Here is a 46,170-nt window from a genome sequence, read left to right on the forward strand (position 1 = left end):
TGTGATGGATGCCGGCCAGGGTTTGTCCACTAGCGAGGTGCAGAGCATCCGGGAGTCGTTGGCGGCCGGGCGTAAACCGCGGGTGGTGTTCACCGCGTCGGCGGGGCAGATCGCCGGTCAGGTCGGTCAGGTGATCGAGCTGACCGACCCGGAGGTGTCCGACGAGTTCGTGGTGGTGCGCTTCGGTCGCGACGAGTTGCCGTTCTCCCCCGCCGACCTGGCCGTGGCGCCCAAGGGCGTCACCCGTCGGGTGGTGGAGCCGAAGCCGGAGCCCGAGCCCGAGCCGCCGGCGGTGGCCGCGCCGGAGTTCGTGTTGGACACGCCGCGGGTGCCCGCGCAGCGACAGGAGGAGCCGAAGGTGGAGCAGACGGAGAAGCCGCCGGCGCGGCGGGCGGTCAAGGCCGTCAAGCCGAAGAGCCCCGCGGGCCTCACCGTGACCTTGGCGTACGCCGACGGCGAGTGGACCGTCGCCGCGCAGCAGGGCAGCAAGGCCCTCGCGAAGCCGTACGTGGTGAAGCCGGCGGAGGCGTTGAAGATGGTGGCCCTGGTCGACGTGCCGGGGGTGCAGGAGGCGGTGGAGCAGATCCTCGGCACCGAGCGGGCCGAGGCGGAGCAGCAGGCCGAGAAGCTGCGCGCCGAGCTGGCCGAGATCGAGGCCCGGCTGGCGGAGCTGCGCGAGGCCCGCTGAGGGCTGTCAGTGCCGGCTGTGGTGGCGCAGCAGTCGGGTGAGCAGTCGCGTCAGCTGCTCGCGCTCGGTGGTGGACAGCGGTGCGAGCAGGTCGACCTGGACGCGCGCGAGGGTCGCGCCCAGCCGGCGGGCCTCGTCGGCGCCGGCGTCGGTGGCGCTGATGACGTTGCGGCGGCGATCGGCCGGGTCGGGGGCACGCACCACGAGCCCTCGGCCGGCCAGGTCGTTGATGGCGGCCACCACGTCGCTGCGGTCGATGCCGCAGCGACGGCCGAGGTCGGCCTGGCTCGCGGGCCCGTCCTCGGCCAGGGTGGCGAGCAGCCGGTAGTGGTAGCCGCGCAGGTCGTGCGCGGCGAAGCCCTCGCTGAGCAGGCGGGCGGCGTGACCGGCGGTCTGGTTGAGCAGCCAGCTCGCTGTGGTGCTGAGCCCGGCGGGTGACTGCGGGGCCGCGTTGTCCATGCGGCGCAGCCTATCAGGAATCGTTGGCGCGACCCACGATCGGATGTTACGTTGGCGCAACCAACGTTGGCTCGGCCAACGTATCGAAGGAGGCGTCATGTCCACCGTCCCCACCCTCAACGGCCAGGTCATCGGCCAGGCCCACTACGCCACCCGGGCCCTGCTCGAACGGGCCATCAGCACACTCGGCGTCACGTTCAACCAGGTGGTCGCGCTGCACGTCCTCGCCCAGGGCCCGATCGCACGCGCAGACCTCACGCACCGGGTCACCAGCACGCTCAAGATCGACGATTCGGCCGCGCGCCAGGTGGTCGACCACCTCGTCGACGCCGGCCTAGCGCAGGTCGCCGGTCCGGCCGGCGGCGACGAGCCACGGCTGGCGCTCACCGACACCGGTCGCGCCACGCAACGCGCTGTCGTCGCCGCCGTCGCCGACCTCAGCGCCCGGCTGTACGCGGGAATCCCCACCGACGAGGCCAGCACGGCAGCGCGGGTGCTCACCATCGTCACCCGACACGCGAACGCCGAACTGGCTGCCACCCCGGCCTGACCGGACGCCGCCACCGGGCGGCCGGCATCCAGGACACGGAGCCCGGCCGCCCGGGGCCCCTACCGCGCCGGGCGCTGCCCGAGCTCCGACACGACCGCCCGTTGCAGCACCGCTGTCGTGCCCAGCACCGTCCCGGCCGGCCCGTCGACGGTGTCCGCCACGAGATAGCTGCGCTCACCGAGGTAGTCGAAGCTCTGCTCATCGAAGATCCACTCGTCGCGGCGGCTCCGCTCGGTGTGCGCGACGGCGATCCCCCGCCGCCCGGCCGCGTCGGTGACACCGCGCACCACCTCGACCCCGGGGATCTTCGCCGCGGCCCGGTAGAGCGCGGCGCTCGCGACCGGCGGCACCAACGACTCGCGCAGGATGTCGCCGATCGCGGTGAACGCCGCGCCGTCGCGGCTGTTGCCCCGGCCCCGCTGCTGACGTTCCCGGTACAGCTTCGCCAGCAGGGCGTCCGGGTCCTCGGGCAGGTCGACCAGCGCCGCGTTCGGCGTCACGTCCGTGAGCGTCTCGCGTTGCGGGATCACACCGACGATCGGAGCGTGGAAGAACGGCTGCTGCACCAGGCCGTCACCCCGCTCGTGCCGGGGGATCCAGATCTCCCGCTCGTGCACCGGTGGCAGTCGGGCCGGGCCGTCACCGAGCTCGGCGAAGGCGCCCCGGCTCCTGATGTAGACGTACCCGCCCTCGCCGGGCGGTGGCCCCGGCCTGCCGGTGGCCACCGCGGCCATCCGGTTGAGCAGCAGTGACGCCCCGACGCGTTCCCCCTGCTCGACCGGGACGATCAGTGGCGCGCTGTCCGACGACCACGGTTGGGCGACCATCCCGGCCGCAACCGCGACGGTCAGCACGCCCGCCACCGGCACGAGCACCCGCATCCGTCGTGGCCGCCGCGACGGCCGTCGGACCTCGGTCAGCAGATGACGCCGCAGTGCCTGTCGGCGCACCGCCGGCAGGGCCGGCACGGGCGGGGCGGTGGGCTCTCTCATCGGTACTCTCCCTGCTCGACGGGGGTCATCCGGGCGCCGGTCAGCTCCTGCTGCGCCAGCGCCCGCAGCCGGGTCCGGGCCCGCGACAGTCGGGAGCGCACGGTCCCGACGGGTACGCCCAGCGCCTCGGCCGCCGCCGCGTAGTCCAGTTGCGACCACACGCAGAGCAGGAACACCTCCCGGTCGGCGCGGCGCAACGCCCGCAGTCCCGCCAGGGCGGCGGCCACCTGGTCGGCGTCGTGCATCCGGTCGACCACCGCGTCGGCGAAGTCGGGGACGGTGTCGCGTACCGGCAGCCGCCGCAACGCCTCCCGGTGCCGGCGCGCCGCCCGCCGGCGGTTGCGTAGGACGTTTGTCGCGATCCCGAGCAGCCACGGCCGCAGACCGTCCCCGTCCGGGCGCAGGGATTCGCGGATCCGCCACGCTTCGAGAAAGGTCAGCGACACGACGTCCTCGGCGTGCGCCGCATCGCTTCCACTCCACAGCGCATGTCGATGAACCGCCTCGGCGTGCTCGTCGAAGAGCTCACCCAACGCGTCGGAGTCTCCGGCCCGGATCCGGGCCCGCATCTCGGCTGTCACACCTGTATCTGTCCGCTGTCGCCGCTGAGTTCCCACTTCGGAGGCGGAAACCATCGGCCCGCCGGTCAGAAGTAGTCGAGCAACTGCGCGGGCCCGCCGCAGGCCAGGAGGTCGAGCGCGCCCGGGTCGACACCCGGGCTGTGGTGCAGCAGCCCGGCCTGCGCGACCGAGCGGGCCTGCGCGGCACCGGCGTAGAGCAGGGCGAAGCCGCGTACGTCCAACCGCAGGTCGGCCTCGCCGCCGACCCGGGTCAGCTCGGCGTCGCCGTCGGCGACGGTCAGCCTCCAGGTGCCGGTGTTCCACTCGGCGAGCGGGTCGGTGAGGGCGAAGTCGACGACGCCTCGGGCGTGGGCGGGCCACCCCCGCGCGCTCACCGCGCGGGCGACGTCGACCGGTCGGTGCATCCACAGGTCCCGCTCGTGGTCGCGGGCCGACTCCAACGGCAGGACGGTGCTGACCGCGTCGCCGTCGAGCGGGCACAGTCGCAGCGTCGGCGCGACGCTGGCCCAACTGCCGAGCACCCCGACAAGTTCCCGGGCGGCCCCGGGCGTGACAGCGAGGGCCTCGTCGACGGTGAGCACCGAATCCGCTCCGTAGCCCCGGCCCCGCTGCCAGGTGGCGTAACCGACCAGCTCGCCGTCGGCCTCGACGAGGGTGACCCCGTCGCCGGGCAGACCGCGGTCGGCGGCGTCGAACAGCTCACCCCGGCGGGTCAGCATGCCGTTGCGGTGCCGGGTGACCCGCTCGTACAGGGCGTCGACGGCCGGCAGGTCGGCGGGCGTACCCGCTCGGACGGTGAGGTGCGACGCGGGCCGGTGCCGGGGCAACGCGGCGGTGGCCAGGTCGACGGTGCGCAGCACCCCCGCGGCCTCCCACCCGCAGGCCCGGTACGGGGCGGCGACGGTCGGATAGAGCGCGCTGATCGCCGCCTGACGGTCGCGGGCACCGCGCAGCAGCGCGCTGAGCAGGGCTCGCGCCACGCCATGACCACGGGCCTCGGGGGCGACGGCCACCCCGGCCACGTCGGCGGCCGACACCGCCCGCCCGGACCACCACTGGTCGTGGTGCAGGTCGACGGCCTTGCCGACGAGCCGACCGGAGTCGTCGAACGCGCCCCAACGGGTCAGGCCGGGCACCGGCGCGGGCGCGGGCGCCGGGCGCTGCGGGTCGGAGCCGAACGCGAAGCGGCCCAGCTCCCAGGCGGCGTCGAGGTCGTCGGCGGTGAGTTCGCGTACGTGCACAGTGGCGGGCATCGGCACACCGTAAACGAGCCCACCCCCCACCAACCGCCCGATTTTCCCGACGCTCCCGCGCTGCGCCGTCCCCGCTGGTGCGCGATCCCCCGCTCTCGGCGGTCAGTGTTGCGGGATGTTGGCCACGCCGATGCGCTTGCGGAACACCCAGTACGTCCACCCCTGGTAGGCCAGCACCACCGGAGTGAAGATCACCGCCACCCAGGTCATGATCTTCAGGGTGTACGGGGTGGACGCGGCGTTGGTGGCCGTCAGCGTGCCGGCCGCGTCCAGCGTGGAGGGCAGTACGTTCGGGAACAGCGCCGCGAACAGGGTCGCCACCGCCAGGCCGATCGCCACGGCCGTGCCGGTGAACGCCCAGCCCTCCCGGCGTACCCGGGCGGCGGCCAGACCGCCGAGCAGGGCGAGGGCCGCGCCAACAGCCAGCACGACGGCGGCCGCGCTGGAGCGGATGTTCAACGTCCAGGTCAGGAACCCGACCGCGAGCACGGCGGCGCCCACACCCAGGCGCACGGCGAGCGCGCCGGCCCGCTCGCGGATGTCGCCGGTGGTCTTCAGGGCGAGGAACACCGCGCCGTGGGTGAGGAACAGCGCGAGGGTGGTCGCGCCGCCCAGCAGGGCGTACGGGTTGAGCAGGTCCAGCAGGCCGCCGACGTACTCGTGGTCGGCGTCCAGCGGCACGCCGCGCAGGATGTTGGCGAAGGCGACGCCCCACAGGATCGCCGGCAGCAGCGAGCCGACCACGATCGCCGCGTCCCAGCGACGTTTCCAGGACGCCTCGGGGCGCTTGTGCCGGTACTCGAAGGCGACCCCTCGGGCGATCAGGGCCAGCAGGATCAGCAGCAGTGGCAGGTAGAAGCCGGAGAAGAGGGTGGCGTACCACTCGGGGAACGCGGCGAACATGGCGCCACCGGCGGTGATCAGCCACACCTCGTTGCCGTCCCAGACCGGGCCGATGGTGTTGATCAGGACGCGGCGTTCCCGGTCGTCGCGGCCGAGCACGGGCAGCAGCATGCCGACGCCGAAGTCGAAGCCCTCCAGGATGAAGTACCCGGTGAACAGCACGGCGACGAGGAGAAACCAGATGGTGGTCAGTTCCACGATGGGCTCCGGGATCAGTAGGCGAAGGCGAGCGGGCGCTCGGCGTCGTCGTGGGTGTCGTCGATGGGGTGCTCTTCGCTGACGTCGGGTACGCCGGCCTTGGCGTAGCGCAGCAGCAACTTGACCTCGATCACGGCGAGGGTGGCGTAGATCAGCGTGAACGCGGTGAACGAGGTGAGGACCTCGGCCAGCGAGACACTGCGGGACACGCCGTTGCGGGTGAGCATCTCGCCGAAGACGATCCACGGCTGGCGGCCCATCTCGGTGAAGATCCAGCCGAAGGAGTTGGCGAGCAGCGGCAGCACCGGCATGGCCAGCCCGGCGCGCAGCAGCCACTTGCTGCTCGGGGTGCGGCCCTTGCGCTGGCTCCAGAGCACCAGCAGGGCGATCGCGGCGGCGGCCATCCCGAAGGCGATCATGAAGCGGAAGCTCCAGTAGGTGACCGGGATGATCGGGGTGTAGCTGCCGGCGCCGTACTGACTGGCGTACTGGGCCTGCAGGTCGTTGATGCCGTGCACTGTGCCGTTCGGGTCGCCGGTGCCCAGGTACGACAACAGGTACGGGATCTTGATGGCGAACACCTCGCGGCTGCCGTCCAGGCTGCCGATGGTGAGCACCGAGAACGAGGCGGGGCTCTCGGTGGTGTAGAGGCCTTCGGCGGCGGCCATCTTCATCGGCTGCACGTCCGTCATGATCTTGCCCTGGATGTCGCCGGTGAACAGCACGGCCGCGGAGGCGACCAGGACCACCCAGGAGCCGAACTTCGTGGCGAAGCGGTACGCGCCGGTGTCGGCGGAGTCGCGGTTGCGGATCACGTGGTACAAGCCGACCGCCACGACCAGCGACCCGGCGACCAGGAACGAGCCGGCCAGGGTGTGCGGAAAGGTGATCAGGGCGACCTTGTTGGTCAGCACGGCCGGGAAGTCGGTCAGCTCGGCGCGTCCGCTGTCCGGGTTGATCCGGTAGCCCACCGGGTTCTGCATGAACGAGTTCGCGGCGAGGATGAAGTACGCGGACAGGTTGGTGCCGATCGCGGCGGCCCAGATGCTGGCCAGGTGCGCCCGCTTGGGCAGCCGGTCCCAGCCGAAGATCCACAGGCCGATGAAGGTGGATTCGAGGAAGAACGCGACGAGCGCCTCGATGGCCAGGGGTGCGCCGAAGATGTCGCCGACGAAGCGGGAGTAGTCGCTCCAGTTCATGCCGAACTGGAACTCCTGCACGATGCCGGTGACCACACCCATGGCGAAGTTGATCAGGAACAGCTTGCCGTAGAACTTGGTGAGCTTGAGGTAGCGCTCGTTGCCGGTGCGGTGCCACATCGTCTGGAGGATGGCCACCAGCACGGAGAGGCCGATGGTCAGCGGCACAAAAAGGAAGTGGTAGACGGTGGTGACACCGAACTGCCAGCGGGCAACGTCCAACGCGTCCACCTGAAAACCCCCAACGATCCGTACTACGAGACGTAGTAAATACTACTGCTCGTCGTAGAGGATTGGGCAGGGCCTTGTGGCCCGAAACGGCCCGGGACCAATGACCCTGATCACCCGACCCGCCCTCGCGGCCCCGCCGGAGCGTGCGACGATGGCGCGCTGATGGACACCGCACACACCACCTGGCAGCCGCCACTGATCTGGCGCGCTGCCCTGCTGCTGGCCCGGGGCCTGGTCGGCCTGCTCGCCCGCCTCGAGGTCACCGGCGACGTCCCGACGCACCTACGGCACGGTCCCTTGGTGCTGACCGCCAACCACATCAGCCCATTCGACCCGCTGGTGATGGCCGCCGCCTGCCAGACCCGCGGCGTCGCCCCCCGGATCATGGCGACCGCCGGGCTGTTCCGGGCCCCGGTGCTCGGCGCCGCCATGCGCCACGCCGGGCACATCCGGGTCGACCGGGGCACCAGCGCCGTGCACCAGGCCCTCGACAACGCCGCCACGGCCGTCGCGCGTGGCTCGGTGATCCTCATCTACCCCGAGGGGCGCATCGGCCTGGACCCGGGCCTGTGGCCCGAACGCGGCAAGACCGGTGCCGCCCGCCTCGCCCTGGCCTGCGGCGCCCCGGTCGTCCCGGTCGCCCAGTGGGGCTCGCACGAGGTGCTGCCCTACCAGGCGCCCCGCGGAATGCTGCGCGGCATCGCCCGCTCGCTGTGGCGCCGCCCGGTGGTCCGGGTGCACTTCGGCACCCCCGTCGACCTGGGCGAGACGGCGGCCGCCAACCCCGGCGCGGCCCGCCGCGCCACCGACCGGATCATCGACGCTCTCACCGACACCCTCGCCCCGCTGCGCCCCGACGAACCCGACCGGCCCCGCCACGTCGACCCCGGACGCCCCATCGACCTCAGCCGCACCCACCGCCGCCACTCAGGCTGAGGCCACCGCCGCGACCGCCGAGGTTGCCGCGACGTCGAGGTGCGCCAGTGCCCGGAGACCCCGCACGGGCGCCGGAAAGCCGGGTCGGGCGCCGGGTGGAACGGTCTGCCGGGGGGCTGCGGCACCGAGGTCAGCCGGGTGCCCCCCAACACCACCTTCGCGTCCTTTGCTCTGCACCCGCGGAGGCACCAGCTACTGAAGGTGACTGTCGACTCCGCGGGTGCAGAGCAAAGGACGAAGGACAGGCATCCGGAGGTGGGGGCCGTAGGCCGGTCCGGCGGGACCGTGCGGCCGACTGGCATGCCGACGTCGCGCCTGCCGACCACGGCAACCACCCGTGCCGCCTCCCCGGCGTCCCAGGCATGATCTTCGCCGGCAGGCCACCCGCGCTCCACCGGCGACGGGCATACTGCGTCGCGTGTTGACCCGATTCGGCTACCTCGACGCGCCCGCGCCGCTGGCGTTCGCCCACCGTGGCGGCGCCGCCGAGGGCGACGAGAACACCACCGAGGCGTTCGCCCGGGCCATCGGGCTCGGCTACCGGTACGTGGAAACCGACGTGCACGCCACCGCCGACGGCGTCGCGGTGATCTTCCACGATCCGACGTTGCGCCGGGTCACCGGCGAGGCAGGGCGCATCGCCGAGATGAGCTGGGCGGACCTCGCCTCCGTACGCGTCGGCGGCGCTGCCGTCGTACCCCGGCTCGACGAGGTGTTGGGGGCGTGGCCGCAGGTCCGCTTCAACATCGACGTGAAGGCCGACGGCGGCGTCGAGCCGACGGTCGCGACAGTGACCCGGGCCGGCGCCGGCGACCGGGTGCTGCTCGCCTCGTTCAGCGACGCCCGACTGACCCGGCTGCGGGCGCTCACCGAGGGACGCGTCGCCACGAGCCTCGGCATGCGCGGCGTCGCCCGGCTGCGGCTGGCCTCCCTGCACGGGCGTCCGCTGCGGCTGCCGCCGTCGGTGGTCGCCGCGCAGGTGCCGCCGCGTTACGGGCGGGTGCCGGTGGTGGACCGCCGGTTCCTCGACTACTGCCACCGGATCGGCCTGCAGGTGCACGTCTGGACGATCGACGAACCCGCCCAGATGCACGACTTACTGGATCGTGGCGTGGATGGCATCATGACCGATCACGTCGGCGTGCTGCGCGACGTCTACCGCAGCCGCGGCCACTGGGCCGCCTGAGCCATTCCAAGGACCCCCGATGGCCGAGACCGTGACCCCCACGGTGGACGACACCCCGCCTCCCGCGAGCACCCGCCGGGAGCGCCGGGGCTGGTACATCTACGACTGGGCCAACTCCGCGTTCCAGACCACCGTCATCACCGTGTTCCTCGGCCCGTTCCTGACCACTGTCGCCGAGGTGGCGGCCGGGTGCGAGCTGGGTGCGGATTCGTGCGACGGCTTCGTGTACCCGCTCGGCATCAAGGTCGCCGCCGGGTCCTACTACCCGTACCTGATCTCGCTGTCGGTGTTCCTCACCGTGTTCGTGCTGCCGGTCATCGGGGCGATAGCGGACCGGTCGGCGCACAAGAAGCGGCTGCTCGGCGGTGCCGCGTTCACCGGCGCCGGCGCCACCATCGCGATGGCGTTGGTCACCGGCGACCGATACCTGCTCGGCGGGGCGCTGTTCCTGGTCGCCAACATCTCGTTCGGCGCCGCGATCGTGGTCTACAACTCGTTCCTGCCGCAGCTCGGCGGCCCCGACGAACGCGACGGCATCTCCAGTCGCGGCTGGGCGCTGGGCTACCTCGGCGGCGGTCTGCTGCTGGCGCTCAACCTGGTCGCGATCACCCTGCTCGACGACGGTGACAACCCGCAACGCACCCTGGACCTGGCCCGCTGGTCGATTGTGTCCGCCGGTGTCTGGTGGGCGCTGTTCACGCTGGTCCCGCTGCGGTGGCTGCGTGAGCGCCCGCCGGCGGCGGCACCGGCCGGCGGCGGCAACATTCTCACCGACGGGTTCCGCCAGCTCGGCCGCACCGTCCGCGAGATCAAGGCGTACCCGCTGACGCTGTACTTCCTGCTGGCTTTCCTGGTCTACAACGACGGCATCCAGACCGTCATCACCCTGGCCAGCCAGTACGGCACCGAGGAACTGCGCCTGGAGCAGAGCACCCTGATCATCACCATCCTGCTGGTGCAGTTCCTCGCCTTCGGCGGAGCGTTGAGCCTGGGCGCGCTGGCCCGGCGCATCGGCGCGTGGAAGACAGTGCTGCTCAGCCTGGTCCTCTGGACCGGTGTGATCATCGCGGCGTTCCGGCTGCCCGCCGAGGCGCCGGTGCCGTTCATGGTCCTCGGCGCGGCCATCGGCCTGGTCCTGGGCGGCAGCCAGGCGCTGAGCCGGTCGCTGTTCAGCCAGCTCATCCCCACCGGGAAGGAAGGCGAGTACTACGGCTTCTACGAGATCAGCGACAAGGGCACCAGCTGGCTCGGCCCGCTCGCCTTCGGCCTGGTGTTCCAGCTCACCTCCTCCTACCGGGTGGGCCTGGTCTCACTGCTGATCTTCTTCGTGGTCGGTTTCCTGCTCCTCGCCGCCGTACCGATGCGCCGTGCCATCGTCGCCGCCGGCAACACGCCACCGCGGGTACTCTGAGCACGCGTCCCGCGCCCGACAGATCAGGAGTGGCCGATCGGCTAGGCTGCCCGACCGTGACTGACGACGCCACCACCGCCCCGACCTGCCTGGCCCATCCGTTCCCCGGCCAGCCGCACGCTCCGGCCGCGTGCGCGGCGGCGCGTGGGCTCGACGGGCGGCCGGTGCACGCGGCGGCGTTGAAGTTCTTCTGGGGGCCGATGGACTGCGGCAAGTCCACGATGGCGTTGCAGATGAACTACAACCACGCCCGGCAGGGCCGGCGCGGGCTGGTCACCACCCGCATCGACCGGTCGCTGGGACCGCAGGTCACCACCCGCATCGGCCTGGCCCACGAGGCCATCGAGGTCACCGACGACCTGGACCTGCGGGCCCTGGTGCGCGGCCGGTGGGCCGACGGGGTACGCGTGGACTACCTGATCTGCGACGAGGCGTGCTTCTACACCGTCGAGCACGTCGAGCAGATGGCCGAACTGGTCGACAGCTACGACGTCGACGTGTTCGCGTTCGGCCTGGCCACCGACTTCCGGTCGCGGATGTTCCCCGCCGCGCAACGCCTGTTCGAACTGGCCGACGAGGTGGCTCGCATCCAGGTCGAGGTGCTCTGCTGGTGCGGCCGCGAAGGGCTGCTCAACGCCCGCGTCGTCGACGGGCGGGTCGTCCGTGAGGGCGCCCAGGTCGTCATCGGCGACACCGTCGACACCGCCGAGGTGCGCTACCAGGTGCTCTGCCGCCGGCACTACCGCAGCGGCGACCTCGGCCCCCGCGACTGAGGCGCCCACCACCGCTGTAGCTGGAACCGACCCGGTGCGCCGGACGGTCAGGACGACGGCCGGGCCGCGTCGGCCCGCACCCGGAACCGGTCGGTCAGGATCACGGCGACCGTCACCGCCAACGCCACAGCGGCGCACACCGCGACGGGTGCCCCCAGCACCACACCTGTCGGCATCAGCGCCAGCAGGACCACCACCGCCGCGACCCGGCTGATCGGCAGGATCCGCCACAGCAGCGCCTTGTAGGCGGCGTGCCCGGCCAGGAACAGCGCGGGACCCCCCAGGGTGAGCAGTACGTCGACAGTGGTGGCCGGCGCGCCGGGCTCCCGCAGCAACCGCTCGTCCGCCGCCGACGCGACGACGACACCGGCGACGATCACCGGGTGCAGGAAGTTGAATGCGACCCGGCTCAACGCGCCGGTACGCTCCCCGGCCTGGGCGATGACCTGCGTGGCCGCCGGGGCCGAGCGGGCGAAGTACACCCACCACAGCGCCACCGAACCGCCGAACGCCAGCAGGAACGCCCCGGACGTCACCAGGTTCACGTGCGACGTGAGGGTGCTGCCGGTGACCAGGATCGACTCCCCCAGCGCGATCAGGACGAACGCCGCGCACCGTTCGGCCAGGTGCCCGCCCTCCACCATCCACCGCTCGGGTCGGCTGCGTCCCCGTCGCGGCAGCGGATAGCCGATCGAGAGGCCGACCACCTCGATCACGATCACCGTCGCCCACACCGCGTCCCGGGCGGCACCGCCGACCAGGCCACCGACGACCACGAGCACCGACGTTCCGGTGATCCACGGCAGCGACTGCTGGAATCCGGCCACCAACCATGGACTGCCCTGCACCGCCCACAACGCGAACAGGGTGCGTCCCACCTGCACGATGACGTAGACCAGCGCGAAGAGCAGGCCGGTCGAGCCGAACGCTTCCGGGATCGTCGCCGACAACAGCAGGCTGCCCAGCCCCACCCCGATCAGCATCGTCCGCACCGGCCCCTGGTCCGGTTGCAGCCAGTTCGTCAGCCAGGTGGTGTAGACCCAGACGAGCCACACCAGCGCCAGCAACAGGCCGGTACGTCCCGCGCCCCGCCAGTCCAGGTGCGCGAGCAGGTAGTGCGACAGCTGGGTGATGGTGAAGATGAAGACGAGGTCGAAGAAGAGTTCCGTCGAGGTGGTCGGCTGCACCCCCTCGCGCGGTCGCAGCAACTGTGGGCGTAGCGGGGCGGCGACCGTGGGCCTAGAAGGGGTCACCGCACACCCGCCAGCTTCCGTCCTCACGGACCACCGGTAGGCGACGTTCTTCGCTGAGCCCGCCGTCGCGGGTTACCTTCACGGTCACCGTGCCCTGCGGTCGTCCGCTGCGGGTCGCGACCGACACGTCGGTGATCTCGTAGTCGGTGACCATCGGTGGTGTCCGCACCCAACTGGTGAAGCCGATCTCGCTCCAGCGGCTGCGCGCGTCCTCGCAGAGCCGCTCGTACGCCCGGTCGCTGTCGCCGAGGGCCACCTCGCTGAGGAAACCGTCGGCGGTCTCCCGGATCGGGCCGGCGGCCTGCCGGACGGTCTGCAGGTTCCAGGCGCCCAGCCCGGCCACCCCCACGCAGCACAGCGCCACGCCGAACCCGGCGAACGCCAACCCGGTGCGCATCGGGCGGTGACGCCGGGCCGGTCGGCTCCACGACTGGCCCGCACCCACGACTACCGACCGTAGAGAAGACGGTCACGCCGACGGGCGACAAGCCGGAAACTGGGTGCGCCCGATGGGCGGGTGTGCCCTGTTCGCGGCGGCCCCGCATCGTCTACCGTCGGCGCACATCCCCCGAGCAGTGCCAGGAGCCGATCGATGAGCCGCTTCGTGCAGCCGGTACCACCCCCCGTCGACCCGTACGCCGGCGATGGTCTGCTGCGGTCCTGGCTGGAGCGTCACCTCGGCCCGGGCGGGCACGCCGCCGCGAAGGGCCGTCTCGCGGACCTGGCCGCCGACGTCACCGGCCCGCTGCGCGCGGCGCACGCCGACGCCGAGGCGAACCCGCCGACGCTGGTCCGCTACGACCCGTGGGGTGCCCGGATCGATCGCATCGACACCTCCGCCGGTTGGCAGGCGCAACGTGCCGCCGCCGCCCGACACGCCGTGGTGGCGCTGCCCTACCTGCCGGACGCGCGGGGCACCTGGGGTGCCGCCGCGCGGGTCGTGCAGCACGCCCTGCTGCACCTTTACGGGCCGGAGTCGGCGACGTTCTCCTGCCCGGTGGCGATGGCCGACGGGGCGGCGGCGCTGCTCAGCACGCCCGACGTCGATGCCACGGTCCGCGACACGTGGCTGCCCCGGCTGATCTCCACGGACCCGGCCACGGCGATCACCAGCGGGCAGTGGATGACCGAGTCGCAGGGCGGTTCCGATCTGGGCCGCTCCAGCACCCTCGGCCGACCGGCGGCGGACGGTTCGTGGCGGCTGACCGGGGAAAAGTGGTTCTGCTCCGCCGCCGACGCGGCGATGGCGGTGGCGCTGGCCCGGCCCGAGGGCGCCGGGCGGGGCAGCCGGGTGCTCGCCCCGTTCCTCGTTCCCCGGTACGCGGTCGACTCACCGCTGGCCGACGGCGCGGCGCCCGGCGCACCCGCACCGGGTGTCACGGTGCACCGGCTCAAGGACAAGCTGGGCACCCGGGCGCTGCCCACCGCCGAGATCGGCCTGCGCGACGCGTACGCCCTCCCGCTGGGTGACCCGGCGGTGCCCGGTCTGGTCCGGGCGATGACTCTGGTCGTGGTGACCCGGGTGCACAACGCCGCGGCGGCGGCCGGCGGGATGCGACGGGGTCTCGCCTACGCCCGCGCGTACGCCGAGGTGCGGCACGTCGCCGGCGGCCCGCTGGTGTCCTCGCCCCTGCACCGGGCCACCCTGGGCACCCTCGCGGTTGACGCGGCGGGCGCGTTCGCTCTCGCCGGGCACGCCTTCGCCCTGCTCGGGCGGGTCGAGGTCGGCGCCGACCCGGAGGCCGCGGCCGAGCTGCGCATCGTGGCACCGTTGGCGAAGCTCGCCACCGGTCGGCTCGCCGTCAGCTCCGCCAGCGAGTACGTGGAGAGCTTCGGCGGGGCCGGCTACGTGGAGGACACCGGCGTGCCCCGCCTGCTGCGCGACGCCCAGGTGCTGCCGATCTGGGAGGGCACCACCAATGTGCTGGCCCTGGACGTGCTGCGCGCGTTGACCCGGGAGGACGCCGGGACGCCGCTGCTGAGTCGGCTGACCGCCGCCGTCGACCTCGCGCGGCCGCTGTCGCCGGTGCTGGCCGACACCCTGGCCACCGCCGCCGCGCAGTTGGCGGAGACCATCGCCGCGGTGACCGTCGAACCGGGTGCGCCGGCGGTGCTCGCGGGTGCCCGCGGTCTGGCGTTGCGCCTGGCGTACGCGCTGACCACCGCGTTGCTCGTCGAGCACGCCACGTGGGGCGACGAGCAGGCGGAGCTGGCCGCCCGGCTGTGGGCGCGCCGTTGGCTGCGGCACGAGGAGATCGCCGAGGACGCCCACCATCACCTCGACCTGCTCTGCTGACCGGTCGGCGCGAGCGGACGGGTGAACGCCATGTCGGTGCTGATCGAGCTGGGTGACGACAGGGGCGCGCCCCTGGAGGAGCGCCGCCCACCGCCGCAGGTGTCCCGCCGCTGGCGGGTGGCGGTGCTGGTGGCGGCCTGTGTCCTGCTGCTCGGTGGTGCCGCCCCGGCCGCGCGCCTGACGCCGCAGTCCGGGCCGGCGCTGCCCGCCCGGGCGACGGTGCTGGGCGCGGGGCCGCTGCTGCTGGTCGTCGACCCTGAGCCGAACCCGCCGACGCTGAGCGCCTACGACTCGGTCGCGCCGAACGGCCCGCCGCGGTGGCGGGTCACAGTGCCGCCCGCCGCCGGGTGGTCCGCTGAGGTCGCCGGTGATGTGTTGCTGCTGGTCGAGCGCGACCAGGCGCTCGGGGCACGGATGACCACCGGGCGGTCGTTGCGGACCGGCGAGCCGGTGTGGCGGCGACCCGAGCGGGTGTACGCGGCCGGGGACGCGGCGGTCGCGGTGAGCGAGGTGCGCAGCGCCTCCGAACCGGGTCGGCGGGTCGAGGGCACGGTGCACGGCGTCGACCCGGCCACCGGCGCGACCCGGTGGTCGGTCCCGCTGCCCTCCACTGCGGTGCTGCGGGCGCTGCCCGGCCTGCCTGGGCGGGTGCTGCTGGTGCAGGACGACGGGTTGGTCCGGCTGCTCGACGCCCGCGACGGCACCGAACGTGGGCGGGGACAGCTTCCGCCGGCCGACTACGGCCCGGACAATCCCCAGGTCGTCGGGGCGCACCTGGTGCTGCGCCACCCACGCGGCGGTGCGGTGGCGCTGACCGGCTACGACCTACCCGGGCTGGTGCCGCGCTGGCGGTCGCCGGTGCAGCCGGGTGACCTGATCCTGCGGCCCTGCCAGGGTCTGCTCTGCGGGCAGGACGAGCAGGGACGCTGGGCGATCGACGCGGGCAGCGGGGTGCGGGTGTGGACGTGGCCGGGCGGGGCGCGCTGGCGAACGGTCGCTGGCCCACGGGTCGCCACGGAACCCCTGGTGGTGCTGGGGATGGCGGCCGACGGTAGGCGCTCCCTGGTCGCGACGGTGGGGCGCGACGGTCATCGGGTGTCCGCTGTGCTCCCGGCGGGTGTGACCGACTGCCGCCGGGTCGGCGCCGGGTTGATCTGCCGCGACGGCACGGCCCGCGTGACGTTCTGGCCCCTCGACATCCCCTGACCCCGGGTCAGCGCAGGGGGCCTCGGGTAACGGCAGCGCGCATCGTCGCCGGATCTCCGGCCGGGACGAACTCCAACCACCACGTGGCCCCGGCGGCGGCCAGCTCGCCGAGGTAGGCCCGTTCGGCGCGTTCGTCGGAACGGCGTCGCCGGCCGCCGATCGCCACGTCGAACGGCTGACCGTCGGCGCGCGTCGATGGCAGGGCGTTCGCCAGGTCGTGGACCTCGTCGGGGGTGAAGTCGGACCACCCGTCGGTGTCGGTGAGCTTGTACGGCACGATGCGGTCGGCGCGGGCGGCCCGGCGGCGCACCGCCCCGGCCTGGGTGCTCCCGCCGACCCAGACCGGCACCCGCGGCGACTGCACCGGCGCAGGCCGCAGCGACACCCCGTCGGCGCGGTAGTGGGTGCCCTGGTGACTGACCCGCCCACCGCTGAGCAGCCCGGTCAGCAGGTCGAGACCCTCGTCGAGCATCGCGGCCCGCACGGACACCTCGGTCTGCTCGCCGAAGGCGACCAGACCCCGGTCGCCGGGGTCACCGACACCGACCGCCACTGTCGCCCGGCCCGCGCTGAGGTGGTCGAGGGTGAGGACCTCCCGCGCCAACTTCGCCGGGCGGCGTCGGGGCAGCGCGGTGACGGTGGTGCCCAGTCGCACCCGGTCGGTGCGCCCGGCGATCGCGGCGAGGACGAGCCACGGGTCGTAGGTGAACGGCTCGTCGCCGGAATAGTGGATCAGATAGTCCTCCAGGAACACGCCGTCCCAGTCGGCGCGTTCGGCCAGCTCACCCAGCTCGACCAGTGTGGACACCGCGATCGAGGCTCCACCGCAGGAAATCTCCAGACCGTGTCTCATCCGCCGACCGTAGGGCGGGGGCCTGACACTGGGGCGCGGCGAGTGTCGCGGAACCGAAGGTGTCGGGCCCCGGCGGCATACTGCCGGCGTGACAGTTTCTGCCGACCTCGCGATGGTCAACCTCGACAGTTCCGATCCCGCCGGCCACGCCGCGTTCTATCACGAGGCGCTCGGCTGGGAGGTCACCCACAGCCAACCGGAATACGCGATGATCAGCTCCGGTGGTGTCTCCATCGGCTTCGGGCTGGTGGAGGGTTACCGACCGCCCTCCTGGCCGGACGAGACCGGTGACAAGCGCTACCACCTGGATCTTTACGTCGACGACCTGGCGGCGGCGGAGGAGAAGTTCGTTGCCGCTGGCGCGTCGAAGCCGGCCTTCCAGCCCGGTGGTGAGCGGTGGGTGGTGCTTCTCGACCCGATCGGGCAGCCGTTCTGCATCTGCCCCCGCCCGCAGAGCTGACGCGGGCGGACGCAGAGCCGCGGCAGCGCTGCCCGCGCTGCTCAGCCGCGACGACGCGACCGGGCCGCCCACACCGCGTAGGCCGGGTCGCGGTCGAGGTTGTGCCGGTCCCGGTCGTAGCGGCGGGTGGTGCGCGGGTCGGCGTGCCCCATGGCGTCCTGCACGTCCTCCAACGGCACGCCCTCCGAGCGGGCCGTGGTGGCGAAGGCGTGCCGCAGCGAGTGCGGGGACAGCTTCGCCCAGGCCGGGATGCCAGCGGCGCGGGCGAGCCGACGGACCATCCGGAACACCGAGTGCCGGTCCAGCCGGGCACCGCTGGCGGTGACCAGCAGCGGGCCGGTGAGCTGCGACACCGGCACGCCGGTGGTGGCGGCCCGCTGGGCCAGGTAGGCGTCCAGGGCGTGCCCGGTGCCGGGGGTGAGGGCGCGGCGGCGTTGTTTGCCGCCCTTGCCGACGAAACGCACGCTGCGGTGGCCGCGTTCGGTGCCGAGGTCGGTCAGGTCCAGCGAGATCAGCTCCCCGACCCGCAGGCCCAGGTCGGCGAGGAGCGCGAGGGCTGCCCGGTTGCGGACGGCGGTCGCGCCGGTGTCCGCGTCGGCGGCGCTGAGCAGGGCGTCCACCTCCTCGGGGGTGAGCCCGACCGTGGCGGAGTGGTCTCGGTCGACGCGGGGGCGGTCGGCGCCAGAGACCGGGTTGGCCGGCACAGCGCCCAGTTTGACCAGGAAGTCGTACCAACTGGACAGCGCCGAGAGTCGGCGGGCGACTGTCGCCGGGGTCAGTGGGCGGCCACTGCGGGTGCCGAGGCTGCTCTCCAGGGCGCGGGCGTATTCGTTGACGTGCAGGAACGTGGCCCGCAGCGGGTCGAGGTCGTGCCCGCTGCACCAGGTGAGCCAGCCGGTGACGTCACGTCGGTAGGCGTCTCGGGTGTGCTCGGACAGCCGCCGGTTGCGCAGCCACGCCTCGGTGACCTCGACCGGCCCGCTCGGCAGCGCCGGTGGCGCGGACGGGCGGGCGAGCACCGGAGCGTCGGAGAACACCATGTGAAAAAGGCTCTCAGCCTCGGGTGGGATCGGCGTGCAGGCGCGCCGATCCCACCCGTCACCGTGTCGGGTCAGGCTTTGATCTCTCGGCGGGCGGCGCCGTTGGCCTGGATGGTCACCCGGCGGGGCTTGGCGCGCTCGGCCACCGGGATGCGCAGCGTCAGCACCCCGTTCTCGTAGCCGGCCTCCAGCTTGTCGGTGTCGAGCGTGTCGCCGAGGAACAGTTGCCGGGTGAAGGTGCCCATCGGGCGTTCGGCGGCGACCAGCTCGACGCCGTCGCCGGCGGGCCGGCGACGCTCGGCGCGGACGGTGAGCACGTTGCGCTCGACGGTGCAGTCGATGCTGTCCGGGTCGACGCCGGGCAGGTCGAACGCCGCGTAGAAGTGGTCGCCGTCGCGGTAGGCGTCCAGGTGCATCGTCGCGGGACGGGCCGCCGTACCGAAGAACTGCTCGGCGAGCCGGTCAATCTCGCGGAACGGGTCGGTACGCATCAACATGGTCATGCCTCCTCGGATCTCCTGGCCGAAGGTGATGGGTTGAGCCGGGGTGACTCAACTTCCTCTTCTTATTTAGCGCCTTCGGAAGCGAACGTCAACTGCTTCTCGAACCAGTGGTCGGCGTAGGGGCCCTGCGAGTACGCCGGGATCTCCACGTAGCCGTGCCGGGCGTACAGGGCGCGGGCCTCAACCAGGTCGTGGCGGGTGTCGAGCCGGATCCGGTCCGCCCCGGCCGCGCGGGCCTGCTCCTCGACGGCGGCCAGCAGTACGGCGCCCCCACCGGCGCCGCGATGCTCGCCGCGGATGAACACCCGGGTCAGCTCGGCCCATCCCGGTTGCCAGCGCAGCCCGGCGCAGCCGGCCAGGTCGGTGCCGTGGTGGGCGAGCAGGAGCAGCCCGCTCGGCGCGGTCAGGTCGTCGCTGGGCATCTCGGCCAGAGCGGCGTCGACCTCACCGGGCCGGGCCGGGCGACGGTGGTAGCGGACCACCATCTCGGTCATGTACTCGCGCAGCAGCAGCACCGCGTCGGGGTGGTCGGGCCGGCTGGCGCTTGTCGTCCAGGTGGGCCGGGCGGTGACGGTCACCTGTTGATCATCACCGCCCGGTCAACGGCTTTATCCGGTCGCCCGGAAGCCCGGCGTCGTGGGCTCGCCGACCCGCAGCAGCGGCCAGTCGGCCAGGTCCCGCAGCAGCTGCCGGTCGTGGGTGGCGACGACGACAGCGGCACTCGTCGCGCGGATCGCGGCGGTCAGCTCGTCGGCAAGCGTCGACGACAGGTGGTTGGTCGGCTCGTCGAGCAGGATCACTGTGGGCCGCCCGGCCAGCACCAGTGCCAGGTCGAGGCGGCGCTGCTGCCCCTGCGACATCCGCCCGACGGGCGTACGCGTCGCGGCGGAGTCCAGCAGCCCGAGCGATCCGAGCGACACGGCCTCGGCTGCGGGCAGCACTCCGGCGGCCACCAACCGTCCCACGTGGCCGGCGTACACCTCGTCGGCGGTGAGGTCGGGGGCCTGCCCGGCGGTCTCCTGGGTGAGCCGGGCGACCCGGGCCTCCCTCGCCGTCCAGGTGTACCCGACGGAGGGTTCGAGCGCTCCGGCGAGCACCGCGAGCAGTGTGGACTTCCCGGCGCCGTTGGGCCCGGTGACGAGCAGCCGGTCACCGCCGTCGATGGTGAGGTCGACCGGACCAGCGAGCCGCCCGTCGACGGCGACACCCTGCGCGCGTAGCTGCGGCGCGCCCCGCCGTACGCCGAGGTCCGGCAACCGCAGCGTCGGCGGTGGTTCCGGTACGTCGATCCGGTGTGCCTGGAGCGCGTCCTGCTGCCGGTTCAGGGCCTGCACGACGCCCGGCGCGCGGGACTGGCGCTGGTGCTTGCCGGTCCCCTTGTCCGGTCGCCAGCCGGTGGAGAGCCGGTCGCGGGCCTTCGACACCGCGTCCTGGAGTCGTCGACGCTCGGTCTGCTGCTGCTCGTACTCCTGCTCCCAGTGCTCCCGCTCGCGACGGCGGGCGTCCTGCCAGGCGTCATAACCGCCGGCGTGGAGCCGCGCCTTCGCGTCGTGGGTGGGGTCGAGGTCGAGGAACCGGTCCGCGACGTCGCGTAGCAGCGCCCGGTCGTGGCTGACGATGGCGAGACCGCCGGCGTGCTCGCGGAGCCGGCGGGTCAGGAAGTCCAGGCCGCCGGCGTCGAGGTGGTTGGTCGGCTCGTCGAGCAGCAGCACATCGTGGCGGGCGCCGAGCAGGCACGCCAGCCGCACCCGGTAGCGCTGCCCCACCGACAGCGTCGCCAGCGGGCGGTCGCGGTCGGTGCAGGCGTCGAGGGCCTCCAGTGCCACGTCGACGCGGCGCTCGGCGTCCCACGCGTCGAGGCGGGTGGCCGCGTCGAGCGCGGCGGCGTAGCGGTCCTCGGCGCTCAAGGCGCCAGCGGTCAGGGCGAGGGTCGCCTCGTCCAGCGCGGCGAGGGCGGTGAGCGACGCGGCGAGGGCCTCGGACGTGAGGGTGCCGACCGTCTCGCCGTCGCGGGCGGGTAGCTCCTGGCGGGCCAGTCCGATCGTGCCGGCCCGCCGCACGGTGCCGCCGTCCGGCGTGATCAGCCCGGCGAGGACGTGCAGGAGCGTCGTCTTGCCGCGGCCGTTCTCGCCGACGACCGCCACCCTCGAACGGGCGGAGACGGTGACCGAGACGTCGGTCAGGACGCGACGGGACCCGCGGGTCACTGTGACGTCGGTGGCGCGGACGTGCGCGCTGCCGGCCTCGACGGGCCGGGACATGGTTTCGGGGTTCGGTGTGAGGTTCAACGGTGCTCCGCAGCTCGCGATGGAGCCGGGCAGCAGGTGACGGCCGCCCGGCGGGAACCGGGACGGCGAGCGCGAATTCAGCAGAACGAAGGGCGCCGCCGTCAGCGGGCGGAGCGGACCTTCTGCGACCAGATACCTCGTGCCATGACGGCGATGCTAGCAACCTCGGCGCGTCGAGTCCTGAGGGTTTCGCCCACCCCGTGGTCAGCGCGACACGAGGTGGGCGGGGGAATACCAGCGTGCCGTCTACCGGCGGGGGCGGGGCAGTAGGGCGATCAACGCGACTGCCACGGCCACGTGCGTCGCGCCGAGAGCGAGCTTGGCGCCGCCGGTGGCGTCGACGCTGAGCACGGGGACGAAGGACAGCACCGTCACGACGATGGCCAGCGAGATCCAGACCGGTCGAGCGACCCGGCTGGCGAACCGCTCCAGCAGCGCCAGCGACGCCCAGCCGAGCAGGGCGGCCACCAGGGCGATCATGACGATCGCGCCGGCCCCGATGACAGTGGCGGGCTGGCCCGGGCTCTCGACGGTGTAGTCGACTCCGGCCAACGCGCCGATCGCCCAGATGGCCAGTGGGGCCACGACAGCGGCGGCGACGCCGAGGGCGCGGCGGCGCAGTAATGAGGGGGCAGAGGTCGTGACGGTGGCAGCACTCATGACGGCTCCTCGTTCAGGGGAAACGAACGAGTACGACCGTAACAGATAGTCTTGTACGGAACTATCTTTCTCGGAACTAGCAGCCGGAACGGGCCCCCGGCGCGTACGGGGAGGTGTTGGCCAGTGGCCCGCTCACCAACCCCAGGAGAGCCCGCAGGAACACTTCCCGGTCCTGCTCGGGCAGGGTTGCCAGCAGGTCGTCCTGAATGCGTCGGACCACCTGTTGCGCTTGCCGCAGCACCTGCTCACCCGCCGGAGTCACAGCGACCACCCGGGCCCGCCGGTCCGTTGGCACCGGGCGACGCTCGGCCAGCCCGGCCCGTTCCAACTGGTCGAGCGTCACCACCATCGTGGTCTTGTCCACACCGCACCGCTCGCCGATCTCCCGCTGGGTCAGCTCGCCGGTGTGGGCCTGCGCCAGCACGTAGTGCGCCCGCGGCGAGATGCCCAGCTCGGCCAGCCCGGCGGCGTGCTCGGTCTGCAACGCGTGACTCGCCCAGGAGAGCAGAAACAACAGGTCCGGCGGGCCATCGGACGGCGTGCAGGAGGTCATGCGCCGAGGCTAGCAAGATCCTCCGCGACCAGACGGTTCCCGTGGTCGACGTTCAGAGCCGCTGGTAGATGCCGTGCTCGCGGGTGAGCAACTGCTCGTCGATCAGATACCGGCGCAGCGTCGCGTGATCCGACCCGCCTGCGGCGCACCACGGCTTGAGCGCGTCGTCGACGGCCCGCTCCGGATAGCGGGTGCCCGGCTCGAACGACTGCTCGGCGATGTGCGCGAGCAGGACCCGACGCCGGCCGCGCTGTGCCGGCAGGCTCACCAGGACGCCCGCCCGCAGGAAGGTCCGCAGGACCGGGTCGACGCCGGGGTCGGCGTCGTCGGCCGGGCGGCTGTCACGCGCGGCGGCCCGCAGCGACGCCTCGTCGGCCGCGAGGGCGCCGTCGGCGCCGGTGACAAGGCCCGCGTCGGTGAGCCGGCGGACCCCGGTGAGCACCACCCGCGCCGGCAGGCCGGTCCGCGTGGCGACCTCGGTCGCGCTGGTCGCACCCAGCACGATCGCCGCGAAGATCCGTCGCCGTCCGTCGTCGGCCAGGGCACCGGCCAGCACATGCGCAGTCACGCCGGTCACCCTCGCATCAGCGGTACGCGCGCCGCCAGGCGATTTTCGGCCCCGCTCAGTCGGCCTGCGGCGTGCTCGGTGGTTCTTCGGCGACGAGCAGCACCCGGCGCAGCAGGGTGCTGAGGTGTCGTCGTTCGGTCGGGGTGAGCGCGCCGAGCAGGCGATGCTCCTCGGCGCCCTGGACCTCCATCGCCCCGCGCCAGGCGGCCTGGCCCGCCTCGGTGAGCTCCACGTCGACGCGTCGACGGTCGACTGTCGACGGAATCCGGCGGACGAAGCCCCGTCGCAGCAGCGCGTCGACCCGCGCGGTGATCGAGGCGGGGGCCATCGTGAGGTCCGCAGCGAGGTCAGAGGGTGCGGCCCGGCCACCGCGGCCGGCCAGGGCGTGCAGGGTGTCGTACTCGTGGGCCGGCAGGTCGAGGTCGACCAGGACCCGCTCCTTGACGGCCCGCAGGTGCCGGGTCAGTCGGATCATCCTGGTCACCGCCCCCTCGACGTCCGCGTCGAGGTCGGGCACCACGGGCAGCCAACGCTCGATGTGTCGGTCGACGGCGTCCGGAGTGGTGGTCACCGTGCCACCTTACCTCAGCGCCGAAATATTCATTGTCAAAATATTCGACGCCGAAGTATATTCGGGCCATGGCTCACCCACTGCGCGACCACTCCTTCCGGCTGCTCTTCCTGGGGCGCACCATCTCCGCCCTCGGCGACGCGGTGGTGCCCGCCGCCCTGGCGCTGGCCGTGCTGCGGGCCACCGAATCCACCGGCGCGCTGGCCGTCGTCCTCGCCGCGGCGGTCGTGCCCCGGCTGGTCCTGCTGCCGTTCGGCGGGGTGGTGGCCGACCGGTTCGACGCCCGCCGGGTCGCCCTCCTGGCCGACCTGGTCCGCTGCGCCACGCAGCTCGCGGTCGGCGTGGAACTGCTCGGCGGCGACCCGTCGCTGACCACAGTGGTGGTGGCGTCCGCGCTCGGCGGCACCGCCTCGGCGTTCGCCATCCCTACCGCCTCCCCGCTGGTCGCCGGCACCGTCGAACCGGCCGAGCGGCAGCGCGCGAACGCGCTGATGGGAATCACCGCCAACACCAGCCGCCTCGCCGGCCCGGCCTTGGCCGGCGCGCTGATCTGGGCCGCCGGGCCCGGCTGGGCGTTCATCCTGGACGGCGCGTCGTTCGCGCTCAGCGCCACGCTGCTCGCGCTGGTGCGGGTCCGCCACGTGCCGGTCCCCCGCCGCTCCGTCCTCGCCGACCTGCGACACGGCTTCGGCGAGGTACGCGCCCGCGACTGGTTCTGGACCAGCCTGCTCGGGCACGGCGTCTGGAACGGCGCCGCCGCCGTGCTGATGACCCTCGGGCCGGCCGTCGCCATCGACCGTCTCGGCGGCGAGACGACCTGGGTGCTGCTGTTGCAGGCCGGCGCGATCGGAATGCTGACCGGATCGCTGCTGGCCGGGCGGGTCCGGCTGCACCGACCGGTGCTGCTGGCCAACCTCGGGCTGGCCTGCTACGCCGCCCCGCTGTTCCTGCTCGCCGTCGCCGCGCCCGCCCCCGCGGTCATCGCCGCCTACGCGGTGGCGCTGACCGCCCTCGGTTACCTCAACCCGGTGTGGGAGACCGTCGTGCAGCACCACTTCCCGCCGGAGGTCCTGGCCCGGGTCACCTCCTACGACTGGCTGGTGTCGCTGGGTGCCATGCCGCTGGGCTACGCGCTGGCGCCGTTGGCCGCCGACGCGTTCAGCGCACCCGTCCCGCTGGCCGTCGCCGGCCTGCTGGTGCTCGCCTCCTGCGCGGGAACCGCCCTCGTTCCCGGCGTACGCCGCCTCACCTGGCCGACCACCCCGCAACCGCAGGCGCAGGCGGCGCAACCCGCCGATGTCCGTTGATCCGGGCCGTTCGCGGCCGGTGACGGGCTGACGCGCAAGGACCTCGACCAGCGCGGGAGTCGGTGTGCGGGATGCTGACCGGACTCCGGCAGGCAGGGCGACACCACCCGGTGCCCCCCAACGCACAGGGCTGGCACGGCCCGTTGGGCTGCGGTGGCCGGGGTGGGGTGCGTCGCCGCACCCCACCCCGGATCAGTTCAGAGTTCCCGGTAGTAGACGGCGATCGGTAGCGGTGTGCAGCCGAGTGCTTCGTACAGGGCTCGGGCGGGCGCGTGGAATCCGTCCCCACCCGTGCCGATAGTGACGACCTCGGCGCCGAGGTCCCGCATCGCGGCGAACGCGTGCTCGCACAGCACGGTGCCCGCCCCGAGCCGGCGGTGCTCCGCGGAGACGGCGAGGATCGTGACGCTGGCATCTCGGCGCTCAGGCTGCACCGCCCAGGCCACGTAGCCGGCGATGGCGCCGTTGATCTCGGCGACCGCGACGTACCTGTGCTCGGCGGGGTCGTGGAGCTGGGCAACCTGCGTGACGTAGTCGTCGCGCCACCTGCCGTGCTGGTTGGAGAAGACGACCTCCCCCACGAGCGGGCGGAAGGAGTCCTCGTGGAACGGCCCGAACGTCTCGATGGTCAGTTCGGTGAGCCGGGTCAGGTCATGCTGAAGAAACGAGCGGATACGCATGTGAGTGTGCCTCTCGAACTGAGGTTCTGAAAGCCAACAAATCGGGCATCAGATGGTCAGCTGGCGGCCGGAACGGCGGCGAGCCGATTCCTCAGTGGCGGGTACGCCAAGCAGCGAAGCAACTCATGGTCGAAATCCTACGGGGCGCGGCAACCGCATTCGCGGCACAAGCGTCCGCGAAGGCTGCGGGGACGAGATCTCAAAGGCCAGCATGGGCCGTCGGGGTGAGCTACCGGAGACCGTCGGCGTCACGGGTCATCGTGACGAAGCCACGCCAGGACTGCGCGCTGAACGTCAGCGTGCCGCCGTCGCGGTCCTTCGTGTCGCGGACCAGGACCACGCCCGGAAGGTTGTCGGCAACCTCGACACAGTTGCCACCGTTACCGCCGCTCCTCGTGCTCTTCCGCCACCGCGCACCGGTCATGTCCATGATGCCGCCGCTTCTCTGAGAAGGTCCAACGAACGCCCTCGGGGCAGGGCCTCGCCGCGAATACGCTCCCACCGCCGTTCCAGGCTAACAAGATCCGACGTTTGATCGAGGATCTGCGCCTGTGCCGCGCTGTCGACGTGCGCGACCCGTGACCCGTCCGGCATATCGACGATGGTGAACGGCCCGTCGAGCCCGGGGTAGCTTGGCGCGTCCGCCGGAACGACGTGCAGCTGGATGGTGCCGGTCTCGGTGTAACCCACCAGGCGCGCGAGCTGCGCCGCCATCAACGCCCGGTCGTCACCGACGCGCCGCCTCAGCACCGCCTCGTCGAGTACGGCGATCAGCAGTGGCCCACCGCTGTGGCCGAGAATCGCCTGCCGGGCGATGCGTGCGTCGGCGAATTCGGCGACCGCCTCCGGCGACAGCACCCCACCGGCCAGCGTCGCCCGGGCGTACGCCTCGGTCTGCAGCAGCCCGGGCACCCACGTGAGCTCGAACGATCGCAGCGTCACGGCCTCGCGTTCGAGGTCGACCCAGGGCCGGAACCACACCGGTTCGCGGCGACGGACCACGTCCGGCCACAGCGCGTCGGCGTCCTTCGCCAGCAGGCCCGCGACTGTCGCACGGTGGCGGCTCTGGGGAATGTGGCCCGGGTTCGCCCACCTGGCGACGGTCTTCGGGTGCACGCCGAGCTGGCCCGCGAGGCTCTCGGCGGTGTGACCCGCCGCAGCCAGCGCCGCGACAAAGGCATGGTTCATGCCGTCCCTCCCCTGGAACAAATCCACTGCGATGAAGAGGTTACGTAACGCTGTGTGTTTGTCCAGCAACCCCCGGCAAAGTGCGGTGTAGACGGCGCTGCGACGAGGAGGAGAAGCTGTGCAGAACGAGATACAGGGCGCTCTCAGAGCCGGTGACATGGTCCTGCTGACCACCGCGGCCAGCGTTCAATTCCGGAAACCGATCGTCGTGCGGGTCATCCGCGAACTGGCCGACCGGTACACGTACGACGGTTGGCTCTGGCTCGACGCCTACCAACTCGACAGGAAGGGAGACGCCGTCGCGCGCCGCGAGCTGTACGTGCGGCGCGCCGGCGTGCAGGCTGCGTCCGTACCCCTTCGGCGCCGCGCGATGGTGGGGGTCAGCTGATGCCCGAGCGACCGAACCACTCTCCACTGCGGCCGTCCTGGCGCTGCCCGGTCTGCGGCATCCTGTGGCCGTGTTCGGCCGCGAAGCTGCGCCTGCTCGGCCAGTATCGCGAGGACCGGCCGGGCCTGTTGGTCCACCTGGCGAAGGTCCAGGAGGAAGCCCGCGCCGATCTCACCCGGCTCAACCCGGACGTCGCACTGCCCGATCTGACCCCGCGTTTCGTCGGCTGGGCCGAAGCCCGCTGAACGACCGGCCCCCTGCGGGACGGATCCACCGGGCAAAGTTGCCGGGACCGGTAAACCTCGCGAGCGCACCCGGTGTCTTGCTGGTTGACGAGGCCGGGAGGTCAGATGAGGGATTCGCGCGGGGCGGAGTTCGACGACTTCGTTCGCACACGGTCGGCGGTGCTGTTGCGGGTCGCCTTCCTGCTGACCGGGGACCGGCACGCCGCCGAGGACCTGCTCCAGGAGGTGCTGGAGCAGGTGTACGTGCGCTGGCGGCGGGTGCAGAGCAGCCCGGAGGCGTACGCGCGACGTGCGCTGGTCAACCGGTCGATCAACCGGTGGCGGTGGCGTGCGCGCCGTCCGGAACAGTCACTGGGCGACCACGACGGGGTTGCCCGCGACCACGCCGACGCAGTGGCGGTTCGCGAACTGGTCGTCGGGGCGCTGCGGGCGCTGCCGGCTCGGCAGCGGGCCGCTGTCGTGCTCCGGTACCTGGAAGACCTGCCGGTCGTCGACGTTGCGGCGGCGATGGGCTGCTCAGAGGGTGCGGTGAAGAGTCACGCCTCCCGTGGGTTGGCTCGGCTGCGAGAGGCGCTGGACGGGTCGAACCTCGTCATACCCATCACTGGAACCGGGAGTTCGCGATGACCATGAACGACAGTGACGTACGCGGCATCCTGCATCGCGCTACGGACGACCTGGTCAGCCCGCCGGGCCTGCTCGCTGAGGTGCGTCGGGGTGGGCGGCGGCGGGTGGTGCGTCGGCGAGTGGTGTTGGCGGCGCTCTGCGCGGCAGTGGTGGCCGTGCCCATGGGTGGCGTCCTCGACCTGCCCGGCGACGCCGGAGACACCCGTGCCGCTTCACCGCTGCTCGACCAGCCCACTCGCGGTGATCTGGCCGCCGACGAGGGATACCTGCGGCAGGTCCGCCAGGTGTGGCAGCGCCGGATCAAGGAGGCCGGGGATCGGACGCGCGGCGAGCCGCACGTCGTGTGGGCAGGAGGTACGCCGGCTGGCCCGGCCGCCTACGTGGCCCAAGCCACCGCGCACGGCACGACTGTGGGGTTCCTCGAACCCACCGCTGGTGGCCCGCGCGTGCGCACCCTGACGCAGGCCACCAGCAACGAAACGGACGGCCTCGAGCAGGCGGTACTGCTCGGATCGCAGCGCGACGTGCTCCTTGTGCTCGACTTCGGGCAACCGGTGGAGTTCTCCGCGCAGCTGAGGTACGAGCCCGATGGAAAGGTCGAGCGGACCTTCGAGCCGGTGGTGTTCCGAGACGGTGCGGCGGTGTTGTCGGTGCCGCCACAGCGCACGAAGCTCACCGTCGCGCTCTCCAGGACTCCCGTCGAACGGCAGAACATGATTCACATCGACGGTACGAGCGAGATCCTCTTCCCCGACAACAAGGATCGGCCCGCGCCACCGCTTCTCCGCCACACGTTGCCCGGTGCGGTGCAGGTCTGGGGCACCGACCCGGCTGCCACAGAGGTGAACGCGCCGACCGAAGCCCTCGCCGAATACTTCGACCCGGTCGGAGTGCACACGCACAACGGATCTCCCCTCCTGTGGGTCTACGGGGCAACCCCCGACGGCCAGCGGCTCCTCGTAACAACCGTCCAGTACGACGACGACCCGTCCCGCGTCATCGCGTTGCTCGCCCGCACATATCTGCCGTTCGAGGCGGTGGCCAGCACGACCGCGGACTGGTCGGCACCCCTGCCTGTGCGGCTACGACTGCCCGACGACCAGGGCGTTCTCGTCGCCGCCGAGGGGTCAGCGCTGAGCTTCCGGGTCGACGACGGCCAGTGGCAGGACGTCGGCCGCGACGCGGCACTGCTGCCCGCGACAGCGACCGAGGTACGGGTCACCGACGCCAGCGGGGCCACCACCACCGTTCCGGTCGCTTCCTGAATCAGCTCCCGACAACGGTAAATGCCGCGCTCACCGACGCTCTCCTGGCTACCTTCACCCACAGGCTGGTTCACCCGTCCCGGGTATCGGCGGCACGACGCCTCACCCCAGCCCTCGGCGACAGGGGACCTTCGAGATGTCCGGCGCAGCGTGTGCCACGGCAGACGCTGCGCCGTTGCGTCCCATCCAGCTGCTTCGTCGCAACAGGCCATTCCGCACGCTCTTCTCGGCACGGCTCGTCTCGTACGCTGGCGATTCACTCAGCCTTGTCGCGCTGATCTTCCATGTCGCCGAGACGACGGGTAAAGGGCTGGCGGTAGCGCTTCTGCTCCTTGTCGGGGACTTCGCGCCATCCCTGCTGGGTCCGTTCACCGGCGCCCTCGCTGATCGGCTCAACCTCCGACGACTGATGGTCGTCTGCGAACTCGTCCAAGCTGCGGTCCTGCTCGTCATCGTCCTGACGATGCCCTCGCTGCCGATGCTGCTGGCTCTCGTCGCGATTCGCGCCACCGCGTCGCAGCTCTTCCAGCCGGCGTCTCGCGCGGCGGTGCCCGCCCTGGTCGACGACCGTGACCTGGAAACCGCCAACTCCACCCTCGGGTTCGGCTCCAACGCGGCAGAGGCGATCGGCCCCCTGCTCGCCGCTGCCCTGTTCCCGCTGGTCGGACTGCGTGGTGTGCTGCTCGTCGACGCCGTGTCGTTCCTGGTCTCGGCCATGCTGCTCGCGACGCTCCCCTCACTTCCGCCGACGACCGGCGACGAGCGCCAGCCGTCCCTGCTGCGACAGGCCAGAACGGGCCTCGGGTATCTGGTGAGTGTTCCGACGGTGCGGGTGATCTTCCTGGGCTTCACCGCGGTGGTCGCCTTCAACGGGGTCGACGACGTGGCCCTGGTGCTGCTGGCCAAAGACACCTTCCACGTCGGCGGATCAGCGGTCGGGCTACTGCTGGGCGCCGTCGGTGTCGGGCTGGTGGCCGCTTACGCCATGCTGTCCAGGTGGGGCACCAGGGCGTCGATGCCGCTGCTGCTGATCGCGGGTTTCGCCGTCAGCAGTGTCGGCAACCTGCTGACCGGGCTCGCCTGGGCCGTCGCCGCCGCGATCGCCCTGCAGGCCGTCCGTGGCCTCGGGTTGGCGGCCATGGACGTCGCGTCCAGCACCCTGCTGCAACGTACGGTGCCACCGGGCATGCTCGGCAGGGTCTTCGGCAATCTGTACGGTGCGATCGGGGTCGCCGCCGCGACGTCCTACCTCGCCGGTGGTGTCCTGCTGGACGCCACGTCCGCCCCGGTGACACTGATGGTCGCGGGTGTCGGCGGACTGGTGGCTACCGGCGTCGTCGCGCTGCGACTGTCGCGGGCGATGCGTCGCGCCGACGCGCATGGTGCGACGCCGACACCGTCCGTGCCGCCCATCGAGTAGATCGGGTGATCAGATCGGGCCGTCGGTGCGCAGCCGTGCGTGCAGGTGCATGTCGTGCCAGCCGTCGGCGTGGCGAACCGACCCCCGGAGCACGCCCTCCACCGGAAAGTCGGCCCGCGTGGCCACCCGGCACGACGCCGTATTGGCGGTCGAGTGATCCAGGGCCAGCCGGTGCAGACCGGCCCGCGTGAAACTCCACCGGGTGAGTGCCCTCAGCGCCTCGGTGGCGATGCCCCGACCACGCGCCGCGGGCACCAACCAGTACGACAGTTGCGCCGACGCCTCGGCCAGCAGCACGCCCCGCAACCCCACCTGACCCAGCGGCCGGTCGTCGGCGTCGACGACCGCCCAGCTGGCGGCCGTCTCGTCACGCCAACGGCCGGCCCACTGCGCCGTCCACACCCGCGCCTCGTCGTCGCCGTCGATGCGGCGGACGTGCCACCGCTGGATCTGCGGACAGTCGAAGGCGGCCCGGACGGCCGGGGCGTCGTCGTCGCGCCACGGCCGCAGGTCCAGCCCGGGACGTACCGGAAGGTGGGGTTGCTCCTGGGCGGCGAGGCTCCCGGCGGGCATTGCTGGTGTGACGAGCAGCGGCATCCGCCCATTATCGAGCCGACGGCCTCACTCCCCGGTCGGGCAGCCCGCGAGTTCGGCGACCACGTCGAGGTGGCCCAGGTGGCGGAGGTGGTCCAGGTAGCGCAGGAAGACCTCGGTGCGGCTGCCGGCCGGGTCGGTGGGATCGGGGAACGAGGTCATGATCCGGCCGGCAGGTCACGGCCGCGCTGACGCACCCCGGCCGCGCCGTACGGGTAGTCGCCCACCAACGGGGCGCTCGCCTCGTCCAGCAGCCGCATCTGCTCGGCGTCGAGGACCAGGTCGGCGGCGGTCAGGTTGTCGTCGAGCTGGTCGGTGGTCCGCGCGCCGAGGATCACCGAGGTGACCGCCGGTCGGGCCGCCAGCCAGGCCAGCGACACCGCCGACATGGACACGCCCCGGTCGTCGGCGATCTGGCGGACCGCGTCGAGCACCCGCCAGGTGCGCTCCTCGGCGTTGCGACCCGCGTACGCCTCGACGCCGCGCTGCGGGTTCTCGCCGAGCCGCGTCGCGCCGGTGGGCGTGGTGTCGCGCTGGTACTTGCCGGTGAGCCACCCGCCGCCCAGCGGTGACCACGGCAGGATGCCGATGCCCTCGTTCTCGCAGACCGGCACCAGCTCGAACTCGATGTCCCGGGCCAGCAGGTTGTACTGCGGTTGCAGGGTCACGATCGGGGTGAGGTTGAGGTGCTGGGTGAGCAGTGCGGCCTTCTGCAACTGCCAACCGGTGAAGTTGCTGACCCCCGCGTAGCGGATCTTGCCGGCGCTGACCGCGTCGTCGAAGAACCGCAGCGTCTCCGGCAGCGGAGTCAGCGGATCCCAGGCGTGCGCCTGGTACAGGTCGACAGCCTCGACGCCGAGACGGCGCAGGCTGGCGTCCAGGGCGCGGGTGAGGTGCACCCGGGACAGGCCGGCGTCGTTTGCCCCCGGGCCCATCGGGAACCGCCCCTTGGTGGCGATCACCAGGCGGTCACGCACGTCGGGTCGGCTGCGCAGCCAACGTCCGATGATGTCCTCGGAGATGCCGGTGGAGTAGACGTCAGCGGTGTCGATGAAGGTGCCGCCGGCCTCGACGAACCGGTCCAGTTGGGCGAAGCTGCCGGCCTCGTCGGTCTCCGCGCCGAAGGTCATCGTGCCCAGACACAGGGTGGACACCACGGTGCCGGTGTTGCCCAGAGTGCGATAGCGCATATCGTCCTTTCGGTCCGAGTGACAAAGCTGATCTTCGCACCCGCCTCGGCCACCCGCATTCGGGACCGTGCCGAACGCCGGTAGGGGCACCCACGCGGCGACGCCGCCAGTCATCATGAGCGGGTGAGCGAGCCCGCGATCGAGATCGACCGACCTCAGCGGCCGACCCAGTCGCCGCCGCCGGGGCGGCCGCCGGAGCCCGGCGTTCGCACCCGCGGCCCGTGGCTGGTGGCCGCCGCCACCACAGTGACGCTCCTGCTGCTCGCCGGCCGTTACGGCTACCACCGCGACGAGCTGTACTTCCTGCTCGCCGGCCGGCACCTCGACTGGGGCTACGTCGATCAGGGGCCCCTGGTCCCGGCGCTGGCCCGGCTGCTCGACACGATCGCCCCGGGCAACCTGGTGGTGCTGCGTACCCCGTCGGCGGCGCTGGCCGGCGGCGCGGTGCTGCTGGTCGCCGCGATCACCCGGGAGCTGGGTGCCGGCCGGGGCGCGCAGCTCTTCGCGGCGGTGCTCGCCGCGCTGTCCGGCATCGTGCTCGCCAGTGGCCACCTGCTCAGCACCACCACCGTCGATCTGCTGGTCTGGTTGGTCGCGGCGTGGTGTGTGGTGCGGTTGCTGCGTACCGGTGACAGCCGCTGGGCGCTGGGCATCGGGCTGGCGCTCGGTGTGGGCATGCTCAGCAAGCTGCTGCCGGCGCTGCTGGCCGTCGGCCTGGTCGCGGGGGTGCTCATCGCCGGCCCACGCCGGCTGCTGGGCGACCGGTGGGTTCTCGCCGGGGCCGGGATCGCCGTGCTGCTGGCCGCGCCGAACCTGATCTGGCAGGCGACCAACGGCTTTCCGCAGCTCGGCGTGGCCGCCTCCATCTCCGACGGCGACAGCTCCTACAGCGGCCGGCTCGACGCGTTCACCCTCCAGTTCGTCATCATCAGCCCATACGCCGTACCGATCTGGATCGCCGGCCTGGTCGCGCTGCTACGCCGACCGGCGTGGCGGGCCTACCGGGCGGTGGGCTGGGCCTGGTTGGTGGTGGTCGGCATCGTGCTGATCGCCGGCGGCAAGGGCTACTACGACGCGCCGCTGTTGCTGGTTCTCACCGCCGCCGGAGCACTGGTCACCCTGGCGTGGGCCTCGCGCGGGTCACTCTGGTGGCGTCGGGGGTTGCTCGCGCTGGGTGTGGTGCCGTTCCTGCTGCCCAACGTCGTCCTGTTGCTGCCGGTGCTGCCGGCCGACCGGCTGCCCGCCTTCGTGGTCGACGTCAACTACGACGCCGGCGAGACGATCGGTTGGCCCGAGTTCGCCGACTCTCTCGCGGCTGTCCATCGTGGGTTGTCGCCGCAGGAGCGTCCGCGGGCGGTCGTCCTCACCGGCAACTACGGCGAGGCTGGCGCGGTGGCCCGCTACGGGCCGGCCCGTGGTCTGCCCCGGGCGTACTCCGGGCACAACAGCATGGTCGACTTCGGTCGGCCGCCCGCCGACGCGGACGTGGTCATCGCCGTCGGCTGGGAGCGCCCCGACCAGCTCAACACCTGGTTCGAGCAGTGCACCCTGGCCGGGCAGGTGGACCAGCGGGTCGAGGTGGACAACGACGAGAACGGCGGCCCGATCCAGGTGTGCCGAGGGCTGCGGCGTCCGTGGGCGCAGATCTGGGACACCGAGGTACGCCACACCGGCTGACCGTGTTCGCCCGGCTCTGCGGGGTCGGGTCAGGCTCCGCCGGTCAGCCAGGCCTGGATGCCGACCAGCGCCTCGGGGCCGGAGGTGGCGTCGACGTCGCGGGCGAGATCGGCGATGGTGACCGCGGCGAGCGCCTGGTGCCACGCGTCCTCGGCCGCCCACATGGCGCGGGACACCGGACACGGCGTGGTGCAGGCGTCGGCCGGGGTCGCGAAGGGGCCGCGCTGACGGATCTCCGTGCAGACGAAGGTCGGGCCGGGCCCGTCGACGGCCCGGACCACGTCGAGCAGGGTGATGCTCTCCGGCGCGCGGGTCAGCACGTATCCGCCCGACTTGCCCTGCACGGAGTGGATCAGGCCGGCGCGGGCGAGCGCCTGGAGCTGCTTCGCGAGGTAGCTGCTGGAGACGTCGTGCAGTTCCGCCAGCTTGGCCGCCGGAACGGGCGTGTGGCTGGTGGTGAGCACCACGCAGCAGTGCAGCGCCCACTCGACCCCGCCGGACATCTTCATGACGTCACCCTAGCCACCCCGCTACTCAGACACATTGTGTCCGAGTATAGTTCCCGGACAAGGAAGGTCCGAGTATCGGCTGAGCTTCAGCAGTCGGACCACACGTCACGGGAAGGTGCATGGGCATGAAGATCGCCGTACTGGGCGGGACCGGCCTCATCGGGTCGCAGGTCGTCAAGATCCTGCAGGCTGCGGGCCACGAGGCGGTGCCGCTCTCGCCGTCGACCGGGGTGGACCTGCTCACCGGGCAGGGCCTGTCCGACGGGCTCGCCGGCGCCGAGGTCGTCGTCAACCTCACGAACTCGCCGACCTTCGACGAGGCCTCGCCCGCCTTCTTCCAGACGACCATGGACAACCTGCTGGCCGCCGCCGCTCGCGCGGGCGTCGGCCACGCGGTGATCCTCTCCATCGTCGGCGTCGACCAGGTGCCCGACCTGGACTACTACCGCGCCAAGACCCTCCAGGAGGAGATCCTCACGGCCGGCCCGATCCCGTACTCGATCGTCCGCGCCACCCAGTTCTTCGAGTTCGTCGAGTCGATCATGTCCTGGACCGCCGACGACACCACCGTCCGCCTGCCCCGCACGCCGGTGCAGCCGATGGCCGCCGCCGACGTGGCGCAGGCCGTCGCCGAGGTCAGCATGGGCGCGCCGCTCAAGGGCATCCGCAACGTCGCCGGCCCGGATGTCTTCGCCCTCGACGAGCTGGGGCGCATCACGCTTGCCGCCCGCGGTGACCAGCGCACCGTCACCACCGACGACACCGTCGGCATGTTCGCCGCCATGTCCGGTGACGTCCTCATCGCAGGCGACGACGCTGTCATCGCGCCCACCGCCTACCGGGAGTGGCTCGGCCGCCAGGCCTGAGGTGTGGACCCGACCCGCACGCCGCCGTGGTGAACGATCATGACGGCGTGCGGGTCCCGGCCCGCCACTCGTGCGCCAGGATCGCGAAGACGAGCTGGTCGGCCCACTCCCCCTTGAACAGGTAACTCTCGACATGGCGGGCCTCCTTGCGCATGCCGAGTCGCGTCATCATCCGCGCCGACGCGGCGTTGCGGCCGTAGACCCGGTGCAGCCCGAACTCGTCGAACCCCAAGGCCAGCACCGCGGTGGCGGCCTCCGTCGCCAACCCGCGACCGCGGTGGTCGGGGTGGAAGACGAACCCGAGTTCGGCGGTACGGTCGAGCTGGCTGCGCCACACCAACTCCACGATCCCGATCACTCCGGCGTCGGTGACCGCGGCCACCGTCAGGCAGTCACCCTCCGCGCGCCACGCGTCCTCGCCCGCCATGGCGAGCACCGACACCCGCGACTGCTCACGGGTACGCGGCTCCGCGCCGAGCATCCAGCGCACGACGTCGGGTCGACGCTGAAACGCGTACACGTCGTCGAGGTCGTCGATCGTGACCGGACGCAGGGCGAGCCGTGCGGTGCGGATCGGGAAGGTCGGCTGGAACATCACGCGATCGTAGAGACCCGTGCGGAGCGCTCCGGTGCCGGTCGATCGGCGTCCGTGCTTCGGGGCAGCAGCAGCGGGCTCGCGAAGATCACCAGCCCGGCGACAGTGATCGCCGTGCGCGGGCTGGTGGCCTGCGCGAGCAGCCCACCGAGCGCGCTGAGGACGGCGATGGTGGCGCTGCTGCCGATCGACCAGGCAGACAGGGTGCGGACGATGCGATCCTTCGGAGTCTGTTCCAGGCGGTAGGTGGCGAGCACCGGGTTGTACAGGCTCATGCTGATGATGATCGCGAACTCGACGGCGATCACCGTGGCGAGACCGACCACGCCGGGCTGGACGAAGGCGAGGCCGATCAGCCAGATCGCGCGCACCGTGCCCACGGCGCGGATGATCCGGTGTTGGCCGTGGCGTGCCACCACCCGGCGGGCCAGGCGTGACCCGATGAGCCCGCCGACGCAGGGCACGGCGAAGACGAGGCCGTACTGCCAGGGCGGAAAGCCCAGCTCGCCGAGCAGGAGCACGGCCAGCAGCGGCTCGGTGGCCATGATCAGCCCGGCGACGAGCAACTGGTTGAGGTAGAGCGCCCGCAGACCGGGGTGCGCCAGCAGGTGTCGCCAGCCGTCGAGCAGCTCACCGGCCCGGACCCGGCCAGCGCCGGTGCGTTGGGGGTGGTCGTCGGGGTCGCGAATGGCGCTGAGGCCCAGCGCGGAGAGCAGGTAGCTGAGCGCGTCGGCCACGACGGTGACGACCGGCCCGAAGAGTCCCACCGCGGCACCGCCCAGCGGCGGCCCGAGCGCGATCGAGCTCCAGGTCGTCGACTCGAACCGGGCGTTCGCCACCAGCAGGTCGTCCGGCCGCACGAGGGCCTTGAGGAACGCGCCGCTGGCCGCGTTGAAGGCGATCTTGGCGGCGGCGAGCACGGCCGAGACGACCAGCAACTGCCCGAAGCTGAGCCGACCCAGCGCGTACGCGACGGGGATCGTCAGCAGGACCACGAACCGGGCCAGGTCCATCGCGATCATTACCCGCCGCTTGCGGTGGAACTCCACCCACGGCCCGAGCGGCAACGCGATCAGCGCCCCCACGGCCGGCCCCAGCGCGGCCAACATGGACACCTGGGCGGGGCTGGCCTGCAAAACCAGCACGGCGATCAACGGCAACGCCCCGAAACCCAGCCCCGAGCCGTAGGCGCTGACCGCGTACGACGCCCACAACCAGCCGAACCGCCGGCCCAGGGATCGCCTCGTGGACAACCCACACCTCCCGCTCCCGACAACCCGCCGTTGACCACCGCGATCACAGCAAGCCCAGTGACGAGGGATCAAACAACCCGGTGAACGGCGAGCCACAACCAGAGGTTGTGTCAGTAGGGTTTGCCGGGTGAATCTCGACGCCGTCCGCACCTTCGTCGCCGCCGTCGACGCCGGCCAGTTCCAGGACGCCGCCGCGGCGCTGTCGATCACCCAGCAGGCCGTCTCCAAGCGCATCGCGGCACTGGAGAAGGACCTCGGGGTACGGCTGTTCACCCGCACCGCGCGCGGCACCCACCTCACCGTCGACGGTCAGACCTTCCTGCCGCACGCCCGTGAACTGCTCCGGGTGGAGGCGCGCGCCGACGCCTCCGTACGCCCGGGCCGACGGGCACTGCGCGTCGACGTGCACAGCCGACGGATCGCACCAGCGGTGCTGTTGCAGGACTTCCACCGCGCGCATCCCCGCATCGAGCTCGACGTCGTCACCCTCGACGCCGACGTCCACGCCGCGATGGCCGCCGTCGAGGCGGGGACGGTAGACGCCACCTTCCACGCCGTCACCGTCGCCGCGCGTCACCTGCCCGCCGCGATCAGGACCACCCGAGTGATCGACGAGTACCACGAACTGCTCGTCGGCCCCCGCCACGCGCTCGCAAACGCCCGCGCCGTCACGCCCGCCCAACTGTCCGAGCACCGCATCTGGATGCCCGGCATGGCCCCCGGCACCGAATGGGCCGACTACTACGACGAACTCGCCGCCGCGTTCGGTCTCACCATCGACCTGGTCGGGCCGGTCTTCGGCAACGAGGCGCTGCTGGCCGAGATCGCCGACTCCGCGGAGCTGGCAACCCTCGCTGGCGTTCGCACCCGGTACCTGTGGCCGGACAGCTACGACCTGCGGCGCGTACCGGTGCGTGGCCCGGCGCCCGTCTACCCCATGTCAATCATCTGGCGCGACGACAACCCGCATCCCGCGCTGCGGGCACTGCGCGACTACCTCGCCTCCCGGCGGGTGCAGGCCCCCGACGTCGAGGTCTGGCTACCGCCCTGGGGTCAGTGACCGGCGCGCTACGGCGTTCGTTGACACCTGCCGCCCTCCCCTGTCAGACTCACCTGACAGGGGGCGTCAGAGAAATCTGACACCTTCATTGAGAAGGGAAACCAGGATGAGCGGCACCTCGCCGACCGGTGACGAACTCGTGTCGTTGCTGGCCGCACTGGCCAGCCCGCATCGGCTGCGAATCCTGGCCGCCGTGGCCCGGCAGCGGACCTACGTCAGCGAGTTGGCCCGGCAGCTGCAGATGAACCGGCCGCTGCTCTACATGCACCTGCAGAAATTGGAAGCGGCCGGCCTGGTGACCGGTGAGCTGGTGACCGCACCGGACGGCAGCTCGGTGAAGTACGTCCAGGCGGTGCCGTTCACGGTGTCCCTGGATCTGGACGCGATCGCACTGGCCGCACAGAACCTGACCGGCTCGGGGCCGGCCGCAGAACAGGAGAAGTGAGCAATGACCCATCAGGTCGCGTTGGACATCGCACAGACCTCCACCATCGCCGCGGCGGTGATCGTGACGGCGGTGATCGTGGTCGCCGGTCTCATCGGGACGGGCATCTATCGCGCCCGGTACGCGGCGGCTCGGGAGGAGGGCTACCGGGTGCTGGCCGAGCGCAGCGCCACCGGCGCCCAGGCCACGGCGGACGAGATCAAGGGCGTGCGGGACGAGCTCGGCGAGGTTCGGCAGCGCCTGGCCGCGCTCGAGAAGCTGCTGAGCCAGATCGGCTGACGGCCCACCGACGGGGAGGACGCGCCACATGAGCACCTGGAATGACGCGCTGACGCGGGTCCGACGGCTCGTCGCCGTGGCGGGCTGCCTGATGGTGACAGCCGCGGGGCTGGCCGCCCCGGTCGTGGCCAGCCCCGCGGCTGTCGACGACCTCGCCGCTGGCGAACGCTACCTGCGCGCGTACCTGAAGCAGATCAAGGCACCGGGGCTGGCGTACGCGGTCATTCGCGGCGACGAGGTCCTCCAGCGAGGCGCATGGGGCGTCGACGGTGACGGCCGACCGATCACCACGCAGACCCCGTTCCTGCTCGGGTCCACCAGCAAGTCGTTCACCGCGCTGGCGGTGGCGCAACTGGTCGAGGCCGGCCGGATCGACCTCGACACCACCGCCTCCACGTACCTCCCGTGGCTGCGCCTGGGCGACGCGGACACCGCCCGGACGGTCACCGTCCGCCAACTGCTGACCCACACCAGCGGCCTGCCGCAGGTGTGGAGCACCGACCTGACCGACCGCTACGACAACCGCCCCGGCGCGCTGGCCCGCTCCGTACGGGACCTGGCCAGCGTGCGGCCCACCACCGCCGTCGGACAGAAGTATCAGTACAGCGACGCCAACTACATGATCCTCGGCGCGCTCGTCGAGGACGTCACCGGCGACACCTTCGGCGGCTACCTGCGCCGTCACGTGCTGGACCCGCTCCAGATGACGCACTCCGCGGCGACCGCCGACGAGGCCCGCGCCGTCGGCATCCCGCCCGGTCACCGGTACTACTTCGGCCGTCCGCAGCGCTTCGCCGCGCCGTTCGACACCGCCGGAGTGCCCTACGGCTTTCTCGCCGCCAGTCTCGACGACCTGTCCCACTACGCCATCGCGCAGCTCGCCGGTGGCCGCTACGGCGACACCCGGATCCTCGGACCGCAGGGCACGCGACAGCTGCACACCGGCACCGTGGCCACCGGTCACGGCACCTACGGGTTCGGGTGGAAGAACAGCACCCTGGACGGCGTCGGCGCCCGCATCGTCTGGCACGCCGGCGCGACCCCGGACTTCTTCACCCATATCGTGCTGGCACCCGACTCGAACCTCGCCGTGATCATCATGACCAACCTCTACGGCCTGCACATGGACGCGCCACTGAGCGCCGGGGCGTTCAACCTCACCCGCATCCTGCACGGCGGCACGCCCGCGACCGCCACCGAAGATCCGATGCAGGTCTGGGCTCTGGTCGGCCTACTCGTCGTCGCCGCGGTGCTGCTCGCCCTGCTGGCCTGGTCCTGGGCCCGCGTCCTGCACGGGCGCCGAAGCGACCGCGTTCCGCCGGTGCGAGCCCGTGGCCGGACGATCGCCGCCACCACCGCCTGGATCGGTGCCTGCGCGTTGGTGGCCGTCGGCGTCGCCTGGCAGGTGCCGGCCTTCTGGGAGGGCGCCGGGCTGGCCAAACTCCAGTTGTGGGCACCGGACGTCGGTCACGGCATCCGCATCGTGGTCGTCCTGGCCGCCGCACTCGCGCTGACCCGGCTGGGCCTGGGCGTGCACGCCATGGTCACCGCCCGCCCACCGACCTCGCCCCCGGCGCGAGCACGCGACCGGGCCGTCGACGTTGAACGGCCCGCCGTCCCTCATGGCGCCGACACCTTCCCTGCCAATCACCGCTGGTAGTTGCGGTGGCCCGGCACTACGTTTAACGTGTTGGTTAAGTGACTGGAGGCTCTGGTGTCTGGCAGCGATCAACTCAGCGCGGTGTTCTCGGCGCTCGCCGACCCGACTCGACGGGCGATCCTCGCCGAGCTGGCCGACCGCGACGCCACGGTCACCGAGCTCACCGCTCCGCTCCCGATCTCGATGCCGGCGGTGTCACGGCACCTGAAGGCGCTTGAACGCGCCGGGCTCATCTCCCGCACCCGATCGGGAAAGTTGCGGATGAGCCGCATCGAGGCCGCCCCACTGCGCGAAGCGGCCGAGTGGATCGAGCGCTACCGGCGGTTCTGGGACACGTCCCTCACCCGCCTCGACGCCCACCTCGCGGCCGTACAGGCCGCCGACCGCCCAACGGACCGAACGGCCCACGGCCCGGCGATCCCCGACAGGGAATCCCCGAACAAGGCTCACGACAAGGAGAATTGATGGACAGCGACAAGCCGCCGATCGTCATCTCGCGCGTGGTCAACGCGCCACGGGAGCTGGTCTATCGAGCTTTCACCGACCCGGAGCACCTGGCGGCATGGTGGGGGCCGATCGGCAACTCACTACCCCGCGACGAGATGGACTTCGACGTCCGGCCTGGCGGCTACCAGCGGTGGACCGAGGTCTTCCCGACCCAACCCGGCCTGCGAGTCGAGGTCCACATCGATCTCACCGACGTCGTCAACGGCGAACTGATCGACGGCATCGCGCACGTCACCGGGCAACTCCCGGAGGGCATCGCGCCGCACGAGACGAGGATGCGGGTCGAGTTCCACGACGACGCCGACGGACGGACTCGACTCGAGATCCGTCAGTGGCTCCCCGAGCAGTTGTCCGCTCCCGCCAACCAGGGTTGGAACGAGGCCTTCTCCAAACTGGACGCGACACTCAGCAATGCCCAACCCGTCGCCATCGAGGTGTAGCGCCATGGCCAAGCTGATCTACGTGACCAACGTGTCCCTCGACGGTTACATCGAGGACGAACACGGCCGCTTCGACTGGACCCCACCCGAGGACGACTACCTCGCCTTCATCACCGACCTGGTTCGGCCCGCGGGCACCTACCTCTACGGTCGGCGCCTGTACGAGTCAATGGCTGTCTGGGAGACCGAGCCCGCTCTCGCCGCACAATCGAAGCTCACTGCCGACTTCGCCGACGTCTGGCAGGCAGCGGACAAGGTCGTCTACTCCACCACGCTGGACGCGACCTCGACCGCCAGGACCCGGCTCGAAAGGGGCTTCGACCCCGCCTCGGTACGCGCCATGAAAGCCTCGGCCACCAGCGACCTCACCATCGGGGGCGCACACCTCGCGGCGCAGGCATTCCAGGCCGGGCTGGTCGACGAGTGCCACCTGCTGATCCACCCCATCCTCACCGGCGGAGGCAAGCCCGGTCTGCCCAGCGGCACCCGCCTCGACCTGGAGCTGCTGAGCAATCACCGATTCGGCAACGGTGTGGCGTCCCTGCACTACCGCATCCGCACCTGAGACGGCCGTCGGCGTCACCGACTCGGACGTGTGTCGGTGACGCCGACGGGCGCCGCCCAGCCCGTTCTGTGCGATCGGTTACCGCCGGCCGCGTTCAGCAGCGGCAGCAACTCCTCCACCGGCACGTCGAGCAGCAAACCGCGCTCCCGCGCCGTGGCCCACTCGTCGGCGTCGGCGCGATGGCGCTTCCGCCGCTGCGCGCGGGTGGCCCGACGCAGGCTCTTCGGACGCGGCAGCGGAGCGCGCAGCACCAACAGCAGACCCACCCGGCGAGGCTACGGCAGCTCCGGTGCGGACAGCACGGCCGGAGCGCGACCATCCGCCGAGCAGGCGCGTCGGCGTGTCCGCCGTCGTTCGACGCGGCTGCGCGACGTGGGTACGGTGACACTGTGCTCTCGGCTGTGAAGGGTCTGTCCCGGTACCACACCGAGGAGTCGCTACGCGCCTACCTGCTGGAGCGCTCACACCGCACCGAAAACGGCTGCCTGGTCATCGAAGGTTACGGGCGGCGACGCGGCGTGCACCAGAAGGTCGCCGGTCGCGCGTGGGCGCACATCGCCGCGTACGTCGTCCTTGTCGGCGGGTACAGCCCCGCCCTCGACGTCGACCAGACCTGCGGTGCCGCCGACTGTATCGAGCCGACACATCTGCGCCAGCTCAGCCGGGCCGAGGCCTGCCGCAGCCGGAACCAGTCGGCACAGTGCCGCAACGGCCACGACCGTGAGCTCGACCCGGCGACCGGCCGGTACCGCCGGGTCTGCCGCAGTTGCAACCGGGAGGCCCAGCGCCGCTGGCGTGAGCGCGAGGCCGCCGAGGTAGCCCAGGCCCGCGCCGCGCACGGCCGCTCGCAGTGATCGTCCTGGGATGACCAGTTTCCCCGCGACCGCCCGCCGGGTGCGCGACGAGAGCTCAGCCCTCGACGGCGCCGCTCGCAACTACGGGACTGCCTCTACCACTTCGCGCCGTACGGCTTTCACGCCATCACCTGGCGACCCGGCACCGCATCCCTGGGAACATTGAGGTCGATCCCCCGTCGCTGGTCCGGGCCCTCGGTGAACCCGAGACAGCCCGCGCTCTGGTGCTGGCAAGGGGGTGCAGCGGGTGCTCGATGCGTACGCCGCAGGGGTCGACCCGGCCGGACGATGCCTGGCGTGCGGCGACGAGGACCGCCGCGCGGGACGGGCCTGCCGAAACTGTGGCGTCGCACCCGGCGGCTATGGCAACCCGCTCTGAAGCATCAGGAGCAGGGCGGTTGTCGCGGTAGCAGGCCCCCCGCAACCCGGTGACCAGCAAGTGCTCGCACGGTGTCCCCGGAGCCAGTGCACAATCCACGGAACACGACAATCGGCCGATGGGACGTCTCGGTCAGGGGTTGATCAGTTTCCAGTCGCCTTCGGAGATGACGTCGACATTGCCATCGACAACAGTGATAGCGGTGTTGTCGTCGATGGCGTAGGTCGGGACCGGGATTCCGGACGCCCACTTCTGGATGTCGGACAGCTCGGTGTCTTCCATGTCCGGATGGTTGAGGTGGGGGTAGAGCGTGAAATCCACCAGCCCCAGCGCCCGGTCGGCGTCCTGCGCCCTGTCGCTGCCGTCGGGGACGAACTGACTGTCGAATTCGGCGTCGCAGTTGTAGGGCGTGACCGCGATGCTTCCGGCGCTGACCCCCACATAGACCGTGTCACTCAGCGACGGCAGAAGGTCGGCCAGGCCCGACTGGCGCAGCCAGTAGGTCAGGTACAGCACATCACCGCCCCAGACCAGCAGGGCATCGGCCTCCCGGACCGCCGGGACCCAGTTCTCTTCTCGAATGGTCGGCAGCGCGGTGAGCTCCAACAACCCCAGGGACTTCCAACCCAGCTGGCACAGCGGGATGTCGGGTCGGCCGTGAATCGCCTTCCACGCCCTCTCGGCTCCGCCCGGGAAGGGGTAGACACCGGTGGGAACGAACAGAGCCGTGGACTCGGCGAGCGGCTTGCCCAACAGGTCGACCAGCGCGTCGGAGATGCTCGGGTTGCTGATGCCCCCCGACGTGAGAAGAAACTTCATGCAATCCGCTCCCTGAAGCCACCGAATGACGGCGACACATCGCTGGATCATCCGCTGGCGGCCGTCCAACCGTCAACTGCCTCCGCCTGCGCGACGACCTTGACGAGGAATGGTCGGGTCACATCCTGGTTGTCGACGACGACGTCCGCGCGTTCGTGCGGCGCGCAGGCGGCGAAGTACAGCCGCTGCCCGCCGACGTAGCGGCCGAGGCTGGGATGTTCAGGATCCGGATGCGAGCCGTCGCGTCGGGCCATCCGTGCGACGGTGACCGCGAACGGCGCGTCAACGAAGACGGAGAAGTCCCAGCACTCCACAAGCTCGTCACGGTGCAGGAACAGCCCGTCGATGATGAGTACCGCGCCGGGCGCCGCGGTCCGCCACGCAAGATCCAGGGCCTCGTCTGTCCGAAGATCATGGGCGGCCGGACGGTAACGGCGAGAGCCCCCGGGACCGAACGGCTCCAGCACGTTGTGGACGAGAGCTTCGTAGTCGTAACTGTCGAGCCAGAAGCCTTCCGGCGAATCCCGGCCACGGCGATGCCGCACAGCCCGACGGTGATGAAAGTCGTCCGCCGACACGCGCACGACAGGACGTCCGCGGTCGCTCAGCAACGCGGCCAACTCGCCGGCGAACGTGGACTTACCCACCCCATCGACCCCGTCAACGGCCACCCGTACGCACCGTGGCGCGGGGAACGTCGGCACCAGGTCAGCGACATGGTCAAGCAACTGCCGCCGTACGACGCTCACGCCGTTCCTCTATCCCTGACCGGAAGCGCAGCACGCCTCACGGATCGAGGAAATCATCCTGGCAGGCGTCTCGCGTCAGATCCATATGTCGAACAGTTGGCTGTGTCGCCTACAGCGGTCCGCATCGAGTCCGTCGTGAACGACGTCCGATCCTCAGCGGATGCGACAGGAATGTTCAGTGCCTCCGGTTGAAATCACGTCAGTCTCTTGTCTCCGGCGAGTCGGCCGCAGGGCCCTCCAGCCACAGCTCGAACGTTGCACGCTCATGCAGGCCGACGCGCCGACACTCGGTTTACGAACGAACCAGCGATTTGATGCCCTTGTCGCACAATATGGCCGCGCTCCAAGACCCATGATCACGGGTCTTGAGCTGCATGAAGCGGAACCCGGTAACGTGGATGACGGCGACGTCTTCTACGTGTTCACACAGGACGTACTCAGCCTCACCAGCAAAGCAGGTCAACCACTGGCGCACCGCCTGCTTGGCTTGCCAAACATAGCGAGCGAACGTGTCTACGCCGGTGGCGTCGGTGCGTACCTGAGAAACTTCGAGCAGCGATTCCAACGGCTTAACCGTCGAATCAGGCTCAGTATCGGTCACAGCTCCGCCGCCATTCCACAACACCGACAGTCGACTACGAAAAGTAACCTTCGGCCTACTCGATGTGCCGGTGCTACCGATCGCCGAAGTCCCCGTCGACCCCCTTTAGGCTGGCAACACCGCCAGGGCCCGGTCCCGCAAGCACGCGCTGACCAGGCGGGCCAGGGGCGGACGCCGGCTGGCGGATCGCGTGGCACTCGTGCACGGAAGGGCGGGAGGGCGCACCCGCCGGGTCGGTCACTGGCTGCGGCCGGAGCGCGGCCCGCTGGTTGGCGCCGCTGCAAACCGGTGATCGCGCACACAGCCGAACGGGGCGGGGCTCAGACCAGATGGTCTGAGCCCCGCCCCGGGGTGTGCGGGGGTCCGGGCGGCCGGGGGCGTCTTGTACCAACCCGGG

General features: G+C 71.6%; 55 protein-coding genes. 25 read left to right on the forward strand and 30 right to left on the reverse strand.

Features of this window, described 5'->3' with window-relative positions; all coding sequences use genetic code 11:
* Positions 1–4 precede the first annotated feature (4 nt).
* Complete coding sequence (locus tag ACFYPG_RS00295) at positions 5–688, forward strand: hypothetical protein (RefSeq protein ID WP_355007529.1); 684 nt, start codon at positions 5–7, stop codon at positions 686–688.
* A 6-nt stretch (positions 689–694) separates the two neighbouring features.
* Here ACFYPG_RS00295 and ACFYPG_RS00300 read toward each other — a convergent pair whose 3' ends face one another.
* A complete protein-coding gene (locus tag ACFYPG_RS00300; RefSeq protein WP_355007528.1) occupies positions 695–1,147 on the reverse strand; it encodes a MarR family transcriptional regulator in 453 nt (150 codons plus the stop codon).
* A 97-nt stretch (positions 1,148–1,244) separates the two neighbouring features.
* On the opposite strand from ACFYPG_RS00300, the gene ACFYPG_RS00305 reads away from it, so the two are divergent.
* Positions 1,245–1,697 (forward strand): MarR family winged helix-turn-helix transcriptional regulator, encoded by a 453-nt coding sequence (locus ACFYPG_RS00305; RefSeq protein ID WP_355007527.1) that lies wholly within the window; start codon positions 1,245–1,247, stop codon positions 1,695–1,697.
* Between the two features lie 59 nt (positions 1,698–1,756).
* Here ACFYPG_RS00305 and ACFYPG_RS00310 read toward each other — a convergent pair whose 3' ends face one another.
* The 5 genes from ACFYPG_RS00310 to ACFYPG_RS00330 form a co-directional block, all read right to left on the reverse strand.
* Positions 1,757–2,689: a CU044_5270 family protein gene (locus ACFYPG_RS00310; RefSeq protein ID WP_387349210.1), complete on the reverse strand. Its 933-nt coding sequence runs from the start codon at positions 2,687–2,689 to the stop codon at positions 1,757–1,759.
* Positions 2,686–3,270, reverse strand: a complete 585-nt coding sequence (locus tag ACFYPG_RS00315) for an RNA polymerase sigma factor (protein WP_387349212.1) — start codon at positions 3,268–3,270, stop codon at positions 2,686–2,688. The genes ACFYPG_RS00310 and ACFYPG_RS00315 overlap by 4 nt, the downstream gene beginning before the upstream one ends.
* Positions 3,271–3,335: 65 nt before the next feature.
* On the reverse strand, positions 3,336–4,523 hold the full coding sequence (eis, locus tag ACFYPG_RS00320; protein ID WP_387349213.1) for an enhanced intracellular survival protein Eis: 1,188 nt from the start codon (positions 4,521–4,523) through the stop codon (positions 3,336–3,338).
* A 102-nt stretch (positions 4,524–4,625) separates the two neighbouring features.
* Positions 4,626–5,624 carry a cytochrome d ubiquinol oxidase subunit II gene (cydB, locus tag ACFYPG_RS00325; protein WP_355007524.1) on the reverse strand — a complete coding sequence of 333 codons (999 nt, stop codon included), beginning with the start codon at positions 5,622–5,624 and terminating at the stop codon, positions 4,626–4,628.
* 14 nt (positions 5,625–5,638) lie between these two features.
* On the reverse strand, positions 5,639–7,054 hold the full coding sequence (locus tag ACFYPG_RS00330; RefSeq protein ID WP_357258702.1) for a cytochrome ubiquinol oxidase subunit I: 1,416 nt from the start codon (positions 7,052–7,054) through the stop codon (positions 5,639–5,641).
* A 162-nt stretch (positions 7,055–7,216) separates the two neighbouring features.
* On the opposite strand from ACFYPG_RS00330, the gene ACFYPG_RS00335 reads away from it, so the two are divergent.
* The 4 genes from ACFYPG_RS00335 (at position 7,217) to ACFYPG_RS00350 (ending at position 11,360) form a co-directional block, all read left to right on the forward strand.
* Positions 7,217–7,990, forward strand: a complete 774-nt coding sequence (locus tag ACFYPG_RS00335) for a lysophospholipid acyltransferase family protein (protein WP_387349216.1) — start codon at positions 7,217–7,219, stop codon at positions 7,988–7,990.
* Positions 7,991–8,408: 418 nt separating this feature from the next.
* Positions 8,409–9,176, forward strand: a complete 768-nt coding sequence (locus tag ACFYPG_RS00340) for a glycerophosphodiester phosphodiesterase (RefSeq protein ID WP_355007521.1) — start codon at positions 8,409–8,411, stop codon at positions 9,174–9,176.
* Between the two features lie 19 nt (positions 9,177–9,195).
* On the forward strand, positions 9,196–10,587 hold the full coding sequence (locus ACFYPG_RS00345) for an MFS transporter (protein WP_387349218.1): 1,392 nt from the start codon (positions 9,196–9,198) through the stop codon (positions 10,585–10,587).
* Between the two features lie 56 nt (positions 10,588–10,643).
* Positions 10,644–11,360 carry a thymidine kinase gene (locus tag ACFYPG_RS00350; protein WP_387349219.1) on the forward strand — a complete coding sequence of 239 codons (717 nt, stop codon included), beginning with the start codon at positions 10,644–10,646 and terminating at the stop codon, positions 11,358–11,360.
* A 47-nt stretch (positions 11,361–11,407) separates the two neighbouring features.
* Here ACFYPG_RS00350 and ACFYPG_RS00355 read toward each other — a convergent pair whose 3' ends face one another.
* Complete coding sequence (locus ACFYPG_RS00355) at positions 11,408–12,613, reverse strand: low temperature requirement protein A (RefSeq protein ID WP_387349221.1); 1,206 nt, start codon at positions 12,611–12,613, stop codon at positions 11,408–11,410.
* The gene (locus tag ACFYPG_RS00360) at positions 12,600–13,058 is read right to left on the reverse strand and encodes a hypothetical protein (RefSeq protein WP_387349223.1); all 459 of its coding nucleotides are present in this window, start codon (positions 13,056–13,058) and stop codon (positions 12,600–12,602) included. Before ACFYPG_RS00360 ends, ACFYPG_RS00355 begins: the two co-directional genes overlap by 14 nt.
* Positions 13,059–13,205: 147 nt before the next feature.
* Between ACFYPG_RS00360 and ACFYPG_RS00365 the strand changes: the two genes are divergently transcribed.
* Both ACFYPG_RS00365 and ACFYPG_RS00370 read left to right on the forward strand, forming a co-directional pair.
* Positions 13,206–14,909 (forward strand): acyl-CoA dehydrogenase family protein, encoded by a 1,704-nt coding sequence (locus tag ACFYPG_RS00365; RefSeq protein WP_387349224.1) that lies wholly within the window; start codon positions 13,206–13,208, stop codon positions 14,907–14,909.
* A 30-nt stretch (positions 14,910–14,939) separates the two neighbouring features.
* Positions 14,940–16,115: a PQQ-binding-like beta-propeller repeat protein gene (locus ACFYPG_RS00370; protein ID WP_355007517.1), complete on the forward strand. Its 1,176-nt coding sequence runs from the start codon at positions 14,940–14,942 to the stop codon at positions 16,113–16,115.
* Between the two features lie 7 nt (positions 16,116–16,122).
* Here the strand turns inward: ACFYPG_RS00370 and ACFYPG_RS00375 are convergent, their stop codons facing one another.
* Positions 16,123–16,968, reverse strand: a complete 846-nt coding sequence (locus ACFYPG_RS00375; protein ID WP_387349226.1) for an LLM class flavin-dependent oxidoreductase — start codon at positions 16,966–16,968, stop codon at positions 16,123–16,125.
* A gap of 88 nt (positions 16,969–17,056) precedes the next feature.
* Here ACFYPG_RS00375 and ACFYPG_RS00380 point away from each other — a divergent pair, with 88 nt between their 5' ends.
* Positions 17,057–17,428 carry a VOC family protein gene (locus ACFYPG_RS00380; protein ID WP_355007515.1) on the forward strand — a complete coding sequence of 124 codons (372 nt, stop codon included), beginning with the start codon at positions 17,057–17,059 and terminating at the stop codon, positions 17,426–17,428.
* Positions 17,429–17,469: 41 nt separating this feature from the next.
* Here the strand turns inward: ACFYPG_RS00380 and ACFYPG_RS00385 are convergent, their stop codons facing one another.
* From ACFYPG_RS00385 to ACFYPG_RS00420, 8 genes are all read right to left on the reverse strand, one after another.
* Positions 17,470–18,468 carry a tyrosine-type recombinase/integrase gene (locus ACFYPG_RS00385; RefSeq protein WP_387349228.1) on the reverse strand — a complete coding sequence of 333 codons (999 nt, stop codon included), beginning with the start codon at positions 18,466–18,468 and terminating at the stop codon, positions 17,470–17,472.
* A 71-nt stretch (positions 18,469–18,539) separates the two neighbouring features.
* Positions 18,540–18,965 (reverse strand): Hsp20/alpha crystallin family protein, encoded by a 426-nt coding sequence (locus tag ACFYPG_RS00390; protein WP_355007589.1) that lies wholly within the window; start codon positions 18,963–18,965, stop codon positions 18,540–18,542.
* A 68-nt stretch (positions 18,966–19,033) separates the two neighbouring features.
* Entirely contained in the window at positions 19,034–19,549 is a 516-nt protein-coding gene (locus ACFYPG_RS00395) for a GNAT family N-acetyltransferase (protein ID WP_387349230.1), read from the reverse strand.
* Positions 19,550–19,579: 30 nt separating this feature from the next.
* Positions 19,580–21,259: an ABC-F family ATP-binding cassette domain-containing protein gene (locus ACFYPG_RS00400; protein ID WP_387349232.1), complete on the reverse strand. Its 1,680-nt coding sequence runs from the start codon at positions 21,257–21,259 to the stop codon at positions 19,580–19,582.
* A gap of 246 nt (positions 21,260–21,505) precedes the next feature.
* A complete protein-coding gene (locus tag ACFYPG_RS00405) occupies positions 21,506–21,919 on the reverse strand; it encodes a DUF6069 family protein (RefSeq protein ID WP_387349234.1) in 414 nt (137 codons plus the stop codon).
* Between the two features lie 76 nt (positions 21,920–21,995).
* On the reverse strand, positions 21,996–22,472 hold the full coding sequence (locus ACFYPG_RS00410; RefSeq protein WP_387349235.1) for a MarR family winged helix-turn-helix transcriptional regulator: 477 nt from the start codon (positions 22,470–22,472) through the stop codon (positions 21,996–21,998).
* A gap of 52 nt (positions 22,473–22,524) precedes the next feature.
* Positions 22,525–23,040 (reverse strand): DUF2087 domain-containing protein, encoded by a 516-nt coding sequence (locus ACFYPG_RS00415; protein ID WP_387349237.1) that lies wholly within the window; start codon positions 23,038–23,040, stop codon positions 22,525–22,527.
* Between the two features lie 55 nt (positions 23,041–23,095).
* A complete protein-coding gene (locus ACFYPG_RS00420; protein WP_387349239.1) occupies positions 23,096–23,611 on the reverse strand; it encodes a MarR family winged helix-turn-helix transcriptional regulator in 516 nt (171 codons plus the stop codon).
* A 68-nt stretch (positions 23,612–23,679) separates the two neighbouring features.
* Between ACFYPG_RS00420 and ACFYPG_RS00425 the strand changes: the two genes are divergently transcribed.
* The gene (locus ACFYPG_RS00425; protein WP_387349241.1) at positions 23,680–24,918 is read left to right on the forward strand and encodes an MFS transporter; all 1,239 of its coding nucleotides are present in this window, start codon (positions 23,680–23,682) and stop codon (positions 24,916–24,918) included.
* Positions 24,919–25,115: 197 nt separating this feature from the next.
* Here ACFYPG_RS00425 and ACFYPG_RS00430 read toward each other — a convergent pair whose 3' ends face one another.
* The 3 genes from ACFYPG_RS00430 to ACFYPG_RS00440 form a co-directional block, all read right to left on the reverse strand.
* The gene (locus ACFYPG_RS00430) at positions 25,116–25,598 is read right to left on the reverse strand and encodes a GNAT family N-acetyltransferase (RefSeq protein WP_355007507.1); all 483 of its coding nucleotides are present in this window, start codon (positions 25,596–25,598) and stop codon (positions 25,116–25,118) included.
* Between the two features lie 229 nt (positions 25,599–25,827).
* Complete coding sequence (locus ACFYPG_RS00435; RefSeq protein ID WP_355007506.1) at positions 25,828–26,028, reverse strand: DUF397 domain-containing protein; 201 nt, start codon at positions 26,026–26,028, stop codon at positions 25,828–25,830.
* A complete protein-coding gene (locus tag ACFYPG_RS00440; protein ID WP_355007588.1) occupies positions 26,019–26,786 on the reverse strand; it encodes a DUF5753 domain-containing protein in 768 nt (255 codons plus the stop codon). The genes ACFYPG_RS00435 and ACFYPG_RS00440 overlap by 10 nt, the downstream gene beginning before the upstream one ends.
* Before the next feature lie 157 nt (positions 26,787–26,943).
* On the opposite strand from ACFYPG_RS00440, the gene ACFYPG_RS00445 reads away from it, so the two are divergent.
* From ACFYPG_RS00445 to ACFYPG_RS00465, 5 genes are all read left to right on the forward strand, one after another.
* Entirely contained in the window at positions 26,944–27,174 is a 231-nt protein-coding gene (locus ACFYPG_RS00445; protein WP_355007587.1) for a hypothetical protein, read from the forward strand.
* On the forward strand, positions 27,174–27,419 hold the full coding sequence (locus ACFYPG_RS00450) for a flavin reductase (RefSeq protein WP_355007505.1): 246 nt from the start codon (positions 27,174–27,176) through the stop codon (positions 27,417–27,419). Before ACFYPG_RS00445 ends, ACFYPG_RS00450 begins: the two co-directional genes overlap by 1 nt.
* 105 nt (positions 27,420–27,524) lie before the next feature.
* Positions 27,525–28,046: a SigE family RNA polymerase sigma factor gene (locus ACFYPG_RS00455; RefSeq protein ID WP_355007504.1), complete on the forward strand. Its 522-nt coding sequence runs from the start codon at positions 27,525–27,527 to the stop codon at positions 28,044–28,046.
* On the forward strand, positions 28,043–29,311 hold the full coding sequence (locus ACFYPG_RS00460) for a hypothetical protein (RefSeq protein ID WP_387349243.1): 1,269 nt from the start codon (positions 28,043–28,045) through the stop codon (positions 29,309–29,311). The genes ACFYPG_RS00455 and ACFYPG_RS00460 overlap by 4 nt, the downstream gene beginning before the upstream one ends.
* A gap of 175 nt (positions 29,312–29,486) precedes the next feature.
* On the forward strand, positions 29,487–30,731 hold the full coding sequence (locus ACFYPG_RS00465; protein WP_387349246.1) for an MFS transporter: 1,245 nt from the start codon (positions 29,487–29,489) through the stop codon (positions 30,729–30,731).
* Between the two features lie 9 nt (positions 30,732–30,740).
* Here ACFYPG_RS00465 and ACFYPG_RS00470 read toward each other — a convergent pair whose 3' ends face one another.
* From ACFYPG_RS00470 to ACFYPG_RS00480, 3 genes are read right to left on the reverse strand one after another with little or no spacing between them, the layout of a single operon-like run.
* Complete coding sequence (locus tag ACFYPG_RS00470) at positions 30,741–31,328, reverse strand: GNAT family N-acetyltransferase (RefSeq protein WP_387349248.1); 588 nt, start codon at positions 31,326–31,328, stop codon at positions 30,741–30,743.
* A 24-nt stretch (positions 31,329–31,352) separates the two neighbouring features.
* Entirely contained in the window at positions 31,353–31,487 is a 135-nt protein-coding gene (locus ACFYPG_RS00475; protein ID WP_387349250.1) for a hypothetical protein, read from the reverse strand.
* Positions 31,484–32,515 carry an aldo/keto reductase gene (locus ACFYPG_RS00480; protein WP_387349252.1) on the reverse strand — a complete coding sequence of 344 codons (1,032 nt, stop codon included), beginning with the start codon at positions 32,513–32,515 and terminating at the stop codon, positions 31,484–31,486. The genes ACFYPG_RS00475 and ACFYPG_RS00480 overlap by 4 nt, the downstream gene beginning before the upstream one ends.
* 123 nt (positions 32,516–32,638) lie before the next feature.
* Here ACFYPG_RS00480 and ACFYPG_RS00485 point away from each other — a divergent pair, with 123 nt between their 5' ends.
* The gene (locus ACFYPG_RS00485; RefSeq protein WP_387349253.1) at positions 32,639–34,192 is read left to right on the forward strand and encodes an ArnT family glycosyltransferase; all 1,554 of its coding nucleotides are present in this window, start codon (positions 32,639–32,641) and stop codon (positions 34,190–34,192) included.
* 29 nt (positions 34,193–34,221) lie between these two features.
* Here the strand turns inward: ACFYPG_RS00485 and ACFYPG_RS00490 are convergent, their stop codons facing one another.
* Positions 34,222–34,701: an Rrf2 family transcriptional regulator gene (locus ACFYPG_RS00490; protein WP_208741183.1), complete on the reverse strand. Its 480-nt coding sequence runs from the start codon at positions 34,699–34,701 to the stop codon at positions 34,222–34,224.
* 125 nt (positions 34,702–34,826) lie between these two features.
* Between ACFYPG_RS00490 and ACFYPG_RS00495 the strand changes: the two genes are divergently transcribed.
* Positions 34,827–35,567 carry an SDR family oxidoreductase gene (locus ACFYPG_RS00495; protein ID WP_387349255.1) on the forward strand — a complete coding sequence of 247 codons (741 nt, stop codon included), beginning with the start codon at positions 34,827–34,829 and terminating at the stop codon, positions 35,565–35,567.
* Positions 35,568–35,604: 37 nt separating this feature from the next.
* Here the strand turns inward: ACFYPG_RS00495 and ACFYPG_RS00500 are convergent, their stop codons facing one another.
* A complete protein-coding gene (locus tag ACFYPG_RS00500; protein ID WP_387349256.1) occupies positions 35,605–36,162 on the reverse strand; it encodes a GNAT family N-acetyltransferase in 558 nt (185 codons plus the stop codon).
* Positions 36,162–37,415, reverse strand: a complete 1,254-nt coding sequence (locus ACFYPG_RS00505) for an MFS transporter (RefSeq protein ID WP_387349258.1) — start codon at positions 37,413–37,415, stop codon at positions 36,162–36,164. The genes ACFYPG_RS00500 and ACFYPG_RS00505 overlap by 1 nt, the downstream gene beginning before the upstream one ends.
* A gap of 127 nt (positions 37,416–37,542) precedes the next feature.
* Between ACFYPG_RS00505 and ACFYPG_RS00510 the strand changes: the two genes are divergently transcribed.
* From ACFYPG_RS00510 to ACFYPG_RS00540, 7 genes are all read left to right on the forward strand, one after another.
* Complete coding sequence (locus ACFYPG_RS00510) at positions 37,543–38,475, forward strand: LysR family transcriptional regulator (RefSeq protein ID WP_387349260.1); 933 nt, start codon at positions 37,543–37,545, stop codon at positions 38,473–38,475.
* A 106-nt stretch (positions 38,476–38,581) separates the two neighbouring features.
* Positions 38,582–38,920, forward strand: coding sequence for a winged helix-turn-helix domain-containing protein (locus tag ACFYPG_RS00515; RefSeq protein ID WP_124857925.1), 339 nt, complete (start codon positions 38,582–38,584; stop codon positions 38,918–38,920).
* Positions 38,921–38,923: 3 nt separating this feature from the next.
* Positions 38,924–39,199, forward strand: a complete 276-nt coding sequence (locus ACFYPG_RS00520) for a hypothetical protein (RefSeq protein WP_387349262.1) — start codon at positions 38,924–38,926, stop codon at positions 39,197–39,199.
* Positions 39,200–39,227: 28 nt separating this feature from the next.
* On the forward strand, positions 39,228–40,859 hold the full coding sequence (locus ACFYPG_RS00525; protein WP_387349264.1) for a serine hydrolase domain-containing protein: 1,632 nt from the start codon (positions 39,228–39,230) through the stop codon (positions 40,857–40,859).
* Between the two features lie 54 nt (positions 40,860–40,913).
* A complete protein-coding gene (locus ACFYPG_RS00530) occupies positions 40,914–41,324 on the forward strand; it encodes an ArsR/SmtB family transcription factor (protein ID WP_387349266.1) in 411 nt (136 codons plus the stop codon).
* Positions 41,324–41,806: an SRPBCC domain-containing protein gene (locus ACFYPG_RS00535; protein WP_387349267.1), complete on the forward strand. Its 483-nt coding sequence runs from the start codon at positions 41,324–41,326 to the stop codon at positions 41,804–41,806. Before ACFYPG_RS00530 ends, ACFYPG_RS00535 begins: the two co-directional genes overlap by 1 nt.
* Positions 41,807–41,810: 4 nt before the next feature.
* Positions 41,811–42,371 carry a dihydrofolate reductase family protein gene (locus tag ACFYPG_RS00540; RefSeq protein WP_387349269.1) on the forward strand — a complete coding sequence of 187 codons (561 nt, stop codon included), beginning with the start codon at positions 41,811–41,813 and terminating at the stop codon, positions 42,369–42,371.
* A 14-nt stretch (positions 42,372–42,385) separates the two neighbouring features.
* On the opposite strand, the gene ACFYPG_RS00545 is transcribed toward ACFYPG_RS00540, so the two are convergent.
* Complete coding sequence (locus ACFYPG_RS00545; RefSeq protein WP_387349271.1) at positions 42,386–42,637, reverse strand: hypothetical protein; 252 nt, start codon at positions 42,635–42,637, stop codon at positions 42,386–42,388.
* A gap of 123 nt (positions 42,638–42,760) precedes the next feature.
* Between ACFYPG_RS00545 and ACFYPG_RS00550 the strand changes: the two genes are divergently transcribed.
* Complete coding sequence (locus tag ACFYPG_RS00550) at positions 42,761–43,225, forward strand: HNH endonuclease (protein WP_387349272.1); 465 nt, start codon at positions 42,761–42,763, stop codon at positions 43,223–43,225.
* Between the two features lie 511 nt (positions 43,226–43,736).
* Here ACFYPG_RS00550 and ACFYPG_RS00555 read toward each other — a convergent pair.
* From ACFYPG_RS00555 to ACFYPG_RS00565, 3 genes are all read right to left on the reverse strand, one after another.
* On the reverse strand, positions 43,737–44,423 hold the full coding sequence (locus ACFYPG_RS00555) for a Type 1 glutamine amidotransferase-like domain-containing protein (protein ID WP_387350848.1): 687 nt from the start codon (positions 44,421–44,423) through the stop codon (positions 43,737–43,739).
* 47 nt (positions 44,424–44,470) lie between these two features.
* Entirely contained in the window at positions 44,471–45,172 is a 702-nt protein-coding gene (locus ACFYPG_RS00560) for a uridine kinase (protein WP_387349274.1), read from the reverse strand.
* 292 nt (positions 45,173–45,464) lie between these two features.
* Complete coding sequence (locus ACFYPG_RS00565; protein WP_387349275.1) at positions 45,465–45,773, reverse strand: dsDNA nuclease domain-containing protein; 309 nt, start codon at positions 45,771–45,773, stop codon at positions 45,465–45,467.
* Between the last annotated feature and the right edge of the window lie 397 nt (positions 45,774–46,170).

The sequence above is a fragment of the Micromonospora sp. NPDC005553 genome (assembly GCF_042871765.1).
Lineage (GTDB): Bacteria > Actinomycetota > Actinomycetes > Mycobacteriales > Micromonosporaceae > Micromonospora.

Coding starts and splice junctions, on each gene's coding strand:
- ACFYPG_RS00520 (WP_387349262.1), top strand. CDS start 38,924: ATGACCCATCAGGTCGCGTTGGACATCGCACAGACCTCCACCATCGCC.
- ACFYPG_RS00410 (WP_387349235.1), bottom strand. CDS start 22,472: ATGACCTCCTGCACGCCGTCCGATGGCCCGCCGGACCTGTTGTTTCTG.
- ACFYPG_RS00450 (WP_355007505.1), top strand. CDS start 27,174: ATGCCCGAGCGACCGAACCACTCTCCACTGCGGCCGTCCTGGCGCTGC.
- ACFYPG_RS00490 (WP_208741183.1), bottom strand. CDS start 34,701: ATGAAGATGTCCGGCGGGGTCGAGTGGGCGCTGCACTGCTGCGTGGTG.
- ACFYPG_RS00540 (WP_387349269.1), top strand. CDS start 41,811: ATGGCCAAGCTGATCTACGTGACCAACGTGTCCCTCGACGGTTACATC.
- ACFYPG_RS00525 (WP_387349264.1), top strand. CDS start 39,228: ATGAGCACCTGGAATGACGCGCTGACGCGGGTCCGACGGCTCGTCGCC.
- ACFYPG_RS00500 (WP_387349256.1), bottom strand. CDS start 36,162: ATGTTCCAGCCGACCTTCCCGATCCGCACCGCACGGCTCGCCCTGCGT.
- ACFYPG_RS00535 (WP_387349267.1), top strand. CDS start 41,324: ATGGACAGCGACAAGCCGCCGATCGTCATCTCGCGCGTGGTCAACGCG.
- eis (WP_387349213.1), bottom strand. CDS start 4,523: ATGCCCGCCACTGTGCACGTACGCGAACTCACCGCCGACGACCTCGAC.
- ACFYPG_RS00515 (WP_124857925.1), top strand. CDS start 38,582: ATGAGCGGCACCTCGCCGACCGGTGACGAACTCGTGTCGTTGCTGGCC.
- ACFYPG_RS00480 (WP_387349252.1), bottom strand. CDS start 32,515: ATGCGCTATCGCACTCTGGGCAACACCGGCACCGTGGTGTCCACCCTG.
- ACFYPG_RS00375 (WP_387349226.1), bottom strand. CDS start 16,968: ATGAGACACGGTCTGGAGATTTCCTGCGGTGGAGCCTCGATCGCGGTG.
- ACFYPG_RS00445 (WP_355007587.1), top strand. CDS start 26,944: ATGGTCCTGCTGACCACCGCGGCCAGCGTTCAATTCCGGAAACCGATC.
- ACFYPG_RS00405 (WP_387349234.1), bottom strand. CDS start 21,919: ATGAGTGCTGCCACCGTCACGACCTCTGCCCCCTCATTACTGCGCCGC.
- ACFYPG_RS00305 (WP_355007527.1), top strand. CDS start 1,245: ATGTCCACCGTCCCCACCCTCAACGGCCAGGTCATCGGCCAGGCCCAC.
- ACFYPG_RS00335 (WP_387349216.1), top strand. CDS start 7,217: ATGGACACCGCACACACCACCTGGCAGCCGCCACTGATCTGGCGCGCT.
- ACFYPG_RS00390 (WP_355007589.1), bottom strand. CDS start 18,965: ATGTTGATGCGTACCGACCCGTTCCGCGAGATTGACCGGCTCGCCGAG.
- ACFYPG_RS00365 (WP_387349224.1), top strand. CDS start 13,206: ATGAGCCGCTTCGTGCAGCCGGTACCACCCCCCGTCGACCCGTACGCC.
- ACFYPG_RS00430 (WP_355007507.1), bottom strand. CDS start 25,598: ATGCGTATCCGCTCGTTTCTTCAGCATGACCTGACCCGGCTCACCGAA.
- ACFYPG_RS00295 (WP_355007529.1), top strand. CDS start 5: ATGGATGCCGGCCAGGGTTTGTCCACTAGCGAGGTGCAGAGCATCCGG.
- ACFYPG_RS00555 (WP_387350848.1), bottom strand. CDS start 44,423: ATGAAGTTTCTTCTCACGTCGGGGGGCATCAGCAACCCGAGCATCTCC.
- ACFYPG_RS00310 (WP_387349210.1), bottom strand. CDS start 2,689: ATGAGAGAGCCCACCGCCCCGCCCGTGCCGGCCCTGCCGGCGGTGCGC.
- ACFYPG_RS00435 (WP_355007506.1), bottom strand. CDS start 26,028: ATGGACATGACCGGTGCGCGGTGGCGGAAGAGCACGAGGAGCGGCGGT.
- ACFYPG_RS00475 (WP_387349250.1), bottom strand. CDS start 31,487: ATGACCTCGTTCCCCGATCCCACCGACCCGGCCGGCAGCCGCACCGAG.
- ACFYPG_RS00455 (WP_355007504.1), top strand. CDS start 27,525: ATGAGGGATTCGCGCGGGGCGGAGTTCGACGACTTCGTTCGCACACGG.
- ACFYPG_RS00345 (WP_387349218.1), top strand. CDS start 9,196: ATGGCCGAGACCGTGACCCCCACGGTGGACGACACCCCGCCTCCCGCG.
- ACFYPG_RS00370 (WP_355007517.1), top strand. CDS start 14,940: ATGTCGGTGCTGATCGAGCTGGGTGACGACAGGGGCGCGCCCCTGGAG.
- ACFYPG_RS00385 (WP_387349228.1), bottom strand. CDS start 18,468: ATGGTGTTCTCCGACGCTCCGGTGCTCGCCCGCCCGTCCGCGCCACCG.
- ACFYPG_RS00425 (WP_387349241.1), top strand. CDS start 23,680: ATGGCTCACCCACTGCGCGACCACTCCTTCCGGCTGCTCTTCCTGGGG.
- ACFYPG_RS00440 (WP_355007588.1), bottom strand. CDS start 26,786: ATGAACCATGCCTTTGTCGCGGCGCTGGCTGCGGCGGGTCACACCGCC.
- ACFYPG_RS00495 (WP_387349255.1), top strand. CDS start 34,827: ATGAAGATCGCCGTACTGGGCGGGACCGGCCTCATCGGGTCGCAGGTC.
- ACFYPG_RS00470 (WP_387349248.1), bottom strand. CDS start 31,328: ATGCCGCTGCTCGTCACACCAGCAATGCCCGCCGGGAGCCTCGCCGCC.
- ACFYPG_RS00300 (WP_355007528.1), bottom strand. CDS start 1,147: ATGGACAACGCGGCCCCGCAGTCACCCGCCGGGCTCAGCACCACAGCG.
- ACFYPG_RS00460 (WP_387349243.1), top strand. CDS start 28,043: ATGACCATGAACGACAGTGACGTACGCGGCATCCTGCATCGCGCTACG.